The organism is Dongia sp. agr-C8, from assembly GCF_054658695.1.
Map to the genome: position 1 here is coordinate 168,040 of NZ_BAAGHZ010000005.1, position 56,035 is coordinate 224,074.

The 56,035-nt window shown below is 65.3% G+C and carries 53 protein-coding genes (2 of these 53 running past the window's edge); 25 read left to right on the plus strand and 28 right to left on the minus strand.

Going from position 1 to position 56,035, the window contains the following annotated elements:
* Both ACYQ4T_RS25095 and ACYQ4T_RS25100 read right to left on the minus strand, forming a co-directional pair.
* Window positions 1–601 carry the 5' portion of a transglutaminase-like cysteine peptidase gene (locus tag ACYQ4T_RS25095; RefSeq protein ID WP_459859364.1) on the minus strand. The gene continues 47 nt to the left of window position 1, outside the view, so the window shows 601 of its 648 coding nt (coding positions 1–601); its start codon is at window positions 599–601; the stop codon falls past the left edge of the window.
* Window positions 602–609: 8 nt separating this feature from the next.
* Window positions 610–1,293, minus strand: a complete 684-nt coding sequence (locus ACYQ4T_RS25100; protein WP_459859365.1) for a transglutaminase-like cysteine peptidase — start codon at window positions 1,291–1,293, stop codon at window positions 610–612.
* 267 nt (window positions 1,294–1,560) lie between these two features.
* Here ACYQ4T_RS25100 and ACYQ4T_RS25105 point away from each other — a divergent pair, with 267 nt between their 5' ends.
* The 7 genes from ACYQ4T_RS25105 (at window position 1,561) to ACYQ4T_RS25135 (ending at window position 10,352) form a co-directional block, all read left to right on the plus strand.
* On the plus strand, window positions 1,561–3,702 hold the full coding sequence (locus tag ACYQ4T_RS25105) for an HD domain-containing phosphohydrolase (RefSeq protein ID WP_459859366.1): 2,142 nt from the start codon (window positions 1,561–1,563) through the stop codon (window positions 3,700–3,702).
* Window positions 3,703–3,916: 214 nt separating this feature from the next.
* Window positions 3,917–4,897, plus strand: coding sequence for a BMP family lipoprotein (locus ACYQ4T_RS25110; RefSeq protein ID WP_459859367.1), 981 nt, complete (start codon window positions 3,917–3,919; stop codon window positions 4,895–4,897).
* Window positions 4,898–4,958: 61 nt separating this feature from the next.
* Complete coding sequence (locus ACYQ4T_RS25115; protein WP_459859368.1) at window positions 4,959–6,641, plus strand: ABC transporter ATP-binding protein; 1,683 nt, start codon at window positions 4,959–4,961, stop codon at window positions 6,639–6,641.
* Window positions 6,638–8,134: an ABC transporter permease gene (locus ACYQ4T_RS25120; protein WP_459859369.1), complete on the plus strand. Its 1,497-nt coding sequence runs from the start codon at window positions 6,638–6,640 to the stop codon at window positions 8,132–8,134. Before ACYQ4T_RS25115 ends, ACYQ4T_RS25120 begins: the two co-directional genes overlap by 4 nt.
* A gap of 2 nt (window positions 8,135–8,136) precedes the next feature.
* Window positions 8,137–9,108 carry an ABC transporter permease gene (locus tag ACYQ4T_RS25125; RefSeq protein ID WP_459859370.1) on the plus strand — a complete coding sequence of 324 codons (972 nt, stop codon included), beginning with the start codon at window positions 8,137–8,139 and terminating at the stop codon, window positions 9,106–9,108.
* Window positions 9,109–9,552 (plus strand): cytidine deaminase, encoded by a 444-nt coding sequence (locus ACYQ4T_RS25130; RefSeq protein WP_459859371.1) that lies wholly within the window; start codon window positions 9,109–9,111, stop codon window positions 9,550–9,552. It abuts the gene before it with no gap.
* Window positions 9,549–10,352, plus strand: coding sequence for a purine-nucleoside phosphorylase (locus tag ACYQ4T_RS25135; protein WP_459859372.1), 804 nt, complete (start codon window positions 9,549–9,551; stop codon window positions 10,350–10,352). The genes ACYQ4T_RS25130 and ACYQ4T_RS25135 overlap by 4 nt, the downstream gene beginning before the upstream one ends.
* Here ACYQ4T_RS25135 and ACYQ4T_RS25140 read toward each other — a convergent pair.
* On the minus strand, window positions 10,349–10,885 hold the full coding sequence (locus tag ACYQ4T_RS25140) for a Rossmann-fold NAD(P)-binding domain-containing protein (protein ID WP_459859373.1): 537 nt from the start codon (window positions 10,883–10,885) through the stop codon (window positions 10,349–10,351). The two genes, ACYQ4T_RS25135 and ACYQ4T_RS25140, sit on opposite strands and share 4 nt — an antisense overlap.
* A gap of 37 nt (window positions 10,886–10,922) precedes the next feature.
* Here ACYQ4T_RS25140 and deoA point away from each other — a divergent pair, with 37 nt between their 5' ends.
* The 3 genes from deoA to ACYQ4T_RS25155 all read left to right on the plus strand — a co-directional run bounded on the left by deoA (window position 10,923) and on the right by ACYQ4T_RS25155 (window position 14,438).
* Complete coding sequence (gene deoA / locus ACYQ4T_RS25145; RefSeq protein WP_459859374.1) at window positions 10,923–12,239, plus strand: thymidine phosphorylase; 1,317 nt, start codon at window positions 10,923–10,925, stop codon at window positions 12,237–12,239.
* A 121-nt stretch (window positions 12,240–12,360) separates the two neighbouring features.
* Window positions 12,361–13,560: a phosphopentomutase gene (locus tag ACYQ4T_RS25150; RefSeq protein WP_459859375.1), complete on the plus strand. Its 1,200-nt coding sequence runs from the start codon at window positions 12,361–12,363 to the stop codon at window positions 13,558–13,560.
* Complete coding sequence (locus tag ACYQ4T_RS25155) at window positions 13,557–14,438, plus strand: phytanoyl-CoA dioxygenase family protein (RefSeq protein ID WP_459859376.1); 882 nt, start codon at window positions 13,557–13,559, stop codon at window positions 14,436–14,438. The genes ACYQ4T_RS25150 and ACYQ4T_RS25155 overlap by 4 nt, the downstream gene beginning before the upstream one ends.
* Here the strand turns inward: ACYQ4T_RS25155 and ACYQ4T_RS25160 are convergent.
* The 7 genes from ACYQ4T_RS25160 to ACYQ4T_RS25190 form a co-directional block, all read right to left on the minus strand.
* Window positions 14,424–15,371 (minus strand): dimethyl sulfoxide reductase anchor subunit family protein, encoded by a 948-nt coding sequence (locus ACYQ4T_RS25160; RefSeq protein ID WP_459859377.1) that lies wholly within the window; start codon window positions 15,369–15,371, stop codon window positions 14,424–14,426. The two genes, ACYQ4T_RS25155 and ACYQ4T_RS25160, sit on opposite strands and share 15 nt — an antisense overlap.
* Window positions 15,372–15,382: 11 nt before the next feature.
* Window positions 15,383–16,123, minus strand: a complete 741-nt coding sequence (locus ACYQ4T_RS25165) for a 4Fe-4S dicluster domain-containing protein (protein WP_459859378.1) — start codon at window positions 16,121–16,123, stop codon at window positions 15,383–15,385.
* Window positions 16,120–19,032, minus strand: coding sequence for a molybdopterin oxidoreductase family protein (locus ACYQ4T_RS25170; RefSeq protein WP_459859379.1), 2,913 nt, complete (start codon window positions 19,030–19,032; stop codon window positions 16,120–16,122). The genes ACYQ4T_RS25165 and ACYQ4T_RS25170 overlap by 4 nt, the downstream gene beginning before the upstream one ends.
* A 205-nt stretch (window positions 19,033–19,237) precedes the next feature.
* On the minus strand, window positions 19,238–20,140 hold the full coding sequence (locus tag ACYQ4T_RS25175) for an ABC transporter permease (protein WP_459859380.1): 903 nt from the start codon (window positions 20,138–20,140) through the stop codon (window positions 19,238–19,240).
* Entirely contained in the window at window positions 20,137–21,138 is a 1,002-nt protein-coding gene (locus ACYQ4T_RS25180; RefSeq protein ID WP_459859381.1) for an ABC transporter permease, read from the minus strand. Before ACYQ4T_RS25180 ends, ACYQ4T_RS25175 begins: the two co-directional genes overlap by 4 nt.
* Window positions 21,131–22,216, minus strand: coding sequence for an ABC transporter ATP-binding protein (locus ACYQ4T_RS25185; protein ID WP_459859383.1), 1,086 nt, complete (start codon window positions 22,214–22,216; stop codon window positions 21,131–21,133). Before ACYQ4T_RS25185 ends, ACYQ4T_RS25180 begins: the two co-directional genes overlap by 8 nt.
* A 169-nt stretch (window positions 22,217–22,385) precedes the next feature.
* Window positions 22,386–23,561: an extracellular solute-binding protein gene (locus ACYQ4T_RS25190; RefSeq protein ID WP_459859384.1), complete on the minus strand. Its 1,176-nt coding sequence runs from the start codon at window positions 23,559–23,561 to the stop codon at window positions 22,386–22,388.
* A gap of 307 nt (window positions 23,562–23,868) precedes the next feature.
* Between ACYQ4T_RS25190 and pdxR the strand changes: the two genes are divergently transcribed.
* The 4 genes from pdxR to ACYQ4T_RS25210 are packed head-to-tail and all read left to right on the plus strand — an operon-like array spanning window position 23,869 to window position 27,699.
* Complete coding sequence (gene pdxR, locus ACYQ4T_RS25195) at window positions 23,869–25,377, plus strand: MocR-like pyridoxine biosynthesis transcription factor PdxR (RefSeq protein WP_459859385.1); 1,509 nt, start codon at window positions 23,869–23,871, stop codon at window positions 25,375–25,377.
* A 7-nt stretch (window positions 25,378–25,384) separates the two neighbouring features.
* On the plus strand, window positions 25,385–25,855 hold the full coding sequence (locus ACYQ4T_RS25200; protein WP_459859386.1) for a hypothetical protein: 471 nt from the start codon (window positions 25,385–25,387) through the stop codon (window positions 25,853–25,855).
* A gap of 45 nt (window positions 25,856–25,900) precedes the next feature.
* Window positions 25,901–26,950 (plus strand): acetate/propionate family kinase, encoded by a 1,050-nt coding sequence (locus ACYQ4T_RS25205; RefSeq protein ID WP_459859387.1) that lies wholly within the window; start codon window positions 25,901–25,903, stop codon window positions 26,948–26,950.
* On the plus strand, window positions 26,950–27,699 hold the full coding sequence (locus ACYQ4T_RS25210; RefSeq protein ID WP_459859697.1) for a sulfite exporter TauE/SafE family protein: 750 nt from the start codon (window positions 26,950–26,952) through the stop codon (window positions 27,697–27,699). The genes ACYQ4T_RS25205 and ACYQ4T_RS25210 overlap by 1 nt, the downstream gene beginning before the upstream one ends.
* A gap of 3 nt (window positions 27,700–27,702) precedes the next feature.
* Here the strand turns inward: ACYQ4T_RS25210 and ACYQ4T_RS25215 are convergent, their stop codons facing one another.
* Complete coding sequence (locus ACYQ4T_RS25215) at window positions 27,703–28,764, minus strand: DUF3616 domain-containing protein (protein ID WP_459859388.1); 1,062 nt, start codon at window positions 28,762–28,764, stop codon at window positions 27,703–27,705.
* A 175-nt stretch (window positions 28,765–28,939) separates the two neighbouring features.
* Entirely contained in the window at window positions 28,940–29,620 is a 681-nt protein-coding gene (locus ACYQ4T_RS25220) for a TetR/AcrR family transcriptional regulator (protein WP_459859389.1), read from the minus strand.
* Window positions 29,621–29,756: 136 nt separating this feature from the next.
* On the opposite strand from ACYQ4T_RS25220, the gene ACYQ4T_RS25225 reads away from it, so the two are divergent.
* A complete protein-coding gene (locus tag ACYQ4T_RS25225) occupies window positions 29,757–30,842 on the plus strand; it encodes an alkene reductase (protein WP_459859390.1) in 1,086 nt (361 codons plus the stop codon).
* Window positions 30,843–30,958: 116 nt separating this feature from the next.
* Here the strand turns inward: ACYQ4T_RS25225 and ACYQ4T_RS25230 are convergent, their stop codons facing one another.
* The 3 genes from ACYQ4T_RS25230 to ACYQ4T_RS25240 form a co-directional block, all read right to left on the minus strand.
* The gene (locus ACYQ4T_RS25230; RefSeq protein WP_459859391.1) at window positions 30,959–31,477 is read right to left on the minus strand and encodes a GlcG/HbpS family heme-binding protein; all 519 of its coding nucleotides are present in this window, start codon (window positions 31,475–31,477) and stop codon (window positions 30,959–30,961) included.
* Between the two features lie 13 nt (window positions 31,478–31,490).
* Entirely contained in the window at window positions 31,491–32,435 is a 945-nt protein-coding gene (locus tag ACYQ4T_RS25235; RefSeq protein ID WP_459859392.1) for an alpha/beta fold hydrolase, read from the minus strand.
* Window positions 32,436–32,500: 65 nt separating this feature from the next.
* Window positions 32,501–33,055, minus strand: coding sequence for a carboxymuconolactone decarboxylase family protein (locus tag ACYQ4T_RS25240; protein WP_459859393.1), 555 nt, complete (start codon window positions 33,053–33,055; stop codon window positions 32,501–32,503).
* 116 nt (window positions 33,056–33,171) lie between these two features.
* Between ACYQ4T_RS25240 and ACYQ4T_RS25245 the strand changes: the two genes are divergently transcribed.
* Complete coding sequence (locus tag ACYQ4T_RS25245) at window positions 33,172–34,065, plus strand: LysR family transcriptional regulator (protein WP_459859394.1); 894 nt, start codon at window positions 33,172–33,174, stop codon at window positions 34,063–34,065.
* A gap of 51 nt (window positions 34,066–34,116) precedes the next feature.
* Here ACYQ4T_RS25245 and ACYQ4T_RS25250 read toward each other — a convergent pair whose 3' ends face one another.
* From ACYQ4T_RS25250 to ACYQ4T_RS25285, 8 genes are all read right to left on the minus strand, one after another.
* Complete coding sequence (locus ACYQ4T_RS25250; protein WP_459859395.1) at window positions 34,117–35,844, minus strand: SulP family inorganic anion transporter; 1,728 nt, start codon at window positions 35,842–35,844, stop codon at window positions 34,117–34,119.
* Between the two features lie 3 nt (window positions 35,845–35,847).
* A complete protein-coding gene (locus ACYQ4T_RS25255) occupies window positions 35,848–38,208 on the minus strand; it encodes a sensor histidine kinase (protein WP_459859396.1) in 2,361 nt (786 codons plus the stop codon).
* Between the two features lie 279 nt (window positions 38,209–38,487).
* Window positions 38,488–38,955, minus strand: a complete 468-nt coding sequence (locus tag ACYQ4T_RS25260; RefSeq protein ID WP_459859397.1) for a GFA family protein — start codon at window positions 38,953–38,955, stop codon at window positions 38,488–38,490.
* Between the two features lie 128 nt (window positions 38,956–39,083).
* Complete coding sequence (locus ACYQ4T_RS25265; RefSeq protein ID WP_459859398.1) at window positions 39,084–39,662, minus strand: BA14K family protein; 579 nt, start codon at window positions 39,660–39,662, stop codon at window positions 39,084–39,086.
* Window positions 39,663–39,878: 216 nt separating this feature from the next.
* Window positions 39,879–40,424, minus strand: coding sequence for an FxDxF family PEP-CTERM protein (locus ACYQ4T_RS25270; RefSeq protein WP_459859399.1), 546 nt, complete (start codon window positions 40,422–40,424; stop codon window positions 39,879–39,881).
* Between the two features lie 192 nt (window positions 40,425–40,616).
* Window positions 40,617–41,021, minus strand: coding sequence for a response regulator transcription factor (locus ACYQ4T_RS25275; RefSeq protein ID WP_459859400.1), 405 nt, complete (start codon window positions 41,019–41,021; stop codon window positions 40,617–40,619).
* 150 nt (window positions 41,022–41,171) lie between these two features.
* Window positions 41,172–41,840, minus strand: coding sequence for a response regulator transcription factor (locus tag ACYQ4T_RS25280; protein ID WP_459859401.1), 669 nt, complete (start codon window positions 41,838–41,840; stop codon window positions 41,172–41,174).
* Between the two features lie 17 nt (window positions 41,841–41,857).
* Window positions 41,858–43,321, minus strand: coding sequence for a PAS domain-containing sensor histidine kinase (locus ACYQ4T_RS25285; RefSeq protein WP_459859402.1), 1,464 nt, complete (start codon window positions 43,319–43,321; stop codon window positions 41,858–41,860).
* A 191-nt stretch (window positions 43,322–43,512) separates the two neighbouring features.
* On the opposite strand from ACYQ4T_RS25285, the gene ACYQ4T_RS25290 reads away from it, so the two are divergent.
* Both ACYQ4T_RS25290 and ACYQ4T_RS25295 read left to right on the plus strand, forming a co-directional pair.
* Entirely contained in the window at window positions 43,513–43,815 is a 303-nt protein-coding gene (locus tag ACYQ4T_RS25290) for a hypothetical protein (RefSeq protein ID WP_459859403.1), read from the plus strand.
* A gap of 85 nt (window positions 43,816–43,900) precedes the next feature.
* Window positions 43,901–44,143: a hypothetical protein gene (locus ACYQ4T_RS25295; RefSeq protein WP_459859404.1), complete on the plus strand. Its 243-nt coding sequence runs from the start codon at window positions 43,901–43,903 to the stop codon at window positions 44,141–44,143.
* Window positions 44,144–44,149: 6 nt separating this feature from the next.
* Here ACYQ4T_RS25295 and ACYQ4T_RS25300 read toward each other — a convergent pair whose 3' ends face one another.
* Complete coding sequence (locus tag ACYQ4T_RS25300) at window positions 44,150–45,367, minus strand: MFS transporter (protein ID WP_459859405.1); 1,218 nt, start codon at window positions 45,365–45,367, stop codon at window positions 44,150–44,152.
* 74 nt (window positions 45,368–45,441) lie between these two features.
* On the opposite strand from ACYQ4T_RS25300, the gene ACYQ4T_RS25305 reads away from it, so the two are divergent.
* From ACYQ4T_RS25305 to ACYQ4T_RS25320, 4 genes are all read left to right on the plus strand, one after another.
* Window positions 45,442–46,449 (plus strand): AraC family transcriptional regulator, encoded by a 1,008-nt coding sequence (locus ACYQ4T_RS25305; RefSeq protein WP_459859406.1) that lies wholly within the window; start codon window positions 45,442–45,444, stop codon window positions 46,447–46,449.
* Window positions 46,450–46,506: 57 nt separating this feature from the next.
* Window positions 46,507–47,079, plus strand: a complete 573-nt coding sequence (locus ACYQ4T_RS25310) for a gluconokinase (RefSeq protein ID WP_459859407.1) — start codon at window positions 46,507–46,509, stop codon at window positions 47,077–47,079.
* Window positions 47,076–47,771 carry a ribose-5-phosphate isomerase RpiA gene (gene rpiA / locus ACYQ4T_RS25315; protein ID WP_459859408.1) on the plus strand — a complete coding sequence of 232 codons (696 nt, stop codon included), beginning with the start codon at window positions 47,076–47,078 and terminating at the stop codon, window positions 47,769–47,771. The genes ACYQ4T_RS25310 and rpiA overlap by 4 nt, the downstream gene beginning before the upstream one ends.
* A gap of 78 nt (window positions 47,772–47,849) precedes the next feature.
* Window positions 47,850–48,782 (plus strand): dihydrodipicolinate synthase family protein, encoded by a 933-nt coding sequence (locus ACYQ4T_RS25320; RefSeq protein WP_459859409.1) that lies wholly within the window; start codon window positions 47,850–47,852, stop codon window positions 48,780–48,782.
* Window positions 48,783–48,885: 103 nt separating this feature from the next.
* Here ACYQ4T_RS25320 and ACYQ4T_RS25325 read toward each other — a convergent pair whose 3' ends face one another.
* The 4 genes from ACYQ4T_RS25325 to ACYQ4T_RS25340 all read right to left on the minus strand — a co-directional run bounded on the left by ACYQ4T_RS25325 (window position 48,886) and on the right by ACYQ4T_RS25340 (window position 52,578).
* Window positions 48,886–49,689 carry a carbohydrate ABC transporter permease gene (locus ACYQ4T_RS25325; protein ID WP_459859411.1) on the minus strand — a complete coding sequence of 268 codons (804 nt, stop codon included), beginning with the start codon at window positions 49,687–49,689 and terminating at the stop codon, window positions 48,886–48,888.
* Window positions 49,686–50,570 (minus strand): carbohydrate ABC transporter permease, encoded by an 885-nt coding sequence (locus ACYQ4T_RS25330; RefSeq protein ID WP_459859412.1) that lies wholly within the window; start codon window positions 50,568–50,570, stop codon window positions 49,686–49,688. Before ACYQ4T_RS25330 ends, ACYQ4T_RS25325 begins: the two co-directional genes overlap by 4 nt.
* An 875-nt stretch (window positions 50,571–51,445) precedes the next feature.
* Entirely contained in the window at window positions 51,446–52,003 is a 558-nt protein-coding gene (locus ACYQ4T_RS25335) for a hypothetical protein (RefSeq protein WP_459859413.1), read from the minus strand.
* Complete coding sequence (locus tag ACYQ4T_RS25340; protein WP_459859414.1) at window positions 52,000–52,578, minus strand: ComF family protein; 579 nt, start codon at window positions 52,576–52,578, stop codon at window positions 52,000–52,002. The genes ACYQ4T_RS25335 and ACYQ4T_RS25340 overlap by 4 nt, the downstream gene beginning before the upstream one ends.
* Window positions 52,579–52,784: 206 nt before the next feature.
* On the opposite strand from ACYQ4T_RS25340, the gene ACYQ4T_RS25345 reads away from it, so the two are divergent.
* From ACYQ4T_RS25345 to ACYQ4T_RS25355, 3 genes are all read left to right on the plus strand, one after another.
* Window positions 52,785–53,981, plus strand: a complete 1,197-nt coding sequence (locus ACYQ4T_RS25345; RefSeq protein WP_459859415.1) for an ImmA/IrrE family metallo-endopeptidase — start codon at window positions 52,785–52,787, stop codon at window positions 53,979–53,981.
* A gap of 2 nt (window positions 53,982–53,983) precedes the next feature.
* Window positions 53,984–55,123, plus strand: a complete 1,140-nt coding sequence (locus ACYQ4T_RS25350; RefSeq protein ID WP_459859416.1) for a beta family protein — start codon at window positions 53,984–53,986, stop codon at window positions 55,121–55,123.
* 151 nt (window positions 55,124–55,274) lie between these two features.
* Window positions 55,275–56,035: the 5' portion of an alpha/beta fold hydrolase gene (locus ACYQ4T_RS25355; RefSeq protein WP_459859417.1), read on the plus strand. Its footprint extends 166 nt past the window's final position; the window shows 761 of its 927 coding nt (coding positions 1–761); it begins with the start codon at window positions 55,275–55,277; its stop codon lies beyond the right edge, outside the window.

Below are 56,035 nucleotides of genomic sequence, written 5' to 3' on the forward strand. Positions count from 1 at the left end.
TCACCGGCTGGAACTCGAGCTTGATCAGGCTCGCGTCCATCACCGACTTGGTGCGGTTGTCGAGCACCCAGGCCTTGTTGCCCTGATAGACCACCAGGATCGCATGGCCGATGCCGCCCAGGCTGCGGACGCGTACCGAGAAGATGCGCATGTTCTCGGGCGGAACGCCGGCTTCCTTCAGCAGCATGTACTTGGTGATCGAATAGTCCTCGCAATCGCCGCTTTTCTTCAGGAACTCGTAACTGGTCGCCCAGAACTCGGACTTGCTCCAGTTCGGCTGGTCCTCGATATAGGGCTTCTGGTTCATCAGCGCATTGGCGGCCTTGATTTGCGCCATCACATCGCCGGCGCCCTTCACCTCGGAAACCAGCGTGGCCCAGCTCTTTGAGCTGCAGATCTTGGTCTCGCAGGGCGCGCCGTCCTTCCAGCGGCCGAGCATCCCCCGCCAGTCGGGCACCACGCCTTTCTTGAAGTTCCAGTTGTTGGAGCCGATCTCCTTGGCGCCGAACAGCGGCGGATAAGTCTTGGCCTCAGCGGCTCCGGCGAATGCAAGCAGGGCGGCGGCCGTCATCAGGCAGGCGAGAAAGCGGCGGATCGGCATGCAGGGACTCACTTTCCGGGCAGATGCACCCACCAGGAATTCTCGTTGACCGAGAGCGCCGGCTGGAATTCCTTGCGCACGAGTTTTTCGTCCATCACCGGCGCCACCCGGTTGTCCAGCACCAGCGCCTTGTCGCCCTGATAGACCACGAGTATCGCATGGCCGATGCCGCCCAGGCTGCGGATGCGGACCGCGACGATGCGCATATCGTCGACCGGTATGCCGGCCGCCTTCAGCAGCATGTATTTCGCGATCGAGAAATCCTCGCAGTCGCCGCTCTTCTTCAGGAACTGGAAGGCGGTCGCCCAGTATTCGGTCTTGCCCCAGTTGTTGATGTCCTCGATGTAGGGGTGCTGCGCCGGATCGTTCATCAGGCTGTTGGCGGTCCGGATCTGCGCCATCGGGTCCCCCGCCGCCTTCACCTTGGCGACCAGGGCGTCCCAGCCCTTGGAGTTGCAGGTCGGGCTCTGGCAGGGCGCGCCGTTGGACCAGCGCTCGAGCATGGCCCGCCAGTTGGCGATGGCGCTGGTCTTCACCGCCCAGTTCTTCGACGCGATCTCTTTCGAGCCGAAGATGTTGGGATAGGAGCGCGCCTCCGCCGCCGGTGCGCATAGGACCGCGAGCGCCGCAATCAGCGCCCCCGCCAGCAGCCGTGGTGGATTCCCTCGACAGCAGCCGGCCGGGCCGGACATGGTGTTGACTTCCCCTTAGCATGCGGCTGCCGCTCCTTCGACCGGCCCCGGTTCAGCCCAAATGTTAAGCGCCCGGACCGCCGCCGTCGAGATGCTACCGCCTACAAAAGTGTGAGGTGGTCCGCGCCTCGCTTTTGACCCGCCAGGCTTTGTGCTAGGGTCGGCCCGCCGTCAGAGATGGTTAACCGGGCCGCTGCGGGGGCGGTGGTTCGGGCCACTGCGAGCGTCGCCACCCCGCCATTGCGCCGATCATCGAGGGAGAGGGCCTTGCCCACCGACACCACGCCTGCAGCGCCGGAGCCCCGGTTCACGATCGTCGAGGAGTCCACGAAGCCGCGGATCGACTGGCGGATCTGGTTCCCGTTCGCGATCCTGGTCCTGATCGCCGTCATCGGCATGATTCTGGTCAGCACGTTCGTCGAAAGCGAGCGCGATCAGGCCAAGTCGGAATGGCGCACCCGCATGGGCATCGTCGCCGACAGCCGCGCCGCCGACGTCAACCGATGGTTCGACGAGCAATTCGGCGACCTTCAGGGCATCGCCGGCAACCAGGCGGTACAGGTCTATCTGCAGCAGATCGACGAGCTCTCCGCCGACCCGACGCAGAGCGACCAGGTGGAAGGCCTGAAGGAGTATCTCCGCAACATCATCACCGTCACCGCAGAGCGCTCCGGATTCACGCTGAAGACCCAGGGCGATCTCGGCATCAACGAGACCCAGCCTGCCTTGGGCGGCATTCTGATCGTCGATGAAAAAGGCGGGGTGCTTGCCGCCTCGCCCAATGCGCCGGCCTATGACGGCGACCTCAAGGCCTTTGCTTCGGCCGTATTGCCTGGGCAACGGACCGTCAGCGATCTCTATTTAAACGACAAGGGCGTGCCGTCGCTGCGCTTCGTCGTTCCGATCCTCGCCCAGCAATCGGAAGGATCCAATACCGAGCAGGTCGGCCGCGTGGTCGGCGTGAAGCAGGTGGCCGACGAGCTCTACAGCCGCCTGGTCCAGCCCGGCGAGACCACGAAGAGCGGCCGCTCGATTCTCGTGCAGCTGAAGGACAACAAGCTCACCTTCCTCTCTCCGATCGCCGATCCCCAGCATCCGATCGCGCCGTTGAGCTCCCCGCTCGGCCTTGACGCGACCGATCGCGATGTCGTGTTCGGCGTGCAGAATCCCGGTGAGTTCGCCACGGACAAGAAGGACTACCAGGGTGTGCCGGTGCTGGTGACCTCGCGGTCCCTCTCGGCGGTGCCTTGGGTTCTGGTCTACACGGTCGCTTACGAAGAAGCCTTGGGTGCCGCGGAAGCGCGCTTCCGCACGCTCACCGCAGTGCTCTTCCTGACTGTGGGCCTGATCGCGGTGATCATCGCCGCAGTCTGGTACTACGGCTCGTCGCGCCGCGCCTCCCAGGCCGCCTACCAGTTCAATCAGATGGCCCGGCGCTTCGAGGAGCAGAGGAACCTCATCCAGCTGGTGACCGACAGCCAGCCCACCAGCATCTTCATCCTCGACAGAGACGACAAGTACCGCTTCGCGAACCGCCAGGCGGCCAAGGATGCGGGGATTTCCGCGACCGAGATGATCGGCAAGCCGATCGTCAATGTCCTCGGGCCGGCGGCCGCCAAGCGAGTCCTGCGGCTCAACCATCAGGCGATGGAGGAGAACCGCACCGTCACCGAATACGGCGTGGTCGAGATCGGCGGCAAGCAGAAGATGATCCAGTCCGAGCATATCCCGATCAAGGCCACCGCCGGCGGCATGGCCGGCGTTCTCGCCGTCGAGGACGACATCACCGATTTCGTGACCGAGCGCGAGCGCCGCGCCCGCAACCTCAACCAGCTGGTGAAGACGCTGGTCGACGTGGTCGACAAGCGCGATCCCTTCGCCGCCCAGCACTCGGCGCGCGTGGCGCAGGTCGCCCGCGCGGTCGCCAAGGAGATGAATCTCTCCGACGTCGAGATCGAAACCGCGGAGATCGCCGGCAACCTCCTCAACCTCGGCAAGATCCTGATTCCGGAATCGGTGCTGGCCAAGACCGAGGGCCTGACCGACGAGGAACGCGGCATGATCCGCAACAGCATCATGACCAGCGCCGAGCTGATCAAGGGGATCGAGTTCGACGGGCCGGTGGTGGAAACCTTGCAGCAGGCCCAGGCAAACTTCGACGGCACCGGTAATCCGCCGCTGAAAGGCGACGAGATCGTCATCACCGCCCGGGTCATCGCGGTCGCCAATGCCTTTATCGGCATGATCAGTGACCGTGCCTTCCGCCAGGCCCTCAGCATCGACCAGGCGATCGAGGCCCTGATGAAGGGCGTCGGCAAGGGATTCGACCGCCGGGTGGTCGCGGCCCTGATTAACTATCTCGACAACCACGGCGGGCGGGAAGCGCTGTCGGGGAACGGCAAGGGCTGAGTTCGAGCCGTCACCGGCGGGCCTGACCCGCGGGTCTTTCGAACGCGGCACAAGGTGCCTGGGTCGAGCCCGGGCATGACGGGATTGTCAGCCCAAACGATTGAAATAAATCAAATCACGGTTGATTCGGGCGCGGGGTTCTGGCCAGATTTGGCCAACGAAACGAGTCGGCGCGTCACGCCCATGAACGCACCGGCCAACATGGAGGCTCCCAATGACGTTCATGATCCGCGCTGCCGGTGCGGCGGCGGTCCTTGCGTTCTCCGCCGGCATCGCGCTGGCCGAACCGGCCGTGGTCTATGATTCCGGCGGCAAGTTCGACAAGGGCTTCAACGAATCCGCCTATAACGGGATGGAGCAGTGGAAGAAGGAAACCGGCAAGACCTACGGCGAGTTCGAGGTGCAGACCGACGCCCAGCGCGAGCAGGCGATCCGCCGCTTCGCCCAGAAGGGCGCCGACCCAATCGTGACCGTCGGCTTCCTGCAGGCGACGGCGCTGGAGAAGGTCGCCAAGGAATTTCCGCAAACGCACTTCGTCATCATCGATTCCGAGGTGAAACTCCCCAACGTGGAATCGATCGTCTTCAAGGAGCATGAGGGTTCGTTCCTGGTGGGCGTGCTGGCGGCCATGGCGTCGAAAACCGGCAAGGTCGGCTTCGTCGGCGGCATGGACATCCCGCTGATCAGCCGCTTCGAATGCGGCTATGCGCAGGGCGTCAAGTTCGCCAACAAGGACACGACCGTCTTCCAGAACATGACCGGCACGACGCCCGCCGCCTGGAACGACCCGACCAAGGGCGGCGAGCTTGCGCGCAGCCAGTTCGAACAGGGCGCCGACGTGGTCTTCGCCGCAGCCGGCGCCACCAGCCTCGGCGTCTACCAGGCCGCCAAGGACAGCGGCAAGCTGGCGATCGGCGTCGATTCCAACCAGAACCACCTGCATCCCGGCACCATGCTGACCTCGATGATGAAGCGGGTCGATGTCGCCGTGCACGGCGCGGTCGTCGGGTGGAAGGGCGGCCTCTCCGTGCTCGGCCTGAAGGAACAGGGTGTTGACTGGGCGCTGGACGACAACAACAAGGCGCTGATCACCGACGACATGAAGGCTAAGGTGGAAGCGGCAAAGGCCGACATCATCAGCGGCAAGATCCAGGTCCACGATTACGTGGCCGACAAGAGCTGCCCGGTATCCTGAACGGAAAAGCGTCACGGCCCGGAAAGATCTTCCGGGCCGTGATCCATTTCAGAAATCCTTCGTGATCGCACCGAATACATCCTCTACCCAAGCCGCCGGCAGCGACCCCGCGCCGGCGCCTTCGATTCCTGCGGTCGAGTTGATCGGCATCGACAAGAGCTTCGGCGCGGTCCATGCCAACCGCAATGTCTCGCTGAAGATCGCCAAGGGCACGATCCACGGCATCGTCGGCGAGAACGGCGCCGGCAAGTCGACCCTGATGAGCATCCTCTACGGCTTCTATGAAGCCGACCGCGGCGAGATCAGGGTCAACGGCAAGCCGGCGCGGATCCGCAATTCCAAGGACGCGATCGCGGCCGGAATCGGGATGGTGCACCAGCACTTCATGCTGGTCGATCCCTTCACCGTGATCGAAAACGTCATGCTGGGCGCCGAGAGCGGCGTGCTGATCCAAGGCGGTATCCGCAAGGCCCGCGCCGAGATCGAGCGCCTGGAGCGCGATTACGGGCTGAAGGTCGATCCCGACGCTATTACCGGCGATCTTCCGGTCGGCGAGCAGCAGCGGGTCGAGATCCTGAAGGCGCTCTACCGGCATTGCGACATCCTGATCCTGGACGAGCCGACCGGGGTTTTGACGCCGCAGGAGACCGACCAACTGTTCCAGATCCTGAAGGCGCTGAAGGAGCGCGGCGTCACGGTCATCCTGATCACCCACAAGCTCCGCGAGATCATGGCCATCACCGACAGCGTGACGGTGATGCGGCACGGCGAGATCGTGGCCGAGCGCAAGACCGCCGAGACCGACCGCGAGGAGCTGGCCGTGCTGATGGTCGGCCGCAAGGTGCGCATGGCGCCGGACCGCGCCCGCGCCAAGCCCGGCGAGGTCGTCCTCGGCGTCGACCATATCGGCCTCATCGACGAGTTCGGCGTGAAGCGACTCGACGACATCAGCTTCTCGATCCGCGCCGGCGAGATTCTCGGTGTGGCCGGCGTTTCCGGCAACGGACAGAGCGAGCTCCTCGAGGTGCTCTCGGGCATCCGCGCCCCGACCTCGGGCGTCATGCATGTGCTGGGCCGGGACGTGTCGGCGGAAGCGCCACTTTCGCCCATGCGCATGCGCCGTCTCGGCGTCGCCCATGTGCCGGAGGATCGCCACCGCCTCGGCCTGGTGACCGGCTTCCCGGCTTGGGAATCCGCCATCCTCGGCTACCAGCGCGACCGCGCCTATGGCTTCGGGCCGATCATCAATACCCGCGCCGCCGCGCGCGACTGCGGCAAGATGATGGAAGCCTTCGACGTCCGGCCGCCGGAGCCCAATCTCGGCTCCAGCAAATTCTCCGGCGGCAACCAGCAGAAGCTGATCCTGGCGCGCGAGATGGCGCGGATGCCGAAAGTGCTGCTGGTCGGGCAGCCGACCCGCGGCGTCGATATCGGCGCGATCGAGTTCATCCACCGGCAGATCGTCGCCATGCGCGACGAAGGCACGGCGGTGCTGCTGGTCTCGGTCGAGCTGGACGAGATCCTGGCGCTCGCCGACCGCATTATCGTGATGTTCCAGGGCCGCATCGTCGGCGAGACCGCCGGCGACCGCGCCGACGAACGGCAACTCGGCCTCTGGATGGCGAATGCGCATTCGGACGGGTCGGAACCCGCGGCGCCCGGGCTGCCGCCGCTGCTGCCGCCGGAAATGACCTCGCGCAACGCCGCTCTGCCGGCCGGCATGAAGATCAGGCCGCGCAAATGAGCTCAACACCGGGCCCGATGCCGCGCTGGCTCGAGATATTCGGCCTCCCCGTGGTCAACCTCCTGATGGCGCTGATCGTCTCCGGTATCATCATCCGCACCATCGGCGAGAACCCGTTCACGGCGATCCGCGCCATGGGCGCCGGCGCCTTCGGCGATCTCTACGGCATCGGCTATACGCTCTATTACGCCACCAATTTCATCTTTACCGGTCTCGCCGTGGCGATCGCCTTCCATGCGGGCCTGTTCAACATCGGCGGCGAAGGCCAGGCCTATATCGGCGGCCTCGGCGCCGGGCTGGCAGCGCTCGCTTTCGACGGCAGCCTCTCGCTCTGGCCGATGCTGGCGCTGGGCATTGTGGCCTCCGCGGCCTTCGGCGCCGCCTGGGCCTTCGTGCCGGCCTATCTGCAGGCCAAGCGCGGCAGCCACATCGTCATCACGACGATCATGTTCAACTTCCTGGCCGCCGCCTTGATGGGCTACCTCCTGGTCAAGGTGTTCAACATTCCCGGCAGCATGGAATTGGTCAGTCGCGACTTTGCGCCCAGTGCCGCCATGCCCTACGTGCACGCGCTGCTGGCCGAGATCGGCATCACCATGCCGAACACACCGCTCAATCTCGCTTTCGCCTGGGCGCTGGTTTGCTGCGGCCTGGTCTGGATCTACCTCTGGCGCAGCCGCGGCGGCTACGAGCTCCGCACCGCCGGCCTCGCGCCGCGGGCCGCCCAGTATGCCGGCATCAGCCCCAACCGCATCACCATCGAGGCGATGATGATCTCGGGTGCGCTGGCGGGCTTTGTCGGCGTCAACGAGATCCTCGGCAATCATCACCAGCTGATGATGGACTTCGTCGCCGGCGCGGGCTTCACCGGGATCGCGGTGGCACTCATGGGCCGCAACCACCCATTCGGCATCATCCTGGCGAGCCTGCTGTTCGGCGCGCTGTTCCAGGGCGGTGCCGAGCTCGCCTTCGAGATCCCGACCATCACCAAAGACATGATCGTGGTGATGCAGGGCCTGGTGATCCTGTTCTCCGGCGCCCTCGCCTATGTGAACCGGCCGCTGCTGGAGCGGGCCTGGCGGCTCTATCAGTCGCGGCGCGAGGCGAAGCCGAAGACTGTAACGGTGGCGGTCTCGCCCGCGGCGGCGCCCGATGCTCCGGTTGCCCTTGCCGAAGAGACTGTGATCCGCGCCGCCGTGCCGGAGCCGGAACCGGAACCGGCAGCATCCCCGGCCGGCCCGGCGCCGCAACCGGTGCCAGTTCCGGAAGTGATCGAGGTGGTCGAGGCCGAGATCGTAACCATGGGACCGGATGCGACGCCATCGAAGGCACAAGACAAGCTGTCCTGGCTCAAAAAATCGCAACCAAGTCCGGCGCAACCCGGGGCCCAAACGACAGAGGCGGAGGCGCCATCGGCCGCCGAGCCGCCGCCGGCCCCGCCGAAGAAGAAGCGCGGCCCGAAGAAGCCGAAGCGCAAGCCTGGGGAGATCTGAAGATGGAGTGGTTCACCACCGTCATCTATCTCCTCAGCGCGACGATCCGGGTCTCGACGCCGCTGATCTTCTGCGCCATGGCGGGCCTCATCTCCGAGCGCTCTGGCGTGATCGACATCGGGCTCGAGGGCAAGATGCTGGCGGCCGCCTTCGCCGCCGCCGTGGTCGCGGCGTTGACCGGCTCGGCCTGGGATGGGCTCGCCGCCGCGGTCCTGGTCGGGGCGGTGATGTCCCTGCTGCACGGCTTCGCCTGCATCACCCATCGCGGCGACCAGGTGGTCTCCGGCGTCGCGCTCAATATCATTGCCGCGGGCCTCACCGTCGTTCTCGGCAATGCCTGGTTCAGCCGCGGCGGCGAGACCCCGCAGCTCGACGCCACGCAGCGCTTCATGCCGCTGACTTTCCCGGGCACCGACAACATCTCCCATCTGCCGCTCCTCGGATCACTCTACGTGAAGGTGGTCAGCGGCCAGAGCCTGCTCACCTACATCGCCTTCCTGATGGTGCCCGCGGTCGCGTGGCTGCTCTATCGCAGCCGCTTCGGCCTGCGGCTCCGCGCGGTCGGCGAGAACCCCGCGGTGGTCGATACCGCCGGCATCTCGGTCGATTTCCTGCGCTATCGCGCGGTCATTCTCAGCGGCATCCTCTGCGGCTTCGCCGGCGCCTATCTCGCGATCTCGCAGGGGGCTTTCTTCCAGCGCGACATGACCGCGGGCCGCGGCTATATCGCGCTCGCCGCGATGATCTTCGGCAAGTGGAAGCCGCTCCCCGCCCTCTATGCCTGTCTGCTATTCGGATTCCTCGATGCCGGCGCGCCGCTGCTGCAAGGCAAGAAATTCTTTGGCGACACCGAGCTGCCGGTGCAGCTGATCCAGGCCCTGCCCTACGCGCTGACGGTGATCCTGCTCGCCGGCTTCATAGGCAAGGCAATCCCGCCCAGGGCGATCGGGCGGCCCTACGTCAAGGAGCGTTGATTGCAGAAGAAGCTACATGACGCGGCGAAGCATGCCTACAGCCGCGCCTATGCGCCCTATTCCAAGTTCAAGGTCGGCGCCGCGATCCTGGCCGACGACGGCAAGATCTATGCCGGCGGCAATGTCGAGAACGCCGCCTACCCCAACGGCGTCTGCGCCGAGACCTCGGCGATCTCCGCCATGGTGCTGGGTGGCGCCCGGAGGATCCGCGCGATCGCCGTGGTCGCGGGGGGCCCGAAGCTGGTGACGCCCTGTGGCGGCTGCCGCCAGCGCATCGCCGAGTTCGCCGACCCGGAGACGCCGGTCCATATCTGCGGCCCCGAGGGCCTGAAGACCAGCTTCACCATCGCGGAACTGCTCCCGGCGAGCTTCGGCAAGCGCAACCTCAAGGGCAAGAAAGCGGGCTTGAACCCCAAGCGCGCCCGGTCCAAAACAGCGCGATGATCGAACAGCTCCTCGAAGGCATCCCGAAACAGGCGCGCGGCTTCCGCGCCAAGATCGGACTCATCCTCGGCTCCGGCGTCGGCCCCTTCGCCGAGATGATCGACCGTTCCATGGTGGTCTCCTATTCCGACCTGCCCGGCTTCCCGCGCAGCGGCGTTGTGGGACACGCGGGACGCCTGATCCTGGGCTGGGTCGGCCCGACGCCGGTCGCCTGCCTGCAGGGCCGGGCGCATTACTACGAGCACGGCAATCCCTCCGCCATGAAGGCGCCGATCGAGACCCTGGCGGCACTGGGCTGTCATTCGGTGATCGTCACCAATGCCGGCGGCAGCCTCAATGCCGCGATTCCGGCCGGCTCGGTTGCGATGATCACCGACCATATCAGCCTGACCCAGGTCTCGCCGCTGTTCAACGAAACGGGGAGCAAGCGCTTCATCGACATGGTCGACGCCTACGACCCGGCGATGCGCAGCGACTTCGCCGCGGTCGCGCGCCGCATCGGCCTGGACTTGAAGCAGGGCATCTATTGCTGGTTCAGCGGTCCGCAATTCGAGACGCCGGCCGAAGTCCGCGCGGCCAAGGTGCTCGGCGCCGACATCGCCGGCATGTCCACCGTGCCGGACGTGATCCTGGCCCGCTATTGCGGCCTCAAGGTCGCCGGCTTCTCGATCATCACTAACATGGGCGCGGGCTTGAGCAGCGAGAAGCTGAGCCACGAGCACACCATGGTCCAGGCCCGCGCCGCCGCCGACAAGCTGTTCGACCTGCTGCAGGCCTATATCGCGGATCACGCGGGCTAGGGGCGGGCGGACCAGGGCTTTACGGTTCCTACGATCGTCACCGCATCTTCGCTCGCAAGCGCACGTCCGACACCGGCGCTGATCTCGGCATCGGTCAGCCAGCGCGAAACCCCGCCCTCTATCATGAAGCCGAGCACGGCGAGGCGGAGCTTCGCCGGCGCAATCAGCGCCTGCCATTCCGCCAGCCGCTCCGGCTTACCCGGATCGCCTGAAGCGCTGCCCAGCACCTCGCAATAGACGTCGCGCGCCTGCTGCGCAATGCGAACGGCGCGTTCCTTGCTGTCGTCGTGCATCCAGGCGACACAGCGGTTGAACGGCCCGCGCTGCTCGGCCGCCGCCGCCAGACCTGCCTCAAAGACGGCGTCGTCATGATAGTCAAGCACCAGCGGATGAATGTTGGGATGGCACGCCGCCAGCCGCTGCAGCCGTTCCCGGCCGCGCGCGACCACTGTGACCTGGCGGCCGTCCCGGGCCAGCGCCTCCACCAGCCCTGACAGCATGCCGCTGCCACCGATCACCAGATCGTGGGCCATGATTGACCTCCACCGCCGAAGCCTCTAGGTCTACTCCATGCTCCCACAGGAAATCATCCGCAAGAAGCGCGACGGCGGCACGCTCAGCGAGGCCGAGATCGCATTCATGGTCGAGGGCTTGACCCGGAACACCGTCTCCGAAGGCCAGGTCGCGGCCTTTGCCATGGCGGTATTCTTCCGCGGCCTCGCCATGCCCGAGCGGATCGCGCTCACCGTCGCGATGCGGAATTCCGGCACCGTGCTCGACTGGAAGCATCTCGATCTGCCCGGGCCGGTGATCGACAAGCATTCGACCGGCGGGATCGGCGACAAGGTCTCGCTGATGCTCGCCCCGATCCTGGCCGCCTGCGGCGGCTTCAACCCGATGATCTCCGGGCGAGGTCTGGGTCATACCGGCGGCACTCTCGACAAGCTGGATGCGATCCCGGGCTATAAGAGCCAGCCCGATCTCGCGACCTTCCGCCGCGTCGTCAAGGACGTGGGCTGTGCCGTCATCGGCCAGACCGACGACCTCGCCCCGGCCGACCGCCGGCTCTATGCGATCCGCGACGTGACCGCGACGGTGGAGTCGATCGGCCTGATCACCGCTTCGATCCTGTCGAAGAAGCTGGCCGCCGGATTGGATGCGCTGGTGATGGATGTGAAGACAGGCTCCGGCGCCTTCATGGCCAAGCTGGGGGATTCCCGCGAGCTCGCACGCAGCATCGTCGATGTCGCCAACGGCGCGGGACTGAAGACCAGCGCCCTGATCACCGACATGAATCAGGCGCTCGGCACCACGGTCGGCAACGCGCTCGAGGTCATCGAGGCGATCGACTACCTGACCGGCAAGCGGCGCGACCCGCGGCTGCACGAAGCCACCATCGCGCTCGCCGGCGAGCTGCTCGCCCTCTCCGGCCTCACCGTCACCGCGGCGGCGGGCCGTGCCAAGGCCGAGACCGCGCTGGGCAACGGCGAACCCGCCGAGATCTTCGCCAAGATGGTGACCGCCCTGGGCGGGCCGCGCGACTTCCTCCAGCGGCCAACGACCTACCTCGCCGCGGCGCCGGTCATCCGCCCCTGCCCGCCGCTGCAATCCGGCATCGTGCAGGCGGTGGACGCCCGCATCCTGGGCGTTGCGGTCCTGACGCTCGGCGGCGGCCGTCGCCATGCCGAGGACAAGATCGACCACCGGGTCGGCCTGACCGAGGTCGCGGGGATCGGCGAGCATCTCGATCACGCCAGGCCGCTCGCCCTGGTGCACGCAGCCGACGAGGCCACCGCCACGGTCGCCATTGCCGAGCTGCAGCGCGCCTACACGCTGGGCGAAGCGAAGTGCAAGCCGGGGCCGACGGTCATCGAAACCTTGCGCTGACTCTAATCGTCATCCGCGGGCTTGACCCGCGGATCTGGTGCCGCGCGTGGCGAAAGATGCGCGGGTCAAGCCCGCGCATGACGGTGTTTTCAATTCAGAGAGGTGGCCCTACACTGTGCCCATGGCCAAGCGCGCGATCATTCTTGTCATGGATTCCTTCGGCCTCGGCGCCACACCGGATGCGGCGCATTTCGGCGACGAAGGCGCGGACACGCTCGGCCATATCGCCGAGCGGCGCGCCCTGCAAGGCAAGCCGCTCAAGGTCCCGAACCTGGCGCGATTGGGGCTCGGCCTCGCCGCACATCTGGTGCATGGCCGCGTGCTGCCGGGCGTTGCGACCGACGCGATCACCGGCGTCTACGGCGCGGCCAAGGAAGTGTCCCGCGGCAAGGACACGCCGAGCGGCCATTGGGAAATGGCCGGCTGCCCGGTGCCCTTCGACTGGGGCTATTTCGAGGAGAAGCTTCCCTGCTTCCCGCGCGATTTCCTCGAGGCCTTCATTCGGGAGTCGAAGATTCCCGGCATCCTCGGCGACTGCCATGCCTCCGGCACCGAGATCATCGACCGCCTGGGCGAGGAGCATATCCGCACGGGCAAGCCGATATGCTACACCTCGGCGGATTCGGTGTTCCAGATCGCGGCGCATGAGACGCATTTCGGCCTGGAGCGACTCTACGAGATCTGCACCGTCGCCAAGCGGCTCACCGAGCCGCTGCAGATCGCCCGGGTGATCGCGCGGCCCTTCATCGGCGAGCGCGCGGGCAGTTTCCAGCGCACCTCGCATCGCCGCGACCTCACCACGCCGCCGCCGGAAGAGACCTTGCTCGACCGCACCCTGCAGGGCGGCGGCCAGGTGATCGGCGTCGGCAAGATCTCGGACATCTTCGCCGGCCGGGGCGTGCCGAAGACGCTCAAGGCCGAGAACAACATGGGCCTGTTCGACCGCACGCTGGAGGCTATGAACGAGGCCGGAGACCGCTCCATCATCTTCGCCAATTTCGTCGATTTCGATACGCTGCACGGGCATCGCCGCAATGTCGAAGGCTATGCCGCGGCGCTGGAGGAATTCGACCGGCGCCTGCCGGAGCTCGAAGCCAAGCTGCAGCCGGGAGATCTCGTCCTCATCACCGCCGATCACGGCTGCGACCCGACCTTCAAGGGCACCGACCATACCCGCGAGCATGTGCCGGTGATCTTCTTCGGCCCGGGACTGCAGCCGCATTCGGTCGGCATCCGTGGCAGCTTCGCCGACATGGGCCAGACCATTGCCGCCCATCTCGGCCTCGCGCCGTTGAAGCACGGAACGGCCTGCGCATTATGAACGCGATCCTTCCCGATGAACCCCGGCGGTTCCAGCGCAGCGAATCCGGCCTGACGCCGGAGATGGCGCGGGCCTTCGCCGAGGACGGCTATCTCGTCATCGAGGATTTCATGCCGGCGGCCTGGTGCGACAGCCTGCAGGCACGCGCGAAGCAGCTGGTCGAGGATTTCGACGCCGAGGCCCACGCCACTGTCTTCTCCACCACCTCGGCGGCGCATGCCCGCGATACCTATTTCCAGGAATCCGGCGACAAGATCCGCTTCTTCTTCGAGGAAGAAGCCTTCGACGCCGCGGGAAAGCTCAAGCAGCCGAAGGAACTCTCGATCAACAAGATCGGCCATGCGATGCATGACCTCGATCCGGTGTTCAGCGCCTTCTCGCGGCATCCGCATCTGGCAAGCCTGGCCAAGGGCCTGTTCCGCGAGCCGCTTCTCTTGCAGTCGATGTTCATCTTCAAGCCGCCACGGATCGGCGGCGAGGTGACCTGGCACCAGGATTCGACCTTCCTCACCACCGAGCCCCTGAGTGTCATCGGTTTCTGGTTCGCGCTGGAGGACGCCAATGTCGATAACGGCGGCATGATGGCGATTCGCGGCAGCCATAAGGGCCCGCTGCGCAGCCGCTTCTTCCGCAAGGACGGCGCGCTGGTGACCGAGATCCTGGATCCGGCGCCCTACCCGACCGGGCCGAAGGTCGCACTCAGTGCCAAGAAGGGCGCGCTGGTGGTGCTGCACGGATTGCTGCCGCATTGGAGCGGACCCAACCGGTCAGATCGCTCGCGCCACGCCTATACCCTGCATGTGATCGATGGCGCCGCCGAGTATCGCGCCGACAACTGGCTGCAGCGCGGCGCCGACCTTCCTCTACGCGGTTTCTGATCCGTAATAGAGTGTCACCGTGTGACGCGCCTCGGCGAAGAACAGCCAGCGCTCGGTCAGGGTACCGGCCGCGTTGCCGATGGTGGCCAGCGCCAGCAGGAACACCGCCGGCCAGCCGGTGACGAAAGTCGCGAGAAACACCAGCAGCGCCGGCGCGCTGAAACCGAGTCCCAGCGCGATCAGCCGCAGCTTCAGCGCGTGCTTGCGCGCGACCTTGTAGCCCATCTCCCTCAGAAGATAGTTCTCTTCCGTATGGGGCGCGGCGAACATGCGCACCTTGCCGATACCGCCGAGACCGGTGGCGCTTTCCGGCGTCGCAATGCTGCGGCTGCGGTCGATGAAGCGCCAGTAGGCCGCCTTCCCGAGCGCCGCCAGCCCGAGCCCGATGATCGCCGCCCAATCCAGCATGATGGTGGCGTAGTAGGCTGGCAGCAGGATCGCGGCGATGAGCGCCAGCCAGAGCGCACCGCTGGCGAAGCCGAGCAGCAGGTAGTTCGGCAGCACGTAGCCGTTGGCCCAGCGCTGCACGGGCTTGAGGCTGGCATAGATCATCGCGGTCGCCGAAACGGTGGCGAGCGCTAGGACCAGCGTGAGAAGCGCGAGCCAGACCGGCGCCTTGCCGAAGAACACCCAGCAGATCGCCAGCAAGCCCGCAGGCAGGAAGGTCGCGACGGCGAGCACGCCTTCGCGCGAGAGCCAGGAGCTGCGCCATTGGCTGAAGGCGCGCCAGGCCCGCTCCGGATGGCCGAGATGGAAGGTCGAGGAAAGGAGACCCGCCGTCACCATGACGAAGCCCAATCCGAAGCCGACCACGCCCAGCACCGGATCCGCCGGCAGGATGCCGAGCGCGCCGCCGAGGCCGAGCAGGGCCAGCAGCAGGTAGCCGCCGCCGGAGGCCGTGGTGAAGAAGATGACGGAATAGGCGGGATGCATTCTGGATCCGTCTAGCGCGACAGCAGCCGGTCGACCCAGCGCAGAAATCCGCCGGCCGGCGCGACGTCTTCGTCCGGCAGCGCCTTGGCGCCGGTGCAGCCGGCGCGGACCTGGGAGGGGCGCGGCGGCAGGTATTGGTTGACCGGCGCGTAGCCGAGCTCCGGCATCAGCCCGTAGCCGCCGCGCTCCGCCACCAGCTGCGAGACCGGCGACTCTGCATCGCCGAGATCGCCGAAATGCCGCGCGCCGACCGGGCAGGAGGCCACGCAGGCCGGGACGCGGTCGCGCTCGTCCAGGGTCTCGTTGTAGATGCGGTCGATGCAGAGCGTGCATTTCTTCATCACGCCTTCGGCCTGGTCGAATTCCCGCGCGCCGTAGGGACAGGCCCAGGAACAGAGCTTGCAGCCGATGCACTTCTCCTCGTCGACCAGCACGATGCCGTCGGCGGAGCGCTTGAACGAGGCGCCGGTCGGGCAGACGGTGACGCAGGCCGGCGTCTCGCAATGCATGCAGGACTTGGGGAAATGCACGGTGCGGCCGGCACTGCCCTCGCCCGCCTCGAAGGTGTGGATGCGGTTGAACCAGACGCCGTCCGGCTTGGCGCCATAGGCATCGAAGTCGCTCAAGGGTGCGGCATGACCGCCGCTGTTCCATTCCTTGCAGTTGACCGCGCAGGCATGGCAGCCGACGCAGACATCGAGGTCGATGACCAAGCCGAGCTTCTTCGGGGATGCGGCGGGAAGCGACGTCATCGCTTTCGGTCCTGGCGGAACTTGCGCCCGTATTGCAGCAGGTCGAGTGGCCGCTTCAGCGGCGGCTTCAAGGCGGGGAAGCTCGGCGTCGTCTCGCCGCATTCCTCGGCCGCGCATTTCACCAGGCGCACGCGAAGGTCATACCAGGCCGCCTGTCCGGTCACCGGATCGGCATTGGCGTAGCGATAGCCGTCCTCGCGCGGCGGCAGCAGTTCCGAGATCACGTGGTTGAGCAGGAAGCCCTGCTTCGATTCCGGTGCATCATCCGCGAGGTTCCAGGCGCCCTTGCGCTTGCCGATCGCGTTCCAGGTCCAGACTGTGTCCTTGTTGACGCCTTCCATCAGCTGCACCGGTGCCTTGACCCGCCCATGCGGGCTCTCGATCCAGACCCAGTCGCCATCTTGAAGGCCGAGCTTGGTGCCGGTTTCGCGGTTGACGAAGAGCGCGTTGCGCGACTGGATCTGCCGCAGCCAGGCATTCTGCGAGCCCCAGGAGTGATACATGTGCATCGGCCGCTGGGTAATGGCGTGGATCGGGTATTGCGTCTGGTCGACCTCCTCGCCGAAAGGTGGATGCCAGTCCGGCAGCGGATCGAATCTCTCCTTCAACCGCGCGCGCACGGCTTCCGGCGCCGGCTTGGCGCCGAGGCCTTCGCCGGCGAGGCGGAATTTCTGCAGCGGCTCGGAATAGATCTGCAGCACGATCTGGTCGCGCAGGTCCTTCAAGCCCAGCGTGATCGCCCAGTCGAAGTAGTCGGCATTGGCGTGGCGGAAGAACTTGGCATTGTCGGGAATCTCGGTGCGCCAATGGCAGCCGTTCTCGATATAGCGCTGCAGCTGGTCGGGATTGGGTTCACCCTTGCCGGACTGGTCACCGTTGCCGCGAAAGCCGGCCAGCATGCCAACGCCCGGCCGGCGCTGGTGGTTGACGAGATAGTCCTTGAGGCCACCGGGGAATTTCGGCGTGACGCCGTCTTCCTTGCAGAGCGCGGTCAGGCCGAGGCGCGCGCCCAGGTCCAGCAGCACGTCCTGGAAGGCGCGCACGTCGCGGTCGGGCTGGATCACCGGCTGGCGGATCGCATCGGCGGCGCCATCGGCATCGCAGATCGGCCGGTCCAAGAGCGAGATGCAGTCCCAGCGCTCGAGATAGGTGGTGTCCGGGAAGATGAGATCGGCATAGGCCACCATCTCCGAGTAATAGGCATCGGCATAGATGATGTGCGGGATCTTGTATTCGCCGGTCGCGGGATCCTTGTCGGCGAGCTTCTGCATGGTGCCCGACGTGTTCATCGTCGAGTTCCAGGCCATGTTCGCCATGTACATGAACAGGGTGTCGATCGGATAGGGATCCTGCGCCCAGGCGTTGTGGATCACCATATGCATCAGGCCGTGGGCGGAAAGCGGCGCGTCCCAGGAGAAGGCCTTGTCGATCCGCTTCGGCTTGCCGGCGTCATCGACCAGCAGGTGCTCGGGGCCGAGCGGGAAGCCGAGCGGCGGGCCTTTCAGCGGCTGCAGCGGGCCGGTCGCATCGGTCGGCAGCAGCGGCATCGGGATTGCGCGCGGGAACGGCGGCTTGTAGCGGAAGCCGCCCGGGCAATCGATCGAGCCCAGCAGCATCTGCAGGACGTGAATCGCCCGGCAGGTGTCGAAGCCGTTGGAATGGGCGGAGATTCCGCGCATCGCATGCATCGAGACCGGACGGCCGATGAAGCGGTCGTGCTTGCGCCCGGCCCAGTCGGTCCAGTCCGCCATGATCTCGATCGTCTGCTCGAAGGCGGCATGGGCCAGCTCGGATGCGATCCGCTTGATCGTCGCCGCCTCGATGCCGATCTCGGGCGCGACCTTTTCTGGCGCGTATTTCGGGTCGAGATAGCGTTTCACCATCAGCTCGAACACGGTCCGCGCCTTGCGGCCGTCGGGCAGGGTCACGTCACCGATCAGCTGCGGCGCCACATCCGGCTTCAGCGCCGAGATGCAAGCGTTGCGGATCGTGCCGAAGCAGAGCGGCTCGCCGGCCGCGTCGCGCGCGAACAGCCCATTGTCCGCCGTGCCCGGCGCGTCGATCACCAGCCAGGGTGCGTTGGTGTAGCGGACCAGGAAATCGAGATCGATCTTGTCGGCCTTCAGCAACTCGTGGATCAGCGACAACACGAAGAGGCCGTCGGTGCCGGGCCGCAAGCCGATCCATTCATCGGCGATCGCGGAATAGCCGGTGCGCACCGGGTTGATCGAGACGAACTTGGCGCGGTTGTCGGCCGGCCGGCCCTTAAGCTGACCGAGGCCGAGCTTGATCGGGTTGCTGTCGTGATCCTCGGCGACGCCGAACATCATCAGGTAGCGGGTGCGCGCCCAGTCCGGCTCGCCGAATTCCCAGAACGAGCCGCCGATGGTGTAGATCCCGGCCGCCGCCATGTTGACCGAGCAGAAGCCGCCATGCGCCGCATAATTCGGCGTGCCGAACTGCGCCGCCCACCAGCCGGTCAAGGCCTGGCTCTGGTCGCGGCCGGTGAAGAAGGCAAGCTTGCGGGGATCGGTGGCGCGGATCTCGCTGAGCCACATCGTGGCGGTGCGGAGCGCCTCTTCCCATTCGATCTCGCGGAACTCGCCCTTGCCGCGCTCGCCGACACGCATCAGCGGCTTCTGCAGCCGCGCCGGCGAATACTGGGTCATGATGCCGGCCGAGCCCTTGGCGCAGAGCACGCCCTTGTTCACCGGATGGTCGCGGTTGCCCTCGATATAGCGGACCCGCCCGTCCTTCATATGCACTTTGATGCCGCAGCGGCAGGCGCACATGTAGCAGGTGGTGGTCTTCACGCTGTCGCCGGTCTGCGGCGAGGTGTCGATGACGGGCTCGCCCGGAACCTGAGCCGGTGCCTGGTGCAGCTCGGTGACGATGCGGCGCGTGGTCATGAGGGCAGATGCATGCTGGTCTTGGCGATCCCTGTCCGGGTCAATCTAGCCCAGGACACGGAGTCGAGGGGCGCGAAATCACACGCTATTTGAGGAGTTTATGGAATGGCACGCGGGACCTGTCAGGGTCAGGCGCGTCGATTCCGAGGGGCCAGCACGGGATTCACAGCTTGGCCGCAGGTCCACACTGCTGCAGTGCGGATTGCTACGCCGACTGCGTTGCCAGTCCCGGTGCGCCACCGGATTCTTCCGCCTGCTCGGCCAGCTTGGCCTTGAGCTGGGCGGCTTCGGCGCGGCGCTGCTCGCGGCGCTTCAGCACTTCGTAAGAGATGGCGCCGAGCAGCGAGATGCCGATGATGACCACCGCCAGCGCCGACAAGGCTGGCGTGGTGCCTTGGCGCACCTGGCCGGCCAGCACCGTTACCAGGGTCCGGTCGGCGAGGATCGCGAAGGTGGTGGTGTTGTAGTTCTCGAAGGAGGAGAGGAAGGCGATCACCACCGCCGAGACGATCGCGGGTTTGAGGAAAGGCAGCAGGATGTGCCAGAAGACCTGCGGATGCGAGGCGCCGAGGTCGAGCGCCGCCTCTTCCTGGGCCCGGTCGAAGCGGGTCAGGCGCGCCATGAAGATCAGCAGCACATAGGCCGAGATGAAGCTCGCCTGGCCCAGCGTCGCCAGCACCATGCCCTTGTAGAAGACGGCCTTGGTGACTTCGGTCAGGCTCAGGACGTCCTTCCAGAAGATCACCGTCGAGATGCCGATGATGACGCCCGGCGTGAGCAGCGGCGAGATCGTCACCAGGTAATAGAGCCCGCGGGCGCGGTGGTAGATCTGGCTCATGATGATCGCCGCCGCCAGGCCGACCGGCACCGAGATCAGCACCACGGCGATGCCGATGATGATCGAGTTGGTGAGGCCGTCCATCATGGCGCGGTCGTTCCACAGCTTCACGAACCAGTCGGTGGTGAAGCTCTCGAACGGATAGGCCTGCGGATAGCTCGGCGTGTTGAAGGCGGTGATCGACATCACGATGATCGGCCCGAACAGGTAGCCGAAGAACAGCAGGATGTAGAAGCCGAGCATGGCCTTCATGACGTGCTTCGACTTCATTTTATGGTCTCCCCGAGCGAGACCTTGAAGAGCCGGAGCATCAGCATGACGAGGGCGATACAGGCGGCGAGCAGGATGAAGGCATAGGCCGAGCCGCGCGCCCAGTTGAACGCCTGGAAGAAGAAGTTGTAGATCACCGAGGTGAACCAGAGGGTGCGCGGACCGCCGAGGAAGAGCGGTGCCGCCAAGGCACCCGCCGAGAACATGAAGACCATGGTGCAGCCCGAGGCGATGCCGGGCTTGGCATAGGGGATGACGATGTCCTTGTGGATCCGCCACCAGGGGGCGCCGAGGTCGCGGGCCGCCTCGATCTGGTTCTTGTCCAGGCTCTCGATCGCGTTGTAGAGCGGGAAGATCATCACCAGCAGGTAGGCGTAGGAGAGGCCGACATAGAGGCCGACATTATTGCCGAGGAAGTCGATCGGCGTGTCGAGGATGCCGATGCCGACCAGGATGTTGTTGATCAGGCCCTTCGAGGCCAGCAGCAGCCGCAGCGAGAAGGCGCGCAGGATCTCGTTCACCCAATAGGGCACGATCAGGCCCAGCAGAATCAGCCGCACCTTCTGCGGAGTGCCTGCCTGCGCCATGTAATAGGCCAGCGGATAGCAGATCGCGAAGTTCAAGGCGGTCACCGCCATCGAGGCGATGATCGAGAAGATGAAGGCGTTGATATGCGTCCAGTTGGTGCCGCCGGTCGGCAGCACGATGAAGGATTCATACTGGGCGAGTGTCAGCACATCGTTCGGGCCGCCGCGCTCGGTCGGCGGCAGCCGCGGGTGGAAGCTCTCCACCACCATGTAGAGATAGGGCAGCACCACCAGGAACAGCATCCAGAAGGCGACCAGCAGGATGAAGGCGATGCCCAGCGTCTTCCCGTTGCGCTCGAAATAGCCCTTGCGCGAGGCATCCTTGTGCACGCGCGATTCCCAGCGCGCCATCAGCCAGAAGACGGCGATGACGACGATCGGGACGATGAAGACGAGGGCGCGGCTACTCACGCGCAAGCTTCCCGTCGGGCAGGACCAAGCCGAGGCTGGGGTCGTAGGAAACCGCGGCGGCGGCACCCTGCGCCGGAATCGTCAGGCCGTTCTGCCGGCCCACGGTCACGGTGATGTCCTTCTTGCCCGCGCCTTCGAGGAAGACATGGGTCATGTTGCCTTCGAAGGCAACGTTCTTGACCCGCGACGAGAGCGTGGTATCGGCGCCGCCGGAGACCAGGTTGGCCGATTCCGGACGCACGAACAGGATCGCGCGGTCGCCCGCCTTCAACCCCTTCGGATTGCGCCCGCGCAATTGCCCGAACGGCGTGTCGACCACGGCGAAGGTTCCGTCGGCCTTGGCGACGCTGCCGGCAAAGGCGTTGTTCTCGCCGACGAAGGAGGCGACGAAAGCGGTCGAGGGCTCGTCGTAGACCGCGCGGCCGTCGGCAATCTGCTGGATGACGCCGTCGCTCATGACCGCGATGCGGTCCGACATGGTCAGCGCTTCGCCCTGGTCGTGGGTGATGTAGATGAAAGTGATGCCGACCAGCTGCTGGATCGACCGGAGCTCGGCGCGCATATGCTGCCGGAGCTTGAGGTCCAATGCCGAGAGCGGTTCGTCGAGCAGCAGCACCTTGGGCTGGACGCAGAGCGCGCGGGCGATCGCCACGCGCTGCTTCTGGCCGCCGGAGAGCTCGCTGACCAGCTTGTCGCCCTGGCCCGGCAGGGCGATCAGCTGCAACAGCTCGTCCGCCTTCTTGCGGCGCTCGGCCTTGGAGACGCCGCGCACGCGCAGGCCGTAGGTAATGTTCTCCGCCACCGACATCAGCGGGAACAGCGCCAGGTTCTGGAAGATGAGGGCGGTCGGCCGCTGGTTCGGGCCGAAGCCGGACATGTCCTGGCCGCCGATCCGGATCTTGCCTTCGCTGGGCTCCAGGAAGCCGGAAATGGCGCGCAAGATCGTGGTCTTGCCGCAGCCCGAGGGCCCCAGGAAAGAGAAGAACTCGCCGCCCTTGATGTCGAGTGTCGCGTCCTTGACCGCGGTGAAGTCGCCGAAGCGGACCGTCACGTGATCGAGTTCGACGCCGGCACTCATCTGCCTGCTCTCTGCCAAAGCCCCGCCCTGCCGTTTCTTAACGTTTGAATCGAGTTTCCACGTAAGGTCCCGTCAGATCAAGGGCGATCGCTGGGGCCAAACCCTCGGGGAGCAAAAACAATCAGCCCCGGCGCAAGGCCGGGGCTGTTGTCTTTCAGGTCGAAACGGCTCAGGCCGCCGCGAACTGCTCGGCGTACTGGCTGCGGATTTCCGCGTACCAGCCGGGCTCGGCCGGCCAGGGCCAGACGTTCTTCAGCGCGTCGCCAGGATAGGCTTCCTGGAAGTTCTTCTTGAAGGCTTCCGAGGTCAGCGCATCGCCGCCGGTCACGACCGGGTTGTAGTTGGAACCGTCGGAAATCTTGGCCGAAACTTCCGGGGTATGCAGGTAGTTCAGGAACTCGTAGACCTGATCGAGGTTCTTCGCCGCCTTGGTCAGCGAAGCGCCGTCGAGCCAGACGATGGCGCCTTCGACCGGAGCCTGGTAGCTGACCGGCTTGCCTTCCTTCTTCAAGGTCAGCGGCGGGCCGTCCCAGGTCTGGCCGAGCCAGACGTCGTTCTCCATCAGGCCGGACTTGGTGTTGTCGGCCGAATCCCAGAACTGCTTGACCCAGGACTTGTGCTCGATCGCGAACTTCAGGATCGGGTCCCAGATCTTCTTGAACGACTCTTCGTCCTTGTAGCCGTCGAGCATGCGGTTGGACGGCATCTGGCCGCTGTGGTCCATCCACAGGCCGATGCCGAGCAGGAAGGAGTGACCGCGGCCCTGAGTGTGGCCCTTCACGTCATCCTGCCAGAGCGAGCCGTAGCTCAATTTGGTGAGATCGCCCTTGTAGAGGTCGGTGCGGAACGACAAGGCTTCCGAGCCCCAGCAATGCGGCAGGTAGTAGAGGCCGTCTTCCCAGGTCCACAGGCTCTTCGCCTGGCCGAGCATCGACGGCAGCAGCGCGTCGAGATGCGTCAGCTTGCTGGTATCGAACGGCGCCAGCACCTGGAGATCCTTGTACTGCGGCGCGCGGTTGCAGGTCGGCGAGACGATGTCGAAGCCTTCGCCGCCGGTCGCCTGCAGCTTGTTGATCTGCTCTTCGTTCTGCGAGAACGGCGTCTGGTTGACCTTGATGCCGGTCTTCTTCTCGAAATCGGGAATCACCGGGTCCGGATACTCGTCCGACCACATCAGCAGATTGAGCTCGCCCGAGGACGAGAAGGCGTCCTTGACGATCCACGGCGCCGAAAAAGCCGCGGCGCCCGCCAGGACCGAGGTCTTCAGCATGGTGCGGCGGTTGAAGGCGCGCGCCGCCAGCAGCGTCGCCCGCGTCGCCTTTTGATCTGGAGTAAGCTTGGTCATACGTCACCCTCCTGAGGTTTCTCTGCGCCAGTCAGCCGCGTTTTCTTGCGAGCGGCTGCTTTGACGGTCTGGGTGTAGCCGGGCCGGTATGAACATTCGGCCGCCGATCCCGTGAAGGATGGCGGGCAGGTTCCCAGCGCTGGCACTCCCGAACTCTTTTTGTTGCAAACCAGCATAACCGGTCTGAAGGGACTTGCAACGAGCTTCACCGCAGTTTCACGAAACTGCTATATATCCGGGCAGCAATCGGACGGGTCCCCAGGGTTAATGCGTGAGTTTTATTGATGGGGCCAGCGAGGGGTATTCATTGGTCCACGCCAGCCGCGCCTTCCTGTTCCGCCTGGAGCCCGACAAGTCGGTCACCTTGCAGGCCCAGCTGCGCCGCATGCTGGTCTCGGCCATCCTCGACGGCCAGATCCTGCCCGGCGCCCCCCTGCCCTCCTGCCGCTCGCTGGCCCAATCGCTGAAGGTGGCGAGAAATACTGTGGTCCTCGCCTATCAGGACCTGGTCGAGGAAGGCTTCCTGATCGCCCGCGAGCGTTCGGGCTTCTTCGTGAACCCGGAGATCCTGACCGGCCGCGCCCCAGGACAGGAGCGTGGGGGTGCGGCGGCGGAAACCAAGCGCTTCGAACCGGCGCCGGACCAGGCGCCGGACTGGGCCGCGCGATTCAAGACGCGGCCGGGATTGCAGCGGAACATCGTGAAGCCCGCCAACTGGCAGGACTACCCCTATCCCTTCATCTATGGCCAAGTCGACCAGAGCCTGTTCCCGTTAGCCGCCTGGCGCGAATGCTCGCGGCAGGCCTTGAGCGTCAACGCGGTCAAGGACTGGTCCAAGGACCGCTTCACCGACGACGACCCGCTGCTGATCGAGCAGATCCGCACCCGGCTGCTGCCGCGCCGCGGCGTGCGCGTGGCGCCGGACGAGATCCTGGTGACGGTCGGCGCGCAGCATGCGCTCTATCTCCTTGCCAGCCTGTTGTTCGACAGCAAGACCACCTTCGGCATCGAGGATCCGGGCTACACCGACGCCCGCAATATTGCCGGCCTGTTCGCCGGCAAGCGCCTGGCGCTCCAGGTCGATGAGCAGGGTCTCATCCCCGGCCCCGCGCTTGCCGAATGCGACTATGTCTATGTGACGCCCAGCCATCAGTTCCCGACCACGGTGACCATGTCGCTGGAGCGCCGCCACACCCTGCTCGAGCGCGCGCAGGCCGACGACTTCGTGATGATCGAGGACGATTACGAAAGCGAGCTCTCGCACCAGGGCAGCCCGCAGCCGGCGCTGAAGTCGATGGACCGCAGCGGCCGCGTGGTCTTCATCTCCTCGCTCTCCAAGACTCTCGCCCCCGGACTTCGCCTCGGCTACATGGTGGGCCCGAAGGAGCTGATCGCCGAGGCGCGCGCCTTGCGCCGGCTGATGATCCGACATCCCGCCACCAACAACCAGCGCACCATCGCGCTGTTCCTCGCCGACGGGCATCACGACGCGCTGCTGCGGCGGCTGTGCAATGTCTACCGCGAGCGCCTCGCCGCCGCAGTGACGGCGATGGTCAAACATTTGCCGGAATTCTCGGTGAACCTCACGGCGGGCGGCACCGCGCTCTGGATCAGCGGGCCCGCGCAGATCGACATGAGCGCGGTCGAGAAGGCCGCCTTGGCCAAGGGGGTGGTGATTGAATCCGGCGCGGTGCATTTCCTCAACCAGCCGGGGCCGAAGAACTTCTGCCGCCTCGGCGTCTCCTCGATCCCGACGGAACGCATCGAGCCCGGCATCATGCGGCTTGCGGAGGCGGTCAAAGAGCAGCTGCGCTAGCCTCGCCTTGGCGGCGTCGCTCCTGTTTCCCATCGCCTCGCACGCGCAAGAGGTTCCCGACGAGCCTGTCGGCGCCGAGATCGCCTATGGCATGAGCTTCTTCGAGTTTGATGTCTGTGGCGATGTCGAAGCTGGAAGAATCTTCCGCCGACTCATTATCGCAAAGATCAAAGCCTGCTCATACTCCGCTGCGGCCAGAGAGAAGTTCCAGGCACACATTTTCAAAACGGCGGAAGGCTTCGCTGAAGCACTGCTGCAGGCGCGCGCCGAAGGACGCCTTGACCAGCTAAATGGCCCGCCTGCGATCGAAGAAGAGAAAATCAACCCGCATGGCGGTCCTAAGTCCTGTAAGGAATACCGCGAAACGTCGGACTATCTCGAACGGCGGGAGCGCCTGATGCGCTACGCTAAGGGTGAAATCGGCATCGACGAAGCGCTTGGCGAGGGCGGCTGCCCGTCTGGACCGGCGGCCCTTTAGCACTGGCCCTATCCGACGTGGCGGCTGCCGCTTATTCTGCCCAACATGCGTCTCCTCACCATCAACGCTGGATCGTCCAGCCTCAAATTCGCGACCTTCCGGCTGGACGATCTCGGCTGCGAGTTGCGCGGGCAGCTGTCCGGCATCGGGCAGGGTTTTGCCAAGCTCAGCGGTGTCGTCTGGCCCACGGAGAATCTGAAGCTCCAGAACCATCGCGACGCGGTGGCGCTGTTGATCGAGCGGCTGGAGGTCGCGGCGGTCGGGCATCGGGTGGTGCATGGCGGCACGCGCTTCACCGCGCCGGTCAAAATCGATGCGGCCACGATCGGGCACTTGCGCAATCTCATTCCGCTGGCGCCCTTGCACCAGCCGCACAATGTCGCGGCGATCGAGGCGGTCGCAGCGGCGCTGCCAAACGTCCCCCAGATCGCCTGTTTCGACACCGCCTTCCACGCCAGCATGCCGGAGACCGCCGCGCGTTTCGCGCTGCCGGACCGCTTTTGGGAGAAGGGAATCCGACGCTATGGATTCCATGGTCTTTCCTATGAGGCGATCCTGCAGCGGCTCGGCGGCGATGCCCCAAAGCGCCTGATCATCGCGCATCTTGGCAACGGCGCCAGCCTCGCCGCGGTCCGGGATGGCAAATGCGTCGCCACGACGATGGGATTCTCGACCCTCGACGGGCTGGTCATGGGCACGCGGGGCGGCCTGCTCGATCCCGGCGTGCTCCTGCACCTGATGCGCAGCGAGGGCTACGATCTCGCGAAGCTGGAGAAGCTGCTCTACCACGAGAGCGGATTGCTGGCGCTGGGCGGCACGGCGGACATGAAGACGCTGCTGGAAACCGACAACGATCGCGCGCGGCTCGCGGTCGAGATCTACTGCACGCGCATCGCCCGCGAGGTCGGCTCGCTGGCGGCAGCGCTGCGAGGGGTCGATGCGCTGGTCTTCACCGGCGGGGTCGGCGAGAATGCGGCGCCGATCCGGGACCGCGTGACTGCGCAGCTGCAATGGCTGGGTGCCCTCGACATCCGCGTCATCCCGACCGATGAAGAGCTGACCATCGCGCGGCACACCAAAAGCCTGCTCGGGTGATGGAGCTCTCGATCACCACCTGGGCGCTCGCCAGTCTCTGCATCTTCGTCGCCGCCTTCATCCGCGGCTTCACCGGCTTCGGCCTCGCGGTGGTGGGCGTGCCGATGCTCTCGCTGTTCTTCGCGCCGGCGGAGATCGTGCCGTCGATCATGATCCTCGCCATCATCGCCGGGCTGCAGCTGATCCCGAAGATCTGGCGCAAGGTCGATTGGAAGCTGCTCACTCCCACCATCGCCGGCGCCGCGATCGGCACGCCGCTCGGTACCTGGCTGCTGGCCGGAGTCTCGGCCGACTGGATGCGGGTGCTGATCGGCCTCGCCGTGCTCGCGGCGTCGGGCGCGGTGCAGCTCGGCTTCCGCTTCCAGCAGCGCCCGCCTGCCGCAGTCTCCGCCGGCTTCGGCGCGATCGCGGGATTGACCGGCGGCGCCGCGGCCATGCCGGGGCCGTCGGTGATCTTCCTGTTCCTCGCGATGCCGATCGCGCATGAGGCGGGGCGCGCGAGCCTCATCCTGTTCTTCCAGGTCTCGGCGGCGATGAGCGCGGTCTCGGCCACCTTCGGCGGATTGATGCAGCTTCCGGCCCTTATCCTCGGCGCCTTGCTAGTGCCGGCGATGCTGGTCGGCAACTGGCTGGGCGACCGAGTCTTCGACAAGGCCTCGGCCAAGACCTATCGGCGGATCGTGGTCCTGCTGCTGGCGGGCCTCGGTGCCATCGCCGCGGTCCGCGGCCTGATCGGGCTCCTGAACTGAGCGCTATTGCAGCGGGATCTCGACCGGGGTCGGCTCGCCTTCCTTGGGGCCGTCGAACATCAGCAGCGCCCGCGCCGTCGCGGCATTCTCGTCGAGCAGCAGCAGAGCCTCCGGCTTGGTCTTCTTGCCGTAGGGCTTAAGGTCGAGGCGCTTCTCGGCGGCGCCTTCATTCCAGGAATAGATCGCATAGTCGCCGATCGCGATCGCGTGTTTCTTCGGCGGATCGTTCACCGGCCCGGCGATCAGCAGGAAGCCGTCGCCGGAGACGGTGAGGTCGCGGATGCCGCGCGAGTCGCCCTGGGTGTCCTGGTCGAGCGCAAGCCGGAACAGCGTCGCCTCGCCCGCCGCGCCGTCGAACAGGGCGGGCAGCGGCACCCGGGCGATCACGGCGCTGCCGTCGTCAATCACCGGCCCGCGCATCGCCGCGTAGAGCTGGTCGCTCTTGACCGCGATGCCTTCGACCGTCAGCCCGTTCTTCCCCAGCGGCCGGTCGAAGGCCGCTGCCAGGACCGGATCCTTCGCCAGGATCTCCGCCAGCGCCGTCGAGGTGGTGACGACCGGGGCGCCGGTGAGCGCGCCGGTCGCGAGATCGACTGCATCAGCCGGGAGGGCGATGCGGAAGATCTTGCGGGTCGCCGCGGCCTTCAGCAGGTTCTTCGCCTCTTTCGCCGCGTCCTCCTCGTGGCGCGGGCGGCCCTGCGAGCCGGCGACATAGAAGAAGCCGTCGGCATAGGCGACGCCTTCGGCATCGAGCTCCAGCGGCTTGCCGTCATGGACGTCGTCGATCAGCGGGATGAAATCGCCGGCGATCAGCAGATCCTGTTGCAGGATCACCACCTGCGCGCCTTGGGTTTCGTCATCCACGACGAGGCAGAGCCGCGGCAGCGGGCCCGGCGCGCAGGCGATGCCGCTCACGTCCTCGGATTTCTCCGGCTTGCCGTCCTTGAGCTTGCCCTGCAGCCGGTTCTTCACCCGCCAATCGGAATCCGCCGCCGATGCCGGCGCGGCGAAGGCGGCGGCGAGCGTGATTGCCAGCAGGCACGAGCCGAGGCGGCGAAGTCTCATGTCTTTGATCCCCTTGGGGGGAGCGTGCCGCGTGTTTCAGTGCGAGGCAATAGGCGGTGTCTCGCACCCCCACCCTAACCCTCCCCCGATTCGGGGGAGGGGACAGACCGAGTTCGTCATCTACTCCCTCCCCCGAATCGGGGGGGGGCCGGGGTGGGGGTGCGTAGGCGCGCGGCTACTTCGCCGCCGTCCCGCGCACGATGGTCTCGGCAATGCCGTCGATCATGCCTTCGAGCACCTTGGGGTCCTCGGAGAGCACCACCTGCTGCATGAAGCCCAGGCCGAAGGCGAAAGTGGTGATGGTGGCGGCAAGCTGCGCCAGATCGACCGCAGGGTCGAGCGTGCCGTTGTCGCGGAAATGCTGCAGCCGGTGCACCAGATGCGGCATCCGGCTCTCCTTGTAATGCGCCTTCAGACTGGCGGCGAGGTCGGGATCGACCAGCGCCCGCGAGATGAACACGCGGAGAAAATCGCGGTTGGCGTCGGCCTGCAGGATCTCGTGCCTGAGCACAGTGGCGATCTCGGCCTTCAGGCTGTCGCTGGGTGGCGCGGCGCGGCAGGCGGTCAGCCGCTCGCCGCACATGTTGCCGACGATCGCCTGCAACAGCCCGGCCTTGCCGCCAAAATAGCGCTGGATCAGCCCTTCGTTGACGCCGGCCCGCGTCGCGACCTCCTTGGTCGTGGCGCCGTCGAAACCGCGCTCCGCGAAGACGGCGACCGCGGCCTTGAGCAGCGCCTGCTTGGTCGCCTCCTTGTCGCGGCGGCGCGCGACCAGGCACGGCTCGCCATCGGCCTGCTTGGGGCAGCCGCTCTCGGCCTCGTCATCCAGAATGTCGGTTTCGGCGTTCGTGCTCATGGCTCTCGAAATATCACGCGGCTTCGACGATCAGGGCTTGAAATTGCCTGTTCCAGAAGTATGTAATCACTTACTTAACGATTTCCAAGCCTCACCCTCTCGATGCCAACCTTCTGAAAACCAAAGGAATATGCGCATGCTGTTCGACCCCGTGAAAGTCGGCCCCTATACCCTCGCGAACCGGATTGTGATGGCGCCCATGACTCGCAGCCGGGCCAAGGCGGGCTTCGTCCCCTCGGGCATGGCGGCGACCTATTACACCCAGCGCGCCTCGGCCGGCCTGATCGTGACGGAGGCGACCCAGGTCTCGCCCCAGGGCATCGGCTATGTCCACACGCCGGGCATCTACACGCAAGCGCAGGTCGAGGGCTGGAAGAAGGTGACCGACGCCGTGCACAAGGCCGGCGGCCGGATCTTCCTGCAGCTCTGGCATGTCGGCCGGATCTCCAACCCGACCCTGCAGGAGAACAACGCGCTCCCGGTGGCGCCCTCGGCGATCGCGCCCAAGGGCGAGAGCATGACCATCGACTACAAGATGACGCCCTATGTGACGCCGCGGGCGCTCGAGACGCATGAGATTGCCGCTATCGTCGAGGATTTCCGCAAGGGTGCCGAGAATGCGAAGCAGGCCGGCTTCGACGGCGTCGAGCTCCACGGCGCGAACGGCTACCTGATCGACCAGTTCCTGCGCGACGGCACCAATCATCGCACCGATCAATACGGCGGCTCGGTCGAGAACCGCGCGCGTTTCCTGATCGAGGTGACCGAGGCGGTGGTCGGCGTCTGGGGCGGCGAGCGCGTCGGGGTGCGGCTGTCGCCCAACACCAACTTCAACGACATGTATGACAGCAACCCGCGCGCGATCTTCGGCCATGCGGCCAAGGCGCTGGAGCGCTTCAACCTCGCCTACCTGCACGTGACCCGCGCCGGCCCCGGCGACGACGTGCCCGGCGGCCCGATCGACGCCGACTTCTTCCGCCCGCTGTTCCGCAACCCCATCATCTCCGCGGCCGGCTACGGCTCGGCGGCGGAAGCGGAAACGCAGCTGAAGACCGGCAACGCCGATCTCATCGCCTTCGCGACGCTGTTCATCTCCAACCCCGACCTGCCAGCGCGCTTCAAGCAGAACGCGCCGCTCGCCAAGGCCGACCGCGCCACCTTCTACGGCGGCGACGCCAAGGGCTATATCGACTATCCGAGCCTGGAGGCGGCGATGGCATAACGGCGCCGCGCTTCACCAGCGCCGACGCCAGGCAGGGCCGGGAGGGAACTCCCGGCCCTTTTCCCATGGCCCGATCCCGAAGGAACCGGTCAACGGCATCTGCCGCGTGGCGAAGCCTAGTTCAGCCGGTCGGCGATTTTGGCCAATGCCGCCTTGGCGCAGATCTCATCATTGGCACCCCCAGGCGCGCCGCCGATACCGATGGCCGCGACCATCTCGCCGTCCATCTTCACGCCGACCGCGCCGGGAAGCAGGAACAGGTTCGGCAAGGTGGCATAGGTCGCGGCAAAGGGATTGGTCTTCAACTGCTCGACCCAGTCGCCCAGCACGTCGAAGCCGAAGATCGGCCCCATTGTCACAACGGTATAGGCCTTGCGGAAGCTCGCATCCTTGGTGTGGATCGTGCTGCGGTCTCCCTTGGCCTGCAGCTTGATGTTGCCGCCGGCATCGACCACCGTGACGGTGACGTGCCAGCCGTGAGCCTCGCATACCCGGATGCCCTCGGCAGCGGCTTCCATGGCCAAGTCGAGCGGGAGGAAACCCTGTTTCATATCCGTGGCGGCCGCGGCTTCCGTTGCCGGCGCGGCGAGGCCGAGGCACATCCCGAACGCGGCCTGGATCATTGCCCTCTGCATGGCGTGTCCCCCCTCAATTCTCGAGCTTCAGGCGATCGAGGAAGGTGAGCATCGCGGCGGAGATCTCCGGCAGATGCGTCTCCAGCGCGAAATGCCCGGCGTCATAGCCGTGGATCTCGGCGCCCGGCACCAGGGTCTTGAAGAAATCACGGCCCGCTGTCGTGAAGAACGGGTCGTTGTCGCCCCACACCACCAGCATCGGCGGCTGAGTGGCCTTCAGGTATTCCTGCCACATCGGGTATTGCGCAACGTTGTCCTGGTACTGGTAGAGCAGCTCAACTTGGATCCGATCGTTGCCCGGCCGGTCCAGCAGCGCCTGGTCGAAGGTCCAGGCATCGGGATTGACCCGGTCGGCGCGTGACTCACCGTGGGTGTACTGGAATTTTGTGGCCTCGGCGTTGAAGGCCGCGCGCAGCGGCTTCTCCGTCTCGGGGGTGCGGCTCTGCCAAGCCGGCAGGAAGCTTGCCACCACTTCCTGGTGCCAGCCTTCGACATTGACGACGGCGTTCTGCACCACGAAGCCGCGCACCTTCTCCGGGTGTTTCAGCGCCAGGCGCATGCCGATCGGTCCGCCGTAGTCCTGCATGTAGATGACATAGCTTTGCAGCCCGAGCTGCGCGGCGAACGAGTCCATGACGGTGGCGAGATTGGCGAACGTGTACTGGAACTGATCGACACCGGGCGTGCTCGAATAGCCGAAGCCGGGATAATCCGGTGCGATCACGTGATAGCGCTGCGCCAGAACCGGGATGAGATCGCGGAACATGTGCGACGATGACGGAAAGCCGTGCAGCAGCAGGACGGTCGGCGCCGATTTCGGGCCGGCCTCACGATAGAAGATGTCGAGGCCCTGCACCTCGGCGTGATGAAAGGTGGTGGGCTCGGCCTGGGCTGGCGACAGGGCCTGCATGGACCCGAGCAGCGTCCCGAGGCCCGCGGCGTGCAGCGTGCGTGACATGGAAGCTCCTTGACGGAATGAAGGGACGGTGCCCGGGGGTGATGGATGCGCGGCGAGCGCCGGTCTCAGGCGGCGTCGCGCGCCGGTGCGACGAGCGGGAAATCGACCGTCGTGCCGGCAACCTCGTTCACGTAGTTGGTGAGGGTGTTGAGCGCGACATGGAGCACGATCTCGATGATCTGGCCGGCGTCGTAGCCGGCCTGCCGCACCGCGGCCAGATCGGTATCGGCAACATGGCCGCGCGACGCGGCAATCTTCACCGCGAACTGAACCGCGGCGTCGGCCTTGGCGTCGTTGGAGCGGCCGCTGCGGTTGGCCGCGATCTCGACCTCATCCAGCTTCGCCAGATTCTTGCCGAGATAGGTGTGGGCGGAGAGGCAGTAGGCGCAGCGGTTGAACTCGGCGATGGCCAGTGCAATGCGCTCGCGCGTCCGGGCGTCGAGACTGCCCTTGGCCAAAGCGCCGTTCAGGCCGAGATAGCCGTCGAGTGCGGCCGGGCTGTTCGCCACCACCAGGAACAGGTTGGGCAGGACGCCGAGCTGCTGCTTGACCGCCGCCAGGGCGCCCTGGGCCGCCGCCGGTGCGGCCTCGAGGTTGGCGGGTGTCGGGATTCGGGACATGGAATGCTCCTTTGCGTGCCCGGCGGGGATTGGGCCGGTCCCGAGCATTTAGTTTGTTCCGTTTTTCGCTACTACATGCCATTTATGGAACTCATCCTTCCATTTTTCGAGAGAACATGGACCGCTTTGAATCGATCTCCGCCTTCGTCGCGGTTGTGGAGGCCGGCGGCTTCTCCGCCGCCGCGCGCAAGCTGGGCATGCCGCTCGCCACGGTGAGCCGCAAGGTGTCGGAGCTTGAGGACTTCCTGAAGGCCAGCCTGATCAACCGATCGACGCGCAAGATCACGCTGACCCAGAGCGGCCAGGTGTTCTACGAATCCGGCCGGCGCCTGCTAGAGGATCTGGGCGAGGCGGAGCGTGCCGCCTCCGGCGAGTATCGCGCGCCGCGCGGCGAACTCGTGGTGACCGCGCCCATCGTGTTCGGCCGGCTGCATGTGGTGCCGGTGGTGGTCGAATTCCTGAGACAATATCCGGAGGTCGACGTGCGGCTGCTGCTCGACGACCAGATCGTCAACCTGGGCGAGGACCAGGTGGACCTCGCGGTCCGCATCAGCCCATTGCCCGACAGCAGCATGATGGCGGCGCGCATCGCGACAATCCGTCCGGTCATCTGTGCCAGCCCGGCCTATCTATCCACCCACGGCACGCCGCGCCACCCTGAGGAGCTCGCGGGCCACGACTGCATCATGCGCAGCCGCCTGCCGGCGCCGGATGCCTGGCCCTTCCGCATCGACGGCGCTACCCGAATGGTACCGGTGCGCCGGCGCCTTGTGGTGACGACGGCAGAGGCCAGCATCGAGGCCGCCTTGGCCGGCGCGGGGCTGACCAAGGTCTTCTGCTACCAGGTCGCCGAGGCCGAGCGGCAGGGCCGCCTGGTCACCATCCTGCGCGAGTTCGAGCCGGAGCCGATGCCGCTCAGCCTGGTCTATGCCGGCGGCCGGGTGGTGCCGATGAAGCTGCGCGCCTTCCTGGATTTCGCGGTGCCGCGCCTGAAAAAGCGGCTGCAATAGCAACCGGCGCTCCCTGCGCATCCTCCACCCTCGGCATGCGGCAGCCCGGGCTCAATCCTTGCCGGCGGACGCGGCCTCGCCGCTTTCACTGCGGAGCCATGCCCGCACCCCGTCCGTCACGCGTTCGTAGAATCGGTCGGCGCCGACGAGAGCCTCAATGCCGGCGAGCCGCATCCGCTCGCGCACCGGGTCGCGGACGCGGGCGAAGGCGAAGCTGACGCCCTGCGCCTGCTGCTCCTTGATGAGGGCGAGCAGCGCGTCGCAGGCGCTGGTGTCGATGAAATTCACCGAGCCCGCGTCCAGCAGGACGCGTCTTGCGGCGGGGTGGCTGTCGGCCAGCGCCGATTTCAATCCCAGCGCGACGTGACCGACGCTGGCGAAGAACAGGTCGCCGCCCGCGCGCCAGATCAGCAACCCCGGGAAGGTGCGCGCATCGGGGTGAAGCGCCACGTCGCGATAGGCCTCGCTGCCCGGCACCTGCCCCAGCACCGCGCCGCGGGGATGCGTGGTGCGGTAGATCACCACCATCAGCGCCAGCAGCACGCCCAGGGTAATGCCCTGAAGCACGCCCAGCGTCAGCTCGCCCGCGATCACCACGACGGTGAGGCCGAACTCCCAGCGGTTGCGGGCGAAGAGGTCGCGCAGATAGCGTGGCTTGGAGAGATGCAGCATGGCGGCGATGACGATCGCGGCCAGCGTCGGGTGGGGCAGCCCGCGGAACAGCGGCGTCAGCAGGATCAGGGTGAGGAAGCACAAGATCGCCGCGAACACGTTGGCGAGCTGGGTGCGGGCCCCGGCACTCATGGCGACCGAGGTCTTGGAGAGGCTGCCGACCACCAGGAAGCCGCCGAACAGACCGCTCAGGATATTGGCGGGCCCATGCGCGACCAGCTCCTGGTTGGGATCGATGTCGCCGCCGCCCTCGGTTGCGGCGGCCTTGGCCGCGCCCAGCGCCTCGGCATAGCCGACCAGCACGATGGCCAGCGCGCCGGGCACCAGCTCCCGCAGCACCGCCAGATCCAGCACGGGAAGCGTCAACTGCGGCAGGCCGGACGGCAGCGGACCGACCACGCTGACCCCGGCAGCCTCGCCGCCGAACAAGCCGACCAGGATGGTGGCGCCCACCGCGACCACCAGCGCCGCGGGCACGCGCGGCACGCGCGGCAGCAGGCGGCGCAGCAGCTGCATCGCCGCCAGGCTCAGCAGGCCGGTGAGCACCGGGCCGAACGAAGCATCGGTGAGGTGCTGCAGCACGTGCCAGAGCTTCTGGAAGAAGTTGCCGCTGGCAGCCTCGATGCCCAGCAGATGCGGCACCTGGCCGATGATGGTGACGCAGACCAGGCCCTCGATGAATCCCCGCATCACCGGCGTTGGCACGAAGGCCGCAACCCAGCCCATGCGGAGCATGCCGAACAGCAGGAAGAAGCCGCCGATCAGGACCGCGAGCGTCGAGGTCAGCGCGTTGAACTCCGCCGTGCCCTGCGCCGCGATGGCGCCCACCGTCAGCGCCGAGATGAGACCGGTCGCGGTATCCGGCCCGACCACCAGCCGGCGCGAGGTGCCGAGCAGGGCATAGGCCAGCAGCGGCGGAACGATGGTGTAGAGCCCCATGATGGGCGGCACCCCGACGATGCCGGCATAGGCCATGCCCTCCGGCACCATCACCGCCCAGACGGCAAGGCTCGCCAGGATGTCCGGTATCAGCCAATCGCGCCGATAGGATGCGAGCCAGCCGAGGATCGGCAGCGACCGGCGTGCGAGGGAGTCCGGATGGGGCAAAGGCTACGCGGCCGGCAGCACGACGTTGACGGTCGAGCCCTGGCCGCTCTGGCTTTCGATCTCGAGCGTGCCGTTGTGCTGCTCGATCAGGCGGCGGCAGATCGCGAGGCCGAGGCCGGCGCCGCCCTTGGGCCGCGCCTTGTAGGGATCGGCCTGGGTCGGCGGCGCGGTCAGGTTCGCGGCGAGCGCGCTGCTGCGCTGCAGCTCGGTCATGCCATAGCCGGCATCCTCGACCTGGATGCGGATGCCTTCCGGGCTGCGGTGGGCGCGCAACGCGATACGGCCGCCGCGCGGGCTGAACTTGATCGCGTTGCCCAGCAGGTTCACCAGGATCTGGGTCAGCGCGCGCTCGTCGGCGCGGACCATAACGCCGGTCGGCTGGAAGTCGAGCTGGATCTGCGACTGCTCGGCCTGCGGCTGCACCATGCTCAGGGCCGCGACCGCGACGCTGTCGAAGTTGCAGGCGCCGATGTCGAGCACCTGGCGGCCGATCTCGAGGTTGGAGAGATCCAGCAGGTCGTTGACCATCTTCAGCAGGTGCTCGCCGGAGCGGCGGATGTCGGCGACGTATTCCTGCTGCTTGTTGACCAGCGCGCCGAAATAGCCCTTCGACAGCATGTCGGCGAAGCCGATGATCGCGTTCAGCGGCGTGCGAAGCTCATGGCTCATGCTGCCGAGGAAGGCGATCTTGGCGCGGTTGCCGGCCTCGGCCTTCTCGCGCTGCGCCACCAGCTCGGCTTCGATCTGCTTCAGCCGCGTGATGTCGACGCCGCAGGTGATGATTCCGGTGATGTTGCCCTCGGCGTCGCGGAACGGCGTCTTCAAGGACCAGATGATCGCCGGCTTGCCGTCCGGGCCGGTGCGGGCCTGCTCGAACTGCTGCGCCACGCCCGTCGCCAGCAGCTCGCGGTCGGCGGCCTCGACCCGGTCGCTGGCTTCGCCCGGCACCACTTCCGAGAGGCGCCGGCCGACCAGCTTGGGATCGGGATCGCCCTCGCTGATCACGGCGCCGATCGCGTGGCGGCGCGAGCGGTTGGCGTAGCGGTATCTGAGATCGGTGTCTTTAAAGGTGATGCTGACCGGCATGGCGTCGATCAGCGTCTCCAGGAACTGCCGCATCTCGTGTTCCTGCAGCCGGCGGCCGTGCTCCTCGACCTGGCGGCGGAACACGATCAGCGCCCGCGCCATCTCGCCGATTTCGTCGTTGCGGCCCGTGTCCTGGATCGCGAACTCGTCCTCGCGCGCGGCCTCGACTTCCGGGGTCCCGCTGCCGTCCGGCTCCTGCAGCCGCGACATCTGCCGGGTGATGCGCCGGATCGGCAGGCTGACGCGCTGGTGCACGACCGCGATGCCGAAGCCGGTCATGCAGAGGATGACCAGAATGAGCGCGACGGTGATGGCGAAGCTCACCTTGGCGTCGTGCTGGTAGCGCTTGGCCTGCGCCACCATCTCGGTCATGGATTCCTTCAGCACATTGTCCAACGGATCGAGGAGGCCAGTGTTGAGTTCCTGCAGTTCCGAGACCGAGATGTCGCTCGGGCGCCCCGATTGCAGGGCGGCGATGACCGCGGCCTGGCGCTGGGCATCGGGACCGCTGCGCGCCGCCTTGGCGGCCTCGATCGCCTTGACCAGCGGCGTCGGCACGCCGGAATCGGCGCCGACGCTGAAGACCAACCGCCAGGCCAGATCGGCGCGGCCGCGGTCCTCGGCGGCCTCGATGATGTCCTTGGCGCGCCAGGGCAGCTTGAAGGCGATCGCACTCTCCATCCTGAGCGTGATCAGGCTGGAATAGTAGCGCGCCGCCGCGGCCGAACGGTTGAGCGAGATCAGGCGGTCAATCTCGGGATCGAACAAAGTGGTCGCCTGCTCCACCGCGTCGGCGGCGGCGCTGATGGCGCGGACATAGTCCAGCGAGTCGTCGCTGTAGCGCGCGAGCAGGTTGGCGTCGCGCTGCTTGAGCGGTAGCCGCAGCGCGGCATCGATCGCCGGGCGGAGTGCCACGTTGCGGTCATGGGCCGCGGCCAGACGGTCCGCCAGGATGGCGGCATCCGGCAGGGCGGAGGCGCGCAAGGCGGCGATGCTCTCGGCGACCTTCGCGTCAGTGATCGGCCGGTGCACGGAAAGGCGCTGCCACGAAGCCTCGGCGGCCGGCGCGGTAGCCATCGAGGCAACGACAAGTGTGCGGCGCTCGATCCGCGCCGAGATCAAGGTCGGGAGCAGCGACTGGCCGATATCGGCCAGGGCCACGACGTCGTCGGCGCGGTTGCTGCGCGCCGCGTCCGAGACGCTGCGAATCCCCGCCACGGCGAGCAGAGCCAAGCCCATGACGGCGATCACCAGGGTCAGGAACGTGCGGATGGACATAGCGGAGTATGCATCCCCATGGGGGCGCATCCGCCGGGCGCCCCCGCCGGCGTCATCACCCCGCCAAATCACAGCGGCACTATGATAATCCAGTCTTAATTATTGTTGAATATCTACCTAAGCGCGATCGTTGGCCGATGATGCGGAATCCCGGGACAAGCCTCTGATTTCCCAGGGGCCTAGTGCCGGTTCGGCCTTGCAAAATCACCACCCCGGGAGGTCCTGGTCGGGTGGAAATCCTTGCCGGTCGGTCTCGGCCCGCGATTTCCACGGGCGGATTCAGGTTTGCGCCGCGCCAGCGGCATATTCCCGCATCAATCCCTCCCAGGCTTCCATCGGCGGCAGGGTGGCGAAGGAATGCTTCGCGCCGGTCGCGGCGAAGGGGAGCTTCTCCGCGGCGAAGGTCTCGACGAAAGGCGCAAGCTTCGCCGGCAGATCGCCGTCGAGCATAGTCGACCGCAGGTTCACGAAGAAGTCCATGCCCTCGGGACGGGTGAACATCCAGCTCAGGCAATGCGGGCAGAAATAGTGCCGGGTGGCGCCATGCAGCCCGCCGATCACCGGCTCGCCTTCGGTCACCGCAAAGCCCTCGGCCGGGATCGCGACCGAGAGCGAGAAGGCGGAGGCGCTCATCCGCTGGCAGCCGGTGCAATGGCAGGCGCCGGTGATGGCCGGCGGCGCGCTGACGCGCAGCTTGACCCGGCCGCAGCGGCAGGCCCCGTCCCAAGGGAGTTTCCAGTCGTGCATCGCAGCCTCCTCATCGCTCGGCGGATCGACCGATATGGCACAACGCACGCGTGTCGCGAAAGGACGGTCAAGCGAACGGGGCCGGGATTTTTATCCCGGCCCCGCGGCATTCACGGCATCGGCTCAGATCACAGCTTGCACTTCTGGCGTTCGCCGCTGAGACCCATGTAGGTGTCGCTGGCCGGGTCGTAGGACTTGTAGGTCGCCATGCAGTCCTGGACATGTGTCGGGCTATCGCCGATCACCTCCGGCACCGTGTTCACCACGTTGCCGGTCGGGGTGCTGGTGACCGTGCCGCCGGTGCCGCCGACAGACGGGCTGGCGCCCGGGGTGCCCGAGCTCGGGCTCACCGGCACGGCGATGTTGGCGGTGCCGAGCTTGTCGTTGACCGGCGCGGTGCCCGGATCGACGTCGTTGGTCGAGGCCGAGGAACCGACCGGCAGGCCGAACGCGGCCTCCGCCTCGGCCGACTGGAAGGCCGGGTCGGACTGATACTTCAAATAGAAGCTCTGATACTGCTGCGGGCTCCAGCCGGCGCGGTTGTAGCGCCAGTCGTTGCAGTCTTGGGACTCGATGTTGTTGTCGCAAAAGGTCGAGATCACCTTGTCCTGGGCATCGTTGGCCGAGGCCGGCGCGGCCATCAGGCCCATCGCGACCAGGGCAGCAGCCGACGTCATCACGGAAACGGCATGAATCTTGGTGCGCATGATCCTGCTCCTCCTCGGAGTTTCAGCTGATGAATTGACTGTTCATCCCGACAGCCGGCGGTGATGGGCTGATAAACCGGAAGGCCCTACCGCCGTTCCGAGGGTAAATACACGGAATCGTGCTTAACCCGCGGAACTTTTCGCGGCGGGACAGCGCGGAAAAAGGCCCGGGCGTCGCCGCCCGAGCCACTGGAGGCAACGAGAGAGAGATCGGGATCAGGCAGCGGCGGCTTTGGCGCGACGCCGGGCTGCAAGGCCGCCCAGGGCGCCGAGGCCGGTCAGCAGCAACAGGCCCGCCGCCGGGATCGGCGTCTGCGCGGCATTGGCCGCGATCGAGATCGCGACGAAGGCCTGCTTGCCCGCGGTAACCTGGCCGAAGACCGTCAGCAGATAGCTGCCGGCACCGAGCGCCATACCCGACTGGGCGAAGGAATCGAAGAAGGCGATCGGCGAGCCGGAGGCCTGCGCGATGAGGTTGCTCGCGGAGTCGTACAAGGCCAGCTCCAGCAGATCGACCCCGGTGGTGGGCGAGGTCTGGCCGAAGGCGGTGGCCAGCACCGTGACGCCGCCGCCACTGCCGTCGAGCTGGAAGTCGTACTCCGCGTTGAAGGTCGGACCGCTCGAGCTGATCGTGTCGGCATAGGCATCGCCGGTGGCGATCAGGCCGACCGATGTCGCCTGGGCCGGCTGTGCGGCGATACCGAGCGCCAGCATCAACAGGGCGATGAAACTGAAACAGGTGCCGGAGGTCGCGCGCGTCATGTCTGGCTCCAAGCAAGGATTTCGCGACGGCAGCGCCCGCTGCGCCGCCGAGGCAGTGCGACATGTAAGCGCGCTTGATAGCGGGTGTTCCTCCGAATCACACCGGAAGCGCAACGCGGCAAACCCGATTCATACTTTGCCCGAGATTATTCGGAGTGAATCGGAAAGTTTCGGGGCTGTCTCGCCTGACCCTCAGAGTATGCGCTCGGTGCATGGGGTCGCCCGCTGGGATTCGACGACGTCGTTCAGCAGCTTCACCAGGTCGCGGCCGTCGAATGGCTTGGCGAGAAAGCCGATCGCGCCGCCGGTCTCCGCGCGTGCGCGCACATGCGCCTCGGGGAAAGCGGTGATGAAGACGGTCGGCACCTTGATGCCGGCATCAATCAGACGCTGCTGCAGATCGAGGCCGCTCATGCCGGCCGGCATTTGCACGTCGCTCACGATGCAGTCGACCCGCAGGACGTCGCCGGAGAGCAGGAACAGCTCCGCGGAGGCATAGCTCTGCGCGGCATAGCCGAGCGAGCGCACCAGACTGGCGGTCGCGGTCCGCACCGAAGCGTCGTCGTCGATGATGGCGACCACGGGGACGGTGGTCAATTTGGGTTCACTTGCCAAGATATGTCTCGAAGCCGGTTTCAATGCGCGGCGCGGCGGTTGCTCTGTTCGGGACAAGATGGCGAAGCCTGACCGCCGCTCCTATTATACGGAGGTTTAGATTGCGGGAATTGCAGCGCTGCTGTGTCGCGGCTAGCTCTTCTTCGTGTCGAGGCCCAGCAGCGAAGCCATGCGCACCAGGTCGGCCAGGGACTGGCACCCCATCTTCCGCATCACGCTGGCGCGGTGGATCTTCACGGTGATTTCGCTCAAACCCAGATTGTGGGCGACCTGCTTGTTCATCAGGCCGGCGGTGACGAATCCCATGATCTCCCGCTCGCGGACGGTAAGGGTCTCGAAGGCAGCCCGGACCGCGGCCATTGAATCGTCGCTGGCGCGGCGCTTGCGATCGGCCTCGAGGGCGTTGGCCACCGCATCCAGCATGTCCTGATCGCGGAACGGCTTGGCCAGGAAATCGATAGCGCCCGCCTTCATCGCGCGCACCGACATCGGAATGTCGCCATGGCCGGTCATGAAGATGACCGGGATCGGGATCTGCTCGCGGTTGAGATGATTCTGGAGTTCGAGGCCGCTCGCCCCCGGCAGACGAATGTCGAGCACCAGGCAGGAATGTCCGTCGCCGCGCTTCGCCTCGATAAACTCCTGGGTCGCGCCAAACAGCTGCACCTTGTAGCCCACCGAGCGGAACAGGCTCGACAGGGCGTCGCGCACCGACGGGTCGTCGTCGACGATGTAGATGCAGGGCTCGTCAGGCTTGGCGGCGCCAGAGCGGGGCGGCGCGGGTGCGTTGCCGGTGATCATGGGGTTCGAATCTCCCTTCAAGAAACAGCCTGACCGGCGAGCAGCACGTGGAACGTGGCGCCGGCGCCGTCATTTCGAGTGGCCCAGATGCGCCCCCCGCTCGCCTCGACGATCGAGCGGCAAATCGACAGGCCCAGGCCCATACCGGAAGCCTTGGTGGTGAAGAAGGCGCTGAACAGCCGGTCCGCCGTCTCCGCATCGAAGCCGGGACCGCTGTCCACCACGGCAAGACATGGATTCCCGCTCTCGTCTGTGAAGGAGCGCAAGGCAAGCTGCCGCGTCTCCGGCGCTACGGCATCCATCGCCTGGAGCGCGTTCAGCACCAGATTGATCAGGACCTGCTGAAGCTGGATGCGATCGGCCTGGACCAGCGGCAGGCCCTGCTCAAGATCGAGACTGAGCGTCACCCCCCGCCCGGCGATCTCGCGCTCGACCAGGGCGATGGATTCATCGATGAGAGCGTTCAGGTCGAGCACCGCGATGTTCTGCTCGCTCTTGCGCGAGAGCGCGCGAATGCGGCGGATCACCTCGCTGGCGCGTTCGCCGTCCTGGATCACGCGCCTCAACGCATCCCGCGCCTCGCCAAGATCGGGCACCGGCCGCGCCAACCAGCGCAAGGCCGCCTCCCCGTTGGTGATGATCGCGGCCAGCGGCTGGTTCACTTCATGGGCGATCGAGGCGCTGAGCTCGCCCAAGGTCGACACCCGCCCGGCATGCGCCAGCGCTGACTGCGCCTGGTGCAGCTCCTCGCGCGCAGCGGTGGCGGCGGTTACATCGGTGTTGTTCTCGAGCACGCCGAGCGGTTTGCCCTCCTTGTCGCGCTGCAGGGCCCAACGGCTGGCCGCCACCACGCGCTTGCCGCTCATCGCCGTGTGGATGAGTTCGCCCTCCCAGGCTCCCTCCAGCAGCAGCGCGGCACGGATCTCTTCCGGCGCAATGGGGAAGCGGGTCTGCAGCAGGTCGGTGGCACGCCGGCCGATCGCCTCTTCGCGCGGCCAGCCATAGACCACCTCCGCGCCCCGGTTCCAGTAGGTGATGGTGTCCTTCATATCGCGGACGAAGATCGCGTCATGGGTCAGCTCGAGCAGGTCGGCCTGCTCGCGCAAAGTGACCTCGATGGCATGGTTGCGCAAGGCGAGCGCGCTGGTGATGCCGATCGCCGAGAGGCTGACGATGCAGCGGATCAGCGGCGGGCCGGGCTCATGATCGCCGTGGACGATGACGTAGCTCAAAACGGTCAGGATGGCGCAGCCCAAAGCGGTCTTCACCAGGACCGCGCGGCGCGCGGCGCCAGCGGCAAGATGGATCACGATCACGTAGAAGACCGCGACCGCGGTGTCGAGCGGGGTGAAGGTATCGACCGCGAAGATGGCGACCGCGAGAATCGCCGCGCTCCAGGCCCAGGCCCGGTGCGACGGGACCGGATCCGATGGGACGCTCGTTCTATCTGACGCAGGGGATCCGTTGAGGTCGATCGACATGAGTTTCAATTTATACCAAGCGAAAGTCGCGCAGCAATCAATGTGTCCCCTGCCCACGGTTTCGGAAGCGCAGACTATACTCAAGTATAGGGTCGCTTGCCCTCATTGATGATGCCGCCGTCCCCGCGTGCAATGGCTGCGTCGGCGTGGCCGCGGTTAGGTTTCATCGTCACAGCGGAGGAGCGCCCCCGATGAACATCTTCCCCTTTCTCGCCGCCTTCACCCTTTGCATCAGTGTTGCAATCCTGAGCGCGAGCTTCGACGACCTGCGCGAGCGGTCGCTGCCCCTCGACCTCGCCGCCGGGCATGAAGCCGCCAAGCACGACCTCATGGCCGCCGTAGCCCGCGCCCAGCCGCCGGCACCGGCGCCGCGCCCGATCATGGAAGCGAATGAGGGACTGCTCGACCACGAGCTCGCCAGCGTCGACCCGATCCAGGCCTGGCTCGATCGCACCCTCACCCCGCCGGCGGACGACCTCCGGCCGAGGGATTGAAGCAGCAATCATGGAGAAGGATCTCCCTCACCCCGCGCTCATCGCTTCCGCGCGCCAGATCATGGACATTCCCGAGGAGGACGAAATGCAGAATGAAGACGGACCGCTCACCCTCACCTGGTACGCGCTCGGCCATGCCGCGGTGCTGCTCTATCTCGCTCTGCATGCGCTGGCGAACCTGTCGCCGATGGAGCGCGGGCTGGCCGCCGGCACGCTGCTGCTCGCCGCCACAGCCGCCGCGCTGCTGTGGCGCGACCGGCTGCGGGCGGCGATCGCCATGGCCGAGGTCTTGGCGCCGGCGGCACGTGCTGCCAGGCCGTCGCGCTGAGTCTCCTCAGGCGGTCGCCGGCTTGCGGCCGAAGGCGAGGACCAGCGCCGCGCCCAGCAGCGTCGCAAAGCCGCAATAGCCGATGACGCCGGTGGGGCCGAAGCCGTCCACCAGCAAGCCGCCGAGCACGGCACCGCTGGCGATCGCGATCTGGAAAGCAGCGACGATCAAGCCACTGGCGCCTTCCGGCTGGTCCGGTGCCGCCTTGACGATCCAGGTCTGTACGCCGACCGGGATCGCGCCGAAGGCGAGGCCCCAGAACGCCACGCCCACGGCCGCGATCCAGGGCGTGGCGCCGAAGGCGACCAGCACGAAGGAGGTGACCGCTATGGTGAAGGCGCCGGCAATCACCGAGGCTTGCGCGCTGCGCGCGGTGATCGCGCCGCCGACCAGGTTGCCGAAGAAGCCGCCGACGCCGTAAGCGAGCAGCACCAGCGAGATGATTCCGATCGAGAGCGCCGGCACCTGCTCGAGATAGGGCCGCACATAGGTGAAGCCGGCGAAATGGCCGGAGATCGAGATCAGGATAGTGGCGAGCACCAGGCGGATGCTGGGCCGGCGCAGCAAGGCAACCAGGGTCCGCAGGTTGGGCTTGGCCTGCGGCGGCAGGCTCGGGAGGCTCAGCACCTGCGTGAGCAGCGTGAGCGCCCCGATCGCGGCGGCGATTCCGAAGACCGCGCGCCAGCCGAGGAGATCGCCGAGATAGGCGCCGATCGGCGCGGCGCTCACGGTGGCGACCGAAACGCCGGTGAAGACGATGGAAAGCGCCCGGGGCAGCAGGCGCTCCGGCACCAGGCGCATGGCAATGGCCGCCATCATCGACCAGAAGCCGCCGATGCCGATGCCGAGCAACAGCCGCGCCCCCAGCAGCATGGTGAGATTGGTGGCCAGGGCCGCGAGTAGGCTGGAAGCGATCAGCAGCGCGGTCAGCGACCACATCACCAGGCGGCGGTCGAGGTTGCGGGTCAGGATCGGCATGAAGATGCCGGCGAAGGTGCCGATCACCGCGGTCGCGGTGACGGTCTGCCCGGCGGCGCCGTTGCTGACGCCGAGATCGGCGGCGATCGGGGTCAACAGGCTCGCCGGCAGGAACTCGGCGGTCACCAGGCCGAACACGCCCATCGCCAGCGACAGCACGCCGGCCCAGGCGGGCGAGATCGAAAGCTCGACGTCGAGGGCGGGGGAGTCGGGTTGGGCTTCCGCCACGGCCAGGGATTCGGACATGCATTTGCTCCAGGGTTGGCTGCCGTTAACACTTGCCCCTGGCAATCCGGATTTTCCATGCTAGATTTACCGCAATGTTTGACAAATCGTCCAAAGATCGGGCAGAGCCGGGCGGCGACCCCCTGAGCGAGATGCTGCGCGGGCTGCGCCTGGACGGGGTGGAATACGGCCGGTTCCGGATGCAGGCGCCCTGGGGCCTGAGCTTTCCGGCCCAGGAGGCGGCGCGCTTTCACTTCGTCTCGGGCAGCGGCTGCTGGCTGCTGACCCCGGAGAAGGAATGGATCCGCTTCGAGCCGGGCGATGCGATGCTGCTGCCGCGCGGCGCCGGGCATGCGCTGGCCAGCGCGCCGAACGCGGAGACGATGCCCTTCTGCCGCTGCGCCTTCCAGAAGGTCTGCGAGAACATCTTCGAGACCAGCGGCGGCGGCGGTGGTGGCCGACCGGGGGACGAGACTCTCCTGTTCAGCGGCAGCATGACCTTCAACATCGACCGGCTGCATCCCCTCCTCCGCCTGATGCCGGAACTGATGCAGGTGCACCAGGCGACGGTCAACGAGCCGGGGATCCCGGATCTCCTGAAGACCATGGGCTGCGAGGTGGCGATGGACCGGGTCGGTGCCGGCGGAATCCTGGCGCGGCTGGCCGATGTCGTCGCGGCCAGCCTCATTCGCACCTGGGTCGAGCGCGGCTGCGGCGATGCCAGCGGCTGGATCGCCGCGGCGCGCGATCCCGATATCGGCCGCGTGCTGGCCGCGATCCATCTCAATCCCAGCGCCGACTGGACCATGGAGACGCTGGCGAAGACCATGCGCGGCTCGCGCTCCGCCTTCGCCGAGCGCTTCACCCGCGTGGTCGGCGAGACGCCGGCGCGCTATGTGGCGCAGGTGCGGATGCACCACGCGCGGCAGTGGCTGAGCCGCGACAAGGCACGGATCGGCGTGGTCGCGCAGCGCCTCGGCTATGATTCGGAGGCCTCGTTCAGCCGCGCCTTCAAGCGCGTGATGGGTGTGCCGCCGAGCCATTTCCGAAGCACCGACAGCGAAGCCGCCGACGACACCAACCGGATGCGCGCGCCGTCCTAGGGATGCTATAGTCCGCCCGCGCCCCAGGAACTGGCGCGGGCGGAATGATCTCAGAGGATGCCTTTGAACCCGGAGAGTGGCGATCCGATCGTCGTCGTGCTGATGGGCGTGTCCGGGTCGGGCAAGAGCACGGTCGGCAAGCTGCTCGCCGAGAATCTCGGCTGTTCCTATTTCGATGCTGACGATTTTCACGCGCCGGACGCGATCGCCAAGATGAAGAGCGGCCAGCCGCTCGACGACCGCGACCGCATGCCCTGGCTGGCGCGGATCGCGCAGAGGATCGAGCTCCTGGTGGCCGACGACGAATCCGGCGTGATCGGCTGCTCGGCGTTGAAGCGCAAGTATCGCGACATCCTGTTCGACGGCATCCCGCGGGACCGGGTCGCCCTGGTCTTCCTGCGCGGCAGCTACGACCTGATCCGCGGGCGGCTGGCGGCGCGGCAGGATCATTTCATGCCCCCCAGCCTGCTCGACAGCCAGTTCCAGCAGCTCGAGGAGCCGACGCGGGACGAGCAGCCGATCAAGGTCGATATCGCGCCCGCGCCCGATGCCATCGTCGCCGCGATCCTGCGCGAGATCGCAAGGCGCGCTGAATCCCTGGGTGGCGGCCCCGCGGTGGGAGCGGCGTGAAGCGGATCGATCCGGCGCTCGACGCCGCCAAACGCAACGCCGCAATCCGTGCCGTGGCGGCGGTCGAGAGCAAGATGGTGCTGGGCCTGGGCAGCGGGTCCACGGCGAGCATCGCGATCGCGCTCATCGGCCGGCGCGTCGCGCAAGGACTCGACGTCGTCGGCATTCCCTCTTCCGAACGAACCGCGGCGCTGGCGCGCGAGGTCGGCGTGCCGCTCACCGATTTCGCGCGGCATCGCCGGATCGACCTCACCATCGACGGCGCCGACCAGATCGAGGAAGGCTCGCTGAACCTGATCAAGGGCCTGGGCGGCGCCATGCTGCGCGAGAAGATCGTGGCGGAAGCGAGTACCCGGATGATCGTGGTCGCCGATCACACCAAGCGGGTACAGCAGCTGGGGCCCGCGACGCCGCTGCCGGTGGAAGTCGTGCCGTTCGGCTGCGAGATTGCGATCGAACGCCTCGCGGCCTTGGGCTGCCATGCCGAACTCCGGCGCGTGGACGGCAAGGCATTCGTCACCGATGGCGGCAACTTCGTCGCCGATTGCCGCTTTGCGGCCATTGCCGATGCGGCCGGCCTGCAGGCAAGCTTGAAGCGGATCACCGGTGTGGTGGAGACGGGGCTGTTCGTCGGCCTGGCGTCGCAGGCCATCCTCGGCAGCGACGATGGCGTGACAGTGCTGGAGCGCTAGCGACGCCTCTTTCCCGGCGCCGGGCGGTCGGCCTATAGTCCGGCCCATTTCGATTGCCATCCCACAGGAGAGAGAGCCTTGGCCGCCAATCCGTTCCGCGGGTGCATTCCCGCGCTGATGACCCCGGTGAAAGCCGACCGCACGCCGGATTTCGACGCCCTCGCCCGGATGGGCAAGGAGCTGGTCGGGCTCGGCATGTCCGGCGTGGTCTATTGCGGCTCGATGGGCGACTGGCCGCTGCTGACCGACGCGCAGCGCATGCAGGGCGTCGAGGCCCTGGTGAAGGCCGGCGTCCCGGTGGTGGTCGGAACCGGGGCGCAGAACCCGGCGCGGGCCGCGGCGCTCGCCGCCCATGCGAAGAAGGTCGGCGCCGCCGGGCTGATGGTGATCCCGCGGGTGCTGTCGCGCGGGCCGTCGGCAACCGCGCAGGCCGCGCATTTCGCCGGCATCCTGGAAGCGGCGGTCGATCTCCCCGCCGTCATCTACAACAGCCCCTATTACGGCTTCGAGACCAAGGCCGAGCTCTTCTTCGCGCTGCGCGCCAAATACAAGCACCTGATCGGCTTCAAGGAGTTCGGCGGCGCCAAGTCGCTGACCTATGCCGCGGAGAACATCACCTCGGGCGACCCTTCCCTCACGCTGATGGTCGGCGTGGACACCCAGGTGGTGCACGGCTTCGTCAATTGCGGCGCCAAGGGTGCGATCACCGGCGTCGGCAACGCGCTGCCGAAGGAAGTGCTGCACCTGATCAGCCTCTGCGAGAAGGCCGCGGCCGGCGACGCCGCGGCACGGCGCAAGGCGCTGGAGCTCGACGAGGCGATGCGCGTGCTCTCGACCTTCGACGAAGGCCCGGACCTGGTCCTCTACTACAAGCAGCTGATGGTGCTCGAGGGGCATCAGGAATACGAGCTCCACTTGAATCCGAGCGATGCGCTTTCGCCCAGCCAGAAGGCGCATCTGGAAGCGGCGTGGAGGCAGTTCAAGGCGTGGTACGCGAGCTGGAATACTTGATTCGTCATGCCCGGGCTTGACCCGGGCATCTCTCTCCAATCTGCACGGGATTGCCGGGTCAACCCCCGGATCGCAGTCCGGGGGCGGCAATGACGTTTGGTGTTTAGACTACCCTTCCCATCGAGAAGCCGCGCGCGAGATGCCGGCGCATGAAGACGACCAGCAGCAGGCCGGGGATCAGCCCGAGCACGCCCGCCGCGGCGAGCAGCGGGATGTCGGCGATGTTGACGCTGCCCGCCCGCGACATGATGCCGTTGATCGGTTTCGCCGCGACCACCGTGAGGCCGTTGGCCAGCAACACCTCGACCCAGGAGAACATGAAGCAGAAGAAGGCGGTGACCGCGATCCCGGGCGCGATCAGCGGCAGCAGGATGCGGCGGAAATAGCCGAGCAAGCTGTAGCCGTCGATCCGCGCGCTCTCGTCGATCTCGCGCGGGATGCCGGAGACGAAGCCTTCCAGGATCCAGACCGCGATCGGCACATTGAAGAAGCAATGGGCGATGGCGACGGCGATATGCGTGTCGATCAGGCCGAGGTCGGAGAAGATCTGCACGAAGGGCACCAGCAGGATGGCGGGCGCCATCATGCGGAAGGTCAGCAGCACGAAGAACAGCGCGCGGCTGCCGAAGAAGCGATAGCGCGCCAAGGCAAAGGCGGCGGGGATCGCCACGCCGACCGAGATCGCGACGTTCATCAGCACGTAGATGAGCGCGTTCACATAGCCGAGATACCAGGCCGGGTCGCTGAAGATGACGGCGAAATTCTCCAGGGTCGGGATCCGCGGCCAGAGGGCGAAGCTGGCGCCGATCTCGGCATTGGTCTTCAGGCTCATCACCAGCAGCCAATAGAGCGGCACCGCGATGAACAGCGCGTAGAGGATCGGGATCAGGCTGGGGCGCTGCGTCATGCCGGCCCCGCCTTCGGGTCGAGGCTGTGCCTCGACACCACCAGGGTGAAGAAGGCCCAGGAGACGCAGAGCACGACCAGGAAATAGACCACCGCCATGGCGCCGCCTTCGCCGAGATTGAACTCGACCAGGGCGGTCTGCACCAGCTCGCGCGAGAGGAAGGTGGTGGCCACACCAGGCCCGCCGCGCGCCACGACATAGGGCTCGGTGTAGATGATGAAGCTGTCCATGAAGCGGAGCAGCACGGCGACCAGCAGCACGATGCGGAGCTTGGGGAGCTGGATATGGCGGAACACCGCCCAGGCGGAGGCGCCGTCGATGCGGGCGGCGCGGTAATAGTCGTCGGGGATGGCGCGCAGGCCGGCATAGCAGAGCAGCACCACCAGCCCGGTCCAATGCCAGGCATCCATCGCCGCCAGCACCAGCCAGACCACGACCGGATGATTCATGTCGAGGCCGAGGCCGAGCCATGACAGCAGCTCGTAGAGCAGGCCGGCCTTGGGCAGGGTCATCGCCGCCCAGAGATAGCCGACGACGATGGTCGGCGTGAGCAACGGGATGGTGAAGAGGATGATGAAGGCGGAGGCCAGCATCCCGCGCGGCGGCATCTTCAGCGCGACCAGGATGCCGAGCGGCATCTCAACGCTGAGCACCAGCAGCGAGAAGCCGAGGCTGCGCAGCAGCGCCGCGTGAAACTCCGGCGAGACCAGGATCTGCTGGAACCAGGTGGTGCCGACCCAGATGAAGCTGTTGCCGCCGAAGGTGTCGTGCAGCGAATAGTAGGCGACGAAGGCCATGGGGATGATGCCGCAGAGCGCCATGACCAGGGCGGCGGGGGAAAGCAGAAGCAGGCTGTGGAGATTGCGGCGGGCGGGCGTCATGCGGTGCGGGTCTTATTAGTGCGTCCGTGTGGGCGTCCGTGTGGGATTGGGCGGCTCGATGGATAAGGCAGGTCTCGGGGGGTGAAAACTTGATTCTGTCTGCGTCCTGTCTGCGTTGGGGCCGGAGAAAGTGGCGGAAAACCGCGGGGTTCGTGGACGGACGGAACACAGACGGCGGTCTTGTCCCTATGCATGCGGGCGAAATTGGGCGGCGCGAAGGGTGAGGCCTGTCTCAGGGGCATGAAAACCTGATTCTGTCCGGGTCCTGTCCGGGTCGGGGCAAGAGAAAATGGCGGAAAACTGCGGCATTTGCGAGCGGACGGAATACGGACAGCGGCGAACGGCCGATCCCTTCAGAATTGCGCGGCGCCTTGCTGTGCCGTGCCTGTCCGGGTCCGGTCCGGTCGTCTGCGTTGGAATTGATCTCGTCGGGGTCCGGTCGGGGTCGTGTAATTCTGTCGGGGTCCGGTCGGGGTTGACGAACCGCTCAGCCCGCGCGGCACCGGCAACACAACCTTTACGGCGGAGGGTCGGTATTTAGGGTGAAAATCCGGATCAAGCGCTTGAGGCCGCAGGCGAAACGCCATCCCGCGCGACGAAAGCGATTCCCTGCCCGGGTAAAGGCCCTGTAAAGGTTCGCCCTGGGGCAATCAGCAGCCCCTTGCGACGCACGGCTTTCAGCACATCACTCACGATGTCAAACAGCGCTTGCAGTATAGCAGGATGCGTGCGGTTTGTCCGGTATGGCGTCGCTTGAATTCAAGTTCATCTGCACCACGGAAACCGGTGCGCGCCTAAGGGTGCAATGTCGTGGTTCGCAAGTGCCGTACGCCGAGACGTCAAAGCATGTGTGTATTTGCTTTGACTTTCAGACGTCAAAATTCAAGAGCCACCTGGCGTCGGTTAGCGCTTCGCAACCTCTCGGGAATTGAAATTTTCCTCTCAAGTTCGTCGAGAGTATCATCATCACAACGGAGTAGAAACTCGATCAGCTGATCTTTCGATTGGAAGTTATAAAAGCGTTTCTCTGGGGCAAAATAAACAACGAGCTTCTTGCCCTCAGCCAATAACCAAAACATGTTCTGGACCGATCCGGAGCTCTTTCCATCCCATAGTACGAGCCCACAGTCGGCAATTCTCGACATCTCCTTGTCCTTCTGGGCGTAAAAGTGGCGACCCGAAAGACGATCTGATGTGATTACGTTTCTTGTAGGCCAGTGGCCTATGTTATTGCGAGGCGCTGCCCCAACAAAATGAACTGTGACTTCGCTGTAGTCCATCTCATGGAGGCAGCTTTGCATCGCTTTATCAGCGCCATTAGCATCGCCCACAACTATCTTAAGGTGATTCTCCACCATATTCTTTATCCGCTCTCGAACATCGCATCCAATACGACTGATCTTCCGAGAGCCAGACAGGAATACCACAGTCATCGATTGCTTCTCGTCTTTGTCATCGTCAACACCGAAACACGTCCGGCTTTGCCGCGTTCATAGAAGAGGTCAGTGGCAACGTGGAGGGTTGCACCAGATCTATAGAGGTCATCGACGAGCAATATCTTCTTGCCCTGAAACTTGGCGCCCATTGGGTTGAGCTTGAATGCAGCTTCCAGAAGTTCATTTCGGGCTACGGGATCCGTAATTCCCTTCAGTTCTTCATTGCCCGAATTTTGCAAGCAGTCGCAGACCACAGGAACGCCTCGCCTCTTACCCAACGCGACTGTGATTAGTTCAACCGGCTTAATCGGTCGATTCTTATTCGTAGCCGGAATCGGAACAAGGAAGTCGAAACCTTCGATGTTACCAATCTGGTCCAGTAACTTGACTATCCTTGAAACGGTAGATTGGTCGTGCTTGTACTTCAACTGATAGACAAGCTCCCCCATTTCACTTCGCGTATTTTCGAAACGATCATGTCCGAATTCGTCGGTACCAAGATGCGTGCTTGACACAGTGTGCAAGTCAAAAGCCTTACCCGAGTGCCAATTACCTTCGAGAGTAATCGCCATCCACGTCCCTTGGCCTCCAATTCAATAATCAGCAAATTTATCTGATTCGGGGCTTAAAAAATCGCCATTTGGCATTGACACAACATATATGTTGTGTCTACTATTCCTATATGGCCCCGACCTCACTGATCTCGAATGACCGACAAGCGAGGGAGGCTAGCCTTTTTCTCGAAGAATTGAACCGAGCGCTATCTTCCGAACAGGTGTTGAGAGCGCTGGTGGAAGGGTTGCCGCGTGAAGTGATCAACGGCATCCATCGATCCCTTACAACCGAGCGCAACGAACTGAGAAAGCTTCTAGAGTCTTATCAGAAAGCCAAGAACGGCGACTTTTCAGCCTTGAAAGAACTGGCCGGAAGTGATCCTGGTGCCCTTCTTATTGTCGCGCGGATCACGAAAGGGCTTTCTCAGAAAGAGTTGGCTCGCAAGTTGGGCCTACGCGAACAAGCTATCCAACGCTGGGAAACTGAAAGATATCGATCTATCAGCTTGTCGAACTATCAGAAGGTGGCAGGCGTCTTAGGAGTCACGTGGAGCATCGACATCTCGACGCCCCTAAAGGAGAGATTGGGCTTAGCAATCGAAACGCCTCGCTCTCAGGTAGCGAAGGTACTGCGTCACGCCCGCGACCACAAATGGCTCGAGGCTAAAGATCCAAATGATGAGAATGCTATAGCTGCACTGGTGCGCTACGTAGGTGACCACGTCATTCGTTACGGCACGCCCTCTTTACTTCGAACAGGGATGAATGTCATCGACCACTCTCAAGATTGGTCACTAATCTCTTGGAAGGCGCAGGTCACCCGACGAGCCGAGCACATTATTAATTCGGCGCTCCCTAAATACCGCCCAATAGACGTCTCCTGGCTAATGCAACTGGTCCGCCTTAGCTCTCACGACGATGGCCCAAGGCTTGCTCAAGAATTGCTACGCAGGCATGGAATAGTTCTGATTGCTGAGCCTCACATTCCAGGAATGTCCGTCGATGGCGCATCATTCCTCGTAGATGATGTGCCAGTTATCGGCCTTACCCTGCTACGAGATAGCTTGGACAACTTTTGGTTCACTCTGCTTCATGAACTCGGCCATATTATACTTCACTATCGAACAGGGCTGGCATCTGGCTTCTTCGATGATGTCACTTCGCCTGAAGTCGATGAATTTGAGGAAGAGGCGAACGCGTTCGCCAGCAACTTGCTAATACCGGAGGAAATCTGGGTTCGATCGCCCGCAAGGGTTGCCAGACTACCGACAGCCGTAGAGAAGTTGGCTAAGCAACTTGGAATAAATTCGGCTATCATATTTGGGCGAATCAGGATGGAGCGAAATGATTACGCTCTGTTTTCAGAAAAAATTGGCAGAGGATTAGTTCGCCGGCAGCTTGTTCCAGACATCCAGGAGTAGTCATGCTTACGATTGGCAGACCGCTTTATTCCCCTGCGCTTCGAATGAAGACCGGTGAACTAACCGGGATACGTGATCTCGCTTCAGATGTTGCAGACTGCTTGGCACTTCGATTGATTGTGCCCCCGCCCGCAGAGCGGGACGAGGAACTGCAGAACAGCCTCTTTCCAGGTGATCAAGTTCCTACCATCGGCAGCATCTTGTCGAGGTATTGGCGGGATCGGGACGCTTTTATCGAGCCAACGTATTTGATCGACGACTTCGGAAGAGATCGCGTCAGCGCTTGGCTGCCGCGAATGTTTGAGTTGGCGAGAAAGGCGTCGGTCCGAGCGATCCCCCTCTTCTCGCTGAAGGACTTCTCCAGTCTGGACAAAGCCACAGTAAAGGCTTCCTTCTGCGATGGACCTCTCTCCAGATTTGGCGTCGTTCTTTCCTCGGCCGATCTCATCGACCGCGAAGCAATCGATAGCGTATGTCGTGTTTTGGATGCGGTGAAGGCCGACCCCAGTGAATGTTCGATATTCGCTGATTTTCATGATGCCGACTTCACAGAGCCAACCTTAATCGCACCGATCATTTCGGCAGCTTTTGAGTTGTTGCAGGAAGCCGCCCTGTGGAGACACGTGATCTTCCAGGGAACAAATTTCCCCGAAAAGAATCTCGCTCAGCCGGATTCCCACTACCGAGCGCCGCGAAACGAATGGAAGGCTTGGAGACTTGCCACTCGTTTCGACCAATCAAGCGCCGACCAGCAAATGTTTGGAGATTATGCCGCCGACTGCGCCAAGCTGGTGTTCGGAACGAGTGGTGGCGCCGCCATTAGGCACTACCGTTACACCACGGGCGAAGAATGGATCATCGAACGCGGGAAAAAGGCGGGCAAGGATAGCGAAATCATGCGCGAAGTATGCAATCGCATTATTTTGAGCAAGAATTTTGCAGGCCGAGATTTTTCGAGGGCCGATGATTTCATCTACCGCACGGCGAAAGGGCTAGCTGGGCCTGGAAATGCAACGATCTGGCGCGCAATCAACACAACCCATCACATTACGCGGGTGGTCGCCGACATTGGAGAGCGCAGAGGAGTGCAGATCGCTAAAGCGGCAGTTTCGCCGCTTTATGAGCAGTCAACCATCTTCTAGTAAGGGCTAGATCCGATCCGCGAAGCAGCCAATTTCAACTTTAGCATAGAAGAGTTGTGAAGCCGCCTCGTAACAGCCTTCGCGGCGAGGTACCGCCGCGCGCACCGTGCTAGCGTCCGCTACTTTTCACAGCCACGACCAGGAGACACATATGACTCGCTTGCTGGGCCTGGCGCTAGTCCAAGTTCTGGTTCTGCTTTTCGCACCCGTTGCGCCGGCTGCGGCTTACGGCGAATTCCCGCAGGGCTTCATCGACAAGGAGGTCGCGACCAACGGCACCACCTTGCATGTCCGGGTCGGCGGGCATGGGCCGGCGGTGGTGCTGCTGCATGGCTTCGGCGATACCGGGGATATGTGGGCGCCGCTGGCGGCGGCGCTCATGCAGGACCATACGGTGATCGTGCCCGATCTCCGCGGCATGGGGCTCTCGGCGCATCCCGACGGCGGCTATACCAAGAAGAACCAGGCGCTGGACATCGCCGGGGTCATGGATGCGCTGAAGATCGACCGCGCCGACCTGGTCACGCATGATATCGGCAACATGGTGGGCTATGCGCTGGCCGGGCAGTACCCGGCGCGCATCAGCAAATGGGTGGTGATCGACGCGCCGCTGCCGGGGATCGGGCCGTGGGACGAGATCCTGAAGAGCCCGATGCTGTGGCATTTCAATTTCCGCGGCCCCGACATGGAACGGCTGGTGCAGGGCCGCGAGCGGATCTATCTCGACCGCTTCTACAACGAGCTTTCCTTCGACCCGAAGAAGATCACCGAGGAGACGCGCGACCATTACGCCGCGCTCTATGCCCGGCCGCGCGCCATGCACGACGCCTTCGAGCAGTTCGCCGCCTTCAACCAGGATGCGGTGGACAACCAGGCGATGCTGGCCGCCGGCGGCAAGCTACCGATGCCGGT

What these genes read in the sequence shown, in the direction of transcription:
- ACYQ4T_RS25100 (WP_459859365.1), bottom strand. Translation starts at nt 1,293, where the DNA reads ATGTCCGGCCCGGCCGGCTGCTGTCGAGGGAATCCACCACGGCTGCTG.
- ACYQ4T_RS25225 (WP_459859390.1), top strand. Translation starts at nt 29,757, where the DNA reads ATGCTGTTCGACCCCGTGAAAGTCGGCCCCTATACCCTCGCGAACCGG.
- ACYQ4T_RS25170 (WP_459859379.1), bottom strand. Translation starts at nt 19,032, where the DNA reads ATGACCACGCGCCGCATCGTCACCGAGCTGCACCAGGCACCGGCTCAG.
- ACYQ4T_RS25215 (WP_459859388.1), bottom strand. Translation starts at nt 28,764, where the DNA reads ATGAGACTTCGCCGCCTCGGCTCGTGCCTGCTGGCAATCACGCTCGCC.
- ACYQ4T_RS25125 (WP_459859370.1), top strand. Translation starts at nt 8,137, where the DNA reads ATGGAGTGGTTCACCACCGTCATCTATCTCCTCAGCGCGACGATCCGG.
- ACYQ4T_RS25160 (WP_459859377.1), bottom strand. Translation starts at nt 15,371, where the DNA reads ATGCATCCCGCCTATTCCGTCATCTTCTTCACCACGGCCTCCGGCGGC.
- ACYQ4T_RS25295 (WP_459859404.1), top strand. Translation starts at nt 43,901, where the DNA reads ATGCAGAATGAAGACGGACCGCTCACCCTCACCTGGTACGCGCTCGGC.
- ACYQ4T_RS25340 (WP_459859414.1), bottom strand. Translation starts at nt 52,578, where the DNA reads ATGGCGATTACTCTCGAAGGTAATTGGCACTCGGGTAAGGCTTTTGAC.
- ACYQ4T_RS25230 (WP_459859391.1), bottom strand. Translation starts at nt 31,477, where the DNA reads ATGCAGAGGGCAATGATCCAGGCCGCGTTCGGGATGTGCCTCGGCCTC.
- ACYQ4T_RS25310 (WP_459859407.1), top strand. Translation starts at nt 46,507, where the DNA reads ATGCCTTTGAACCCGGAGAGTGGCGATCCGATCGTCGTCGTGCTGATG.
- ACYQ4T_RS25300 (WP_459859405.1), bottom strand. Translation starts at nt 45,367, where the DNA reads ATGTCCGAATCCCTGGCCGTGGCGGAAGCCCAACCCGACTCCCCCGCC.
- ACYQ4T_RS25155 (WP_459859376.1), top strand. Translation starts at nt 13,557, where the DNA reads ATGAACGCGATCCTTCCCGATGAACCCCGGCGGTTCCAGCGCAGCGAA.
- ACYQ4T_RS25210 (WP_459859697.1), top strand. Translation starts at nt 26,950, where the DNA reads ATGGAGCTCTCGATCACCACCTGGGCGCTCGCCAGTCTCTGCATCTTC.
- ACYQ4T_RS25185 (WP_459859383.1), bottom strand. Translation starts at nt 22,216, where the DNA reads ATGAGTGCCGGCGTCGAACTCGATCACGTGACGGTCCGCTTCGGCGAC.
- ACYQ4T_RS25265 (WP_459859398.1), bottom strand. Translation starts at nt 39,662, where the DNA reads ATGCGCACCAAGATTCATGCCGTTTCCGTGATGACGTCGGCTGCTGCC.
- deoA (WP_459859374.1), top strand. Translation starts at nt 10,923, where the DNA reads ATGCTCCCACAGGAAATCATCCGCAAGAAGCGCGACGGCGGCACGCTC.
- ACYQ4T_RS25270 (WP_459859399.1), bottom strand. Translation starts at nt 40,424, where the DNA reads ATGACGCGCGCGACCTCCGGCACCTGTTTCAGTTTCATCGCCCTGTTG.
- ACYQ4T_RS25285 (WP_459859402.1), bottom strand. Translation starts at nt 43,321, where the DNA reads ATGTCGATCGACCTCAACGGATCCCCTGCGTCAGATAGAACGAGCGTC.
- ACYQ4T_RS25240 (WP_459859393.1), bottom strand. Translation starts at nt 33,055, where the DNA reads ATGTCCCGAATCCCGACACCCGCCAACCTCGAGGCCGCACCGGCGGCG.
- ACYQ4T_RS25325 (WP_459859411.1), bottom strand. Translation starts at nt 49,689, where the DNA reads ATGACGCAGCGCCCCAGCCTGATCCCGATCCTCTACGCGCTGTTCATC.
- ACYQ4T_RS25245 (WP_459859394.1), top strand. Translation starts at nt 33,172, where the DNA reads ATGGACCGCTTTGAATCGATCTCCGCCTTCGTCGCGGTTGTGGAGGCC.
- ACYQ4T_RS25280 (WP_459859401.1), bottom strand. Translation starts at nt 41,840, where the DNA reads ATGATCACCGGCAACGCACCCGCGCCGCCCCGCTCTGGCGCCGCCAAG.
- ACYQ4T_RS25135 (WP_459859372.1), top strand. Translation starts at nt 9,549, where the DNA reads ATGATCGAACAGCTCCTCGAAGGCATCCCGAAACAGGCGCGCGGCTTC.
- ACYQ4T_RS25335 (WP_459859413.1), bottom strand. Translation starts at nt 52,003, where the DNA reads ATGACTGTGGTATTCCTGTCTGGCTCTCGGAAGATCAGTCGTATTGGA.
- ACYQ4T_RS25350 (WP_459859416.1), top strand. Translation starts at nt 53,984, where the DNA reads ATGCTTACGATTGGCAGACCGCTTTATTCCCCTGCGCTTCGAATGAAG.
- ACYQ4T_RS25120 (WP_459859369.1), top strand. Translation starts at nt 6,638, where the DNA reads ATGAGCTCAACACCGGGCCCGATGCCGCGCTGGCTCGAGATATTCGGC.
- ACYQ4T_RS25255 (WP_459859396.1), bottom strand. Translation starts at nt 38,208, where the DNA reads ATGTCCATCCGCACGTTCCTGACCCTGGTGATCGCCGTCATGGGCTTG.
- ACYQ4T_RS25330 (WP_459859412.1), bottom strand. Translation starts at nt 50,570, where the DNA reads ATGACGCCCGCCCGCCGCAATCTCCACAGCCTGCTTCTGCTTTCCCCC.
- ACYQ4T_RS25205 (WP_459859387.1), top strand. Translation starts at nt 25,901, where the DNA reads ATGCGTCTCCTCACCATCAACGCTGGATCGTCCAGCCTCAAATTCGCG.
- ACYQ4T_RS25175 (WP_459859380.1), bottom strand. Translation starts at nt 20,140, where the DNA reads ATGAAGTCGAAGCACGTCATGAAGGCCATGCTCGGCTTCTACATCCTG.
- ACYQ4T_RS25260 (WP_459859397.1), bottom strand. Translation starts at nt 38,955, where the DNA reads ATGCACGACTGGAAACTCCCTTGGGACGGGGCCTGCCGCTGCGGCCGG.
- ACYQ4T_RS25165 (WP_459859378.1), bottom strand. Translation starts at nt 16,123, where the DNA reads ATGACGTCGCTTCCCGCCGCATCCCCGAAGAAGCTCGGCTTGGTCATC.
- ACYQ4T_RS25110 (WP_459859367.1), top strand. Translation starts at nt 3,917, where the DNA reads ATGACGTTCATGATCCGCGCTGCCGGTGCGGCGGCGGTCCTTGCGTTC.
- ACYQ4T_RS25290 (WP_459859403.1), top strand. Translation starts at nt 43,513, where the DNA reads ATGAACATCTTCCCCTTTCTCGCCGCCTTCACCCTTTGCATCAGTGTT.
- ACYQ4T_RS25150 (WP_459859375.1), top strand. Translation starts at nt 12,361, where the DNA reads ATGGCCAAGCGCGCGATCATTCTTGTCATGGATTCCTTCGGCCTCGGC.
- ACYQ4T_RS25220 (WP_459859389.1), bottom strand. Translation starts at nt 29,620, where the DNA reads ATGAGCACGAACGCCGAAACCGACATTCTGGATGACGAGGCCGAGAGC.
- ACYQ4T_RS25305 (WP_459859406.1), top strand. Translation starts at nt 45,442, where the DNA reads ATGTTTGACAAATCGTCCAAAGATCGGGCAGAGCCGGGCGGCGACCCC.
- ACYQ4T_RS25190 (WP_459859384.1), bottom strand. Translation starts at nt 23,561, where the DNA reads ATGACCAAGCTTACTCCAGATCAAAAGGCGACGCGGGCGACGCTGCTG.
- ACYQ4T_RS25235 (WP_459859392.1), bottom strand. Translation starts at nt 32,435, where the DNA reads ATGTCACGCACGCTGCACGCCGCGGGCCTCGGGACGCTGCTCGGGTCC.
- ACYQ4T_RS25140 (WP_459859373.1), bottom strand. Translation starts at nt 10,885, where the DNA reads ATGGCCCACGATCTGGTGATCGGTGGCAGCGGCATGCTGTCAGGGCTG.